A 51,143-nucleotide genomic window follows, 5' to 3' on the forward strand; every position below is an offset into this window, starting at 1 on the left:
AAACAGCCACAGCGACCACCAGCCGCGGCGGTTTTTCTTGAAGCGTTCAAAGCGCCGCCGGGCCACGGGAGAGAGCTTGAGCATCAGGCGTTCCTCGCGGCGAAGTCGATACGCGGGTCCACCAGGGTGTAGCAGAGGTCACCGATGAGTTTTATCAAAAGGCCAAACAGCGTGAAGATAAACAACGAACCGAACACCACCGGATAGTCCCGTGAAACCGCCGCTTCGTAGCTCATGCGACCGAGGCCATCGAGGGAGAAAATCACCTCGATCAGCAGCGAACCGGCAAAGAACACCGCGATAAATGCCTGGGGAATCCCCGAGATCACCAACAGCATGGCATTGCGGAACACATGCCCGTAAAGCACCCGGCGTTCACTCAAGCCTTTGGCCCGGGCGGTGACCACGTACTGGCGGGTGATTTCATTGAGGAACGAGTTTTTCGTGAGGATGGTCAAGGTGGCGAAGCCGCCGATCACCAGGGCGCTGACCGGCAGTACCAGGTGCCAGAAGTAATCGGCGATCTTGCCGACGGTGCTCAACTGGTCAAAGTTTTCCGAGACCAGCCCGCGCACCGGAAACCAGTTCAACGAAGTGCCGCCGGCGAACACCACGATCAGGAACATCGCAAACAGAAACGCCGGCATCGCATAGCCAATCACGATCGCGGTGCTGCTCCACACATCGAAACTGCTGCCATGGCGCACCGCCTTGCGAATCCCCAGCGGGATCGACACCAGGTAGGTGATCAAGGTGGCCCACAGGCCGAGGGAAATGGTCACCGGCATCTTTTCGAGGATCAGGTCGGTCACGCTTTTGCCACGGAAGAAACTGTTGCCGAAGTCCAGCTGGGCGTAGCTCTTGAGCATCAGCCACAGGCGTTCCGGCGCGGGCTTGTCGAAGCCGTATTGTTTTTCGATGTCCTTGATCAGTTTCGGGTCCAGGCCACGGCTGGCCCGGGAGCCGCTGCTGAGGCTTTCGGCAGACGAGCCGCCGACGCCACCGCCACCGATGCCTTGCAGGTGGGCGATGGCCTGTTCCACCGGCCCGCCGGGCGCGGCCTGCACGATAACGAAATTCACCAGCAGGATAATCACCAGGGTGGGAATGATCAGCAGCAAGCGCCGCACGATATAGGCAAACATCAGCGGGCTCCCGGGCGTTTGGTCAGTTCGGCTTTCATCTGTTCATTGGTCAGCGGCGTGGGGCTGATTTCCCACCAGGTTTCCAGGGCCTCATCGGTCTTGGCTTCCACGGCCGGGCGGCCGAAGCGGTTCCACCACGCGGCGGAGGTGCCCGGCGGGTAGTAGTTGGGGATCCACAGGTAATTCCATTGCAGCACGCGGTCCAGGGCGTGGGCGTAACTGAGCATCAGCGACTGGGTATCGGCCTTGACCAGGCCGTTGATCAGGCTGTCGACGGCCGGGTCTTTCAGCACCATGTAGTTGTTGGCGCCGGTATCAAACGCGGCGGCCGAACCGAAGTAGTTGTACAGCTCCATCCCCGGCGAGGTGGTAACCGGGAAGCCGGTGACGATCATGTCGTAGTCCCGGGCCATCAGGCGGTTGACGTATTGCGAGGAGTCAATGCGGCGGATGTTGAGGGTGATGCCGATCTGCGCCAGGTTGCGCTTGTACGGCAACAACAGGCGCTCAAGGCCGTTCTGGGCGTTGAGGAAGGTGAACTCCAGCGGCTCGCCCTCGGCATTCACCAGCTTGTCACCGTCGGGCTTCCAGCCGGCCTGTTCCAGCAGGGCCAGGGCTTGCAGCTGCTTGTCGCGGATCATCCCGGTACCGTCGGTGGTGGGGGCCTTGAACACCTGGGTGAAGACTTCGTCGGGAATCTGCCCGCGCAAAGGTTCCAGGATCGCCAGTTCCTGGGCGTCCGGCAGTTGGGTCGCCGCCAGCGGGCTGTTGGAGAAGAAGCTTTGCTGACGGATGTACATGTTGCGCATCATCTGCCGGTTGGCCCACTCGAAGTCCCACAGCATGGCCAGGGCCTGGCGCACGCGGCGGTCCTTGAACATCGGTTTTTGCACGTTGAATACGTAGCCCTGGGCCGGCTGCGGTGCCTCCTTGGCCAGGTGCGCGCGTTGCAGGCGGCCATCATCGAGGGCCGGGCCGTTGTAGCCGATGGAGTAGCCGGTGGCGGAGAATTCGCGGTTGAAGTCGTAGGCACCGCCCCGCAGGACCTGGCGCGCGACTTCGGTGTCGCCGAAGTATTCCAGGCTCAGGTGATCGAAGTTGTACAGGCCACGGCTGATGGGCAGGTCTTTGCCCCACCAGTTCGGGTCACGCTTGAACGTGATGGTGTTGCCGGCATCCACCTTACTGATGGTGTAGGGGCCGCTGCCGAGGGGAATCTCGTAGCCGCCGCCGTCGGCGAAGTTGCGGGTCTTCCACCAATGCTCGGGGAACACCGGTAGGGTCGCGACATCCAGGGGCAGGGTGCGGTTTTCGTTGCTGGAGAAATCGAAGCGCACCTGGCGCAGGCCTTCGACTTCGACGTGTTTGACGTCGGCGAACAGCGTGCGGTAGCGCAGGCTGCCCTGGGTCATCAGCAGGTCAAAGGAGTAACGCACGTCTTCGGCGGTGATCGGTTGGCCATCGGCGAAACGCGCCTTGGGGTTCAGGTAGAAACGCAGGGACAGACCGTCGTCTGACCGCTCCATCTTTTCCGCCACCAGGCCGTAGACCGTGTAGGGCTCGTCCAGCGAACGCAGGGCCAGGGGCGAATACAGCCAGCCGTCGACCTGGCTGACCCCGATGCCTTTGTCTCCATAAGGCAGTACATGGTCGTAGCGCCCGATTTCGATCGCCGAACGCCGCAGGCTGCCGCCCTTGGGGGCATTGGGGTTGGCGTAGTCGAAATGGGTGAAGCCGGGTTGGTATTTGGCCGGCTCGCCGTACACGGTCAATGCCGATTGCGGCGCGGCGATCACGGCGGTGCTGGCCAGCAACAGGGCCAGGGTGGAGCAAAACAGGGTAGAAAAAGCGACTCGCATTATCAGCCTTGGGCGCCGGGTGAAGAGGTAAAGGGATTTGTACGCTATGCGCGTACGCCTCGCCAGTCATCACACTGTCACAGATGCACAACGGCCCACCAAAGGGTGGGCCGTTGTTTTAAACATTAGCGCGGACTGGATCAGTCCTGACGGCTGGTTACTTCCAGCAGGTGATAACCGAACTGGGTTTTCACTGGGCCTTGCACGGTGTTGACCGGGGCGCTGAATACGACGGTGTCGAATTCCTTGACCATTTGGCCCGGGCCGAACGAACCGAGGTCGCCGCCTTGACGGCTGGACGGGCAGGACGAGTTGGCTTTGGCAACTTCGGCGAAGTCGGCGCCGCCTTCGATTTGCGCTTTCAGTTCGTTGCACTTGTCTTCGGTGGCAACGAGGATGTGACGGGCGGTGGCTTTGGCCATGAGGGGTATCTCCTTGGGTAAAAATGCTGAGCGTACCGGATTCAGGTGGTTATTTCCTGGCAAAGTTCCCCTGGGTTGCCTGGACGGTCAGGATCGGGCCATTACGCCGCTGTGGGTCAGCCAATTGATAAACAGCGCAAACAGCTCCGCCTGGGAGTTGATTTCAAGCTTGGTATACAAATGCTTGCGGTGCATGCGCACGGTTTCCGGGGAAATGCCCAGCACCTGCGCGGTGGATTTCACCGAGTGCCCGCGCAATATCAGGTGGGCGATTTCCCGTTCGCGCACGGTCAATACGCCGCTGCCAAAATGCATGAACGCCGCTTCAATCTGCTGATGCACCTGGGTCTGGGTGAAGGCCTCGTCGCTGATCACCTTGCATAGCCCGCCCGTGGTGCCGAAGCGGCGCAGCAGTTCGCGCACGATGGGTTGGGCGGTTCGTTGCAGTGCCAGTTGTTCGTCGCTGAACTGGCCGGCACTCAGCCCCTGGAACATGCACAACGAAATCTTGCTGTTGGGGCACAGGTCGACGATGTAGTAGCTCTCCTGGGCGCCGCCGCTGCGCAGGTAGTAGGTTTTGTAGTACTCGCTGTTGAAGAAATCGTCCGGGGCGATCTGCGCCAGGTGGTAGAAACCTTCGGCCAGGCCCTTGTCTACCGCGAGGCAGAACGGGTCCAGCAGGTAGCCCCGGGAGAAGTAACGGTTGATGATCTCTTCGTAGTGCGGCCGGGGGATGCCTTGCTGGTAGAGCAAGTGTGGCGCCTGGCCCTGGCGCTCCAGGCTGATCATCATCGATTCGATAGGGGTCAGCGCACTGAGGGCGCAGGCCAGGTGTTCAAGAAATGACGCTTCGTCGACGCTGGCGAAGGCGTGGGCCAACGCACCATTCCAGGCGTCAAGCACCTGGAAGGACGGGGCAGGGCAGTGATCGGCATGCTCGTTCATGCCGGCCAGTCTACCCGCCGGCCAGGGCCCCGGCAAAAGCACCGGGGCGCCCAGGCTCATCGGCCTTGATACTCGCCGCTCTGGCGCAGCTCTTCGGCGGTGTCGAGGATGCACTGGCGCAGGATTTCCACCACTTGATCCACCTGGGCATGGGTGATGATCAGCGGCGGCGACATCACATTCAGGTGGCCAATGGGCCGTACCAGCAAGCCTTTGGCCTGGGCCCGCAGGTGGATCTTCTCGCCGATGTTCACCGCGTCCGGCAGCAGCGCCTTGGTGTGTTTGTCGGCGACGAACTCAATGCAGGCCATCAGCCGCTGGCAGCGCACATCGCCCACCAGCGGCAGGCTGGCCAGGGTTTGCAGGCGCTGTTCGAGGTACACGCCGACGTCTTCGACATGGGCCAGCAGGTTCTCCCGCTCGATGATCTCGATGTTCTTCAGCGCCGCCACGCAACTCACCGGGTGGCCGCTGTAGGTGAAGCCGTGGGTAAAGCAGCGGCCCTTGCCCGGTTCGCCGATCACTTGCCAGATGCGGTCCGAGAAAATACACGCGCCCAACGGCAGGTAGCCGGACGTCAGGCCCTTGGCGGTGGTGATGATGTCCGGTTGCATGTCGAACACTTCCTGGGAGGCGAAGAATTTTCCCAGCCGGCCGAAGGACGTCACCACTTCATCCGCCACGTAGAGCAGGTCATAACGTTGGCAGACTTCCCACATGCGCCGGTGGTAACCCTTGGGCGGAATGATCACGCCGCCCGAGCCCATGATCGGTTCGGCAAAGAACGCGGCCACTTTGTCGGCGCCGATGGTCAGGATCTTGTCTTCGAACTCATCCACCAGGAAATCGAGGAACTGCGCCTCGCTCATGCCCTGCGGCGCCCGGTAGTAGTTGGGGCACGAAATGTGGTGGAACAAGTCGCTCATGAAATCGAATTCCGGCGCGCGGTCGGCGGCCTTGTTGCCGATGGACATCGTGAGGAACGTCGAGCCGTGATACGCACTGAAGCGCGAGATGATGTGTTTCTTCTCATGCTTGCCGCGACTGTTCTGATAGAACTGCACCAGACGATAGGCGGTATCGACAGCCGTGGAACCGCCGGTGGTCAGGAACACATGATCAAGATCGCCGGGAGCCAGGCTGGCAAGCTTGGCGCACAGTTCGATAGCGGTGACGTTGGCCATGTCGCAGAACGGGTTGGAGTACGCCAGCTGGCGAACCTGGTTGGCGATGGCGTCTGCCATTTCCTCGCGGCCCAGGCCGATATTCGTACACCACATGCCGCCGACCGCATCCAGGTAGCGGTTGCCGGCGGTGTCGTAGATGTAGGCGCCGTCACCCGCCGCGATATTCAGTGAGCCTTGTTCACGGTGTTCGTCGAACATATGAAAACCGTGCATGTAATGGGCCTTGTCGGCGGCGTCCAGTTGGTCGTGGTCGAACTGGGCGAAAAAGTCAGGATTTGGCAGGGTCATGGCGTTTACCTTCAATGGCTGGGTTTCACTTGCCGGTCTTCACGGCATTCCAGGTACGGGTGATCAGGCGCACGGCGGCTTGGGACTGGCTTTTCTGGGTGAACAAGCGCTGCATCGTCGCCGGGTCCGGGTAGATGGCCGGGTTGTCGCGTATATCGGCATTTACAAAGGGCTTGGAGGCCAGGTTGCTGTTGGCGTAGTGAATGGTGTTGCTGACGCCGGCGATCACTTGCGGTTGCAGGAGGAACTCGATGAACTTGTGGGCATTCGCCACATGGGGTGCGTCGGCCGGGATGTAGAAGTTATCGAACCAGATCAGCGAGCCTTCCCTGGGGATGAAGTAACCCAGGTTGACCTTGGCCCCGGCTTCCGCCGCCCGGGCCTGGGACGTGGCGTAGTCGCCGGACCAGGTGGTGGCCATGCACAGCTCGCCATTGGCCAGGCCGTTGATAAAACCGCTGGAGTCGAATTTGCGGATGTACGGGCGCACGGCCATCAGCACGTCCTGAGCGGCCTTGAGGTCTTTGGGCGCCACGCTGTTGGGGTCCAGGCCGAGGTAGGTCAGGGCCAGCGGGATCATGTCGGTAGGGGAGTCCATGAAGGTGATGCCACAGTCGGCGAAGCGCGAAACGATCTTGGGATCGAAGATCATCGCCAGTGAGCCGATGGGCGCATCTGGCATGCGTTCCTTGATCTTGTCGATGTTGTAGGTCACGCCATTGCTGCCCCAGGTGTAAGGCGCGGAATAGGTCACGCCCGGATCATGGGTTTCCAGGCTTTTCAGCACTTGCGGGTCGAGGTTGTTCCAGTCCGGCAGCAGCGCTTTGTTGAGGGGCTGGAAGGCCTTGGCCTTGATCAGCAGCGGCACCAGGGACGCGTTGAGCACCACCAGGTCATAGCCCGAACGCCCGGACAGCAGCTTGCCCTGCACGGTCTCGTAGGAATCGTAGGTGTCGTAGATCACCTTGATGCCGGTGGCTTTCTCGAAGTCGGCGAGGGTGTGTTCCCCGATGTAATCGGCCCAGTTGTAGATGCGCAAGGTGTTGCCCGGGTCGTCAGCGGCCTGGCTGACGGACGTTGATGCAAGCAAGACAGCGCTGAACAGGGCGATAACGGCTTTATGCATGGCGAACCCACCTTGATGTTGTGCTTGTTGTCAGGCCGAGGGGCTGATTGCACTTTCAGGCAGGTGGCGGGTGGGGCGCCATACCCTGTTCGGGTAGGAGGCGGTCAGGGCAGTACGATGTAGTCGTTTCGCGTGATGACCGGGCGGTGTACGCCGGGTTCCAGGTGGATGTAGCGCCCGTCTACCAGGTCGATGGGCAGGCAGTCGTCGATATCCAGTACGCCGTCGGTGTGGGATTGCGTCCAGTGCGTGAGCATCTGCTGTTTGCCTTGGGCTGCCGCCTCCCTGGCCGTGCGCGCAACCACCAGCAGGTAGTGGTGTGCCTCGCCAAAGACGTTCGATTCATACCCGCCCAGGTTGATGAAGTACAGGCGCGGCGCCCCGGCGTTCGGCGCCAGGTGGCTGAGCTGGACTTTCCAGCCGTCAACGCCATCCACCGTCATCCAGGAGTCGATATGCACACCTTTCTGGCTGCCAAACCAGCCCTCGCGCAGTTGCGGGTAGGCGGCTTCCAGGGTGTCGGCGACGGCGAACACCACATCATGCACTTCGATTTTCGCCCGGGGGTGCTTACCCCCCAACATGACCACAAACAGCATTGCATGCCCTTTCTATGGCTGGGATGGAAAGGGCCACCTTCCTTCGATTGAACCCTTTTGTCCAGTCGGTGCCACACTGTTAATTCGCAAATTCATCAGGAGGTTGTCATGCGCACCATTGATCTGGCCGGCGTACCCGTCCCTGTCATCGGCCAGGGGACCTGGCGCATGGGCGAGGATCCCGGCAAGCGCAGCGCCGAAGTGGCCGCGTTGCAACTGGGTATCGATGAGGGCATGACCCTGATCGATACCGCTGAAATGTATGGCGAAGGCGGTGCCGAAGAAGTCGTCGGCGAGGCGATTCGCGGCAAGCGCGACCAGGTGTTCCTGGTCAGCAAGGTGTACCCGCACAATGCTAGCCACAAGGGCATTCCACGTGCATGTGAGGCCAGCCTCCAGCGCCTGGGCACCGACTACATTGATCTGTATCTGTTGCATTGGCGTGGGCAATACCCCCTTGAAGAAACGGTAGAAGCCTTCGAGCGCATGCGTGAGGCAGGCAAGATCGGTCGTTGGGGTGTGTCCAACTTTGATGTAGCAGACCTGCAGGAGCTGGCTTCCCCGGCCTGTGCCACCAATCAGGTGCTCTACAACATCGAGGAGCGCGGCATCGAGTTCGACCTGCTGCCATGGTGGCAGCAACACAATTTACCCTTGATGGCCTACTGTCCCATCGCCCAGGGTGGCGAGCTGTTGGCCAGCCCGACCCTCAAGCAAATTGCCCGTCGCCACGAGGTCACACCCGCCCAGGTTTCCCTGGCCTGGGTCTTGCGCCAGGACGGGGTGATCGCGATTCCCAAGGCGGTTACGCCAGAGCATGTCCGGCTCAATGCCGCAGCGGCGAAGCTGGTGCTGGATGAGCACGACCTGGACGCGATTGACCGGGTTTTTGGGGCGCCGAAGCGCAAGCATCCGCTGGCGATGGTCTAGTGGCCGACAGAAACGGTGCCGTCCATGGCGATGCCGTTTCTGTTTCGGTGGCTGCTTAGCCGGCTACCGGGCTGCGCCAGTCATCAGAGCCAGAGGTACCGGAGACCTCATGGGTCCAGACGATTTTCCGGTAAGTGAAATACACATCCTCCAGGTGCGTGAAGTGTGCGTTGTTCGGGTCCTGGCAATTGGGCATCCGTGACTGGATGTCCACCAGGATCGCGTCTTCCAACTCGATGGTGAAGTAGTGTTCCTGGGTTCCGGCTGAAGAGGTTCGGTACCACTCAAGGCGGCACTTGACCATTTCCCCGGAGGTCAATGCGCTGAACAGCAATGGCGACGATTTATCGAATACCTTGCTGATCATCAGGGGCTTGTGCACACGCTGGCCGGTGGGCTGGCCGGATTGCGGGTCACGGGGAATGATCACCTGATGCTGGAATGCTTCCACCAGGATCTGGTCTTCATGGCCTTCCTGGTAAATGTTGCCGACCGAGTCCTGGGTGAACGTGCCTGCCGTGATCAAGCCTTGCTTGGTGCCGGTGATGGATAGATACGCGGGTGTTGGCATGACGGTTTTCCTTGCCTGATAAATGAGGTCGTCCCGGCCGACGGACTTGCCGGCCGGGTAATGCTCGATATCAAGAAGCGTGCCGGAAAGTTCGAGCGTCAATGAAAGCAGGGGGTTAAGGTTTTATCGGTTTTTATTTTGAGCGGCATTAAAGGTTTTAATTCGATTTAGTTGTATTTGTTTGCGCAGGAGTGTGCAGTTAGTTGCTCATGTTGAAGGGAGGTGTTATTCGCAGAGTTCACGTCATTCATGATGATGCCTGGCGCCTTGGCTGCGCAAATTCTTGCGCGTCGGCGATTTTTCTATTCTTGTAGGAAACTCCTTAACTGCTATTTGGTGGCTTGAACAATGCTTTTTGCATGGATAAGGTTCGTGCTCTTCTCGTAGGGAAGGCAAACTTTAATCAATGTCCTGATGTGCGCTTGAATGGCCATTAGTTCACTGGACATGTTCAGGAAAGTAAAGTGCGGCCCATAATGGTTTACTCAGACAGGCTTTCCGATTATTACCTCGAACTTGCGCAGGCACCCAACTCGAAAACGAGTTATGCGGGGGCCGATATGCGTTTTTCGACCGAGTATGAGGCGCTTGAAACTGAACTGGGCAAGGCGCACTCCATTCACGGAAACAGTCAGCCTGACTGGCAATGGGTCGTGGAAAAAAGCGAGGCGCTGTTACGCCACCAGTCCAAGGACTTGCGGGTCGCTGTCTGGTTGACCTGGGCCTTGCATCAGCGCGAGTCCTTCCCCGGGCTACTCGCAGGCCTCGGATTGCTGCGCTACCTCTGTGAGCATCATTGGGCGGTCGTTTATCCGGGCAAGCTGCGTACCCGCAGTGCCGCCTTTGGCTGGCTGGTCCCTCGCCTCGAGCAGGTGCTTGCACAACCTGTTTCGCTCAAGGATCAGCGGCCCTTGTTCCACTGCATGCTCGAACACCTGGCGCGGCTGGACGAGTTGTGGACCGAACACCTTCTCGAAGATGCGCCACTGTTACTGCCGGTTCGCAGGCAGCTGTCGGACCGATTGCAACAGTCCACCGAAAGCGAACCTCCAGCAGGCGGTAGCACAGGGGTGATCGCCCATATCAGACAGGTCGCGACTCAGTTGATGGCGCCCGAGCCCATTGTGGAAAACGAAAAGGACGCCCACAAGCTGCTGCGCACGCTGCAGGAACATGCCCGGCCCTTGTCGGCCTGGTGGCAGCGTCAGAATGCCACTGACCTGCGCGCACTGCGTCTGACCCGAACGTTGACCTGGCTGACGATCACCAGTCTTCCGGACTGTGACAGCGAACAGGTAACGCCTTTGCGCGGGCCGGCGCCCGACAAGCTCAAGCGGTACCAGGAGCGCTTTGCCCAAGGGCAGCATACCGACCTGCTGCTGGAGCTTGAGGGCAGCCTGGCCGGAGCACCTTTCTGGTTCGACGGCTTGTACCGGGTGTGGGAGTGCCTGCAGGCACTCCAGGCCGACCTGGCCATGACCGAGCTGGAAGTGCACTTCGCGCTGTTGCTCCAGCGTTTGCCGGGGCTTGCACAGCTGCGCTTCCACGACGGAACACCCTTCGCCGACGACGTCACCCGTGGCTGGATCAACACCCAGGTTGCCCGCCATTTGCAAGCCCCGGTCCCACTCAGGTCGGCACCTGATGCCCCGGCTGCGCCTTGGGACAAAGCGTTGCACGACGTCATGCCCGTGCTGCGCAAGGACGGGTTCAAGGTGGCTGTGCGGTCCCTCAAGCAGGGCATGCAAACCGCAACAGGTGATCGTGCCCGGTTTCATTGGCGGCTTGGCCTGGCCAGGTTGTGTTTGCTGGCAGGCAAGCATGACCTGGCCAAAGTCCAGCTCGATCACCTGGACCACGAGCTGCAGCACTCAGGCCTGCAGCGCTGGGAGCCCGAGTTGGCGGTTGAAGTGCTGCAGCTCTTGCATGGCTGCTGTGACGTATTGCCCCAAAGCCATTCCGTGCGTGAGCGCAAGGAAGATGTCCATCGCAGGCTGTGCCACTTCGATCTCGAAGCGGTAATTGAATAGGCTTTCGAGCCCCCCGAAAAAGGAGAAACACCATGGCGAAAGAAGGTTCGGTAGCCCCCAGGGAACGCATCAATATCACGTTCAAACCCGCCGTCGGCACTGCGCAGGAAGAGGTCGAGCTGCCGTTGAAATTGCTGGTGCTTGGTGACTTCACCCAGCGTGAAGACCTGCGCAAGCTCGAAGACCGCAAGCCCGTCGGCATCGACAAGAACAGCCTCGACGAGGTGCTGGCCAAGCAGGCCTTGGGCCTGGCCTTGAGCGTCCCCAACCGGCTGCAGGATTCAGCCGAACCTGATGAGTTGGCGATCCGGGTCAGGATCAATTCGATGAAGGACTTCAATCCTGCACAGCTGGTTGAGCAGATACCCGAGCTGAAAACGCTCATGGACCTGCGCGATGCACTTGTGGCGCTCAAGGGGCCGCTGGGCAACACGCCGAGCTTTCGAAAGGCCATTGAAAATGCCCTCGCCGATGACGATTCGCGCAAGCGGGTATTGGCTGAATTGGGGCTGGACAGCTCCGCCGTATGACTCTCTCAGTTAAAAGGACACTGACACCATGACTACCAGCCAAAGCCCGTCGCATGCGCCCGTCACGGACGAGTACAGCATTCTCGACAACATCATTGCCCAGACCCGCCTCAGCGCCGACGACGAGGCCTACAGCATTGCAAAGCGTGGAGTCTCGGCATTTATCGAGGAGCTGATCAAGCCGCAAAACAAGGGCGAGCCGGTCAAGAAGCGCCTGGTTGACCGGATGATTGCCGAGATTGACGCAAGGCTCAGCCAGCAAATGGATGAAATCCTGCACCATCCCGACTTCCAGGCACTGGAGTCTTCCTGGCGTGGCCTGCAGTTGCTGGTTGATCGCACCAATTTTCGTGAAAACATCAAGATCGAACTACTCAGCGTCTCCCGCCAGGACCTGCTGGATGACTTCGAGGACTCACCGGAGGTGACTCAGTCCGGACTCTACAAGCACATCTACAGTGCCGAATACGGTCAGTTCGGCGGCCAGCCCGTAGGGGCAATCATCGCCAATTATTTCCTTTCCCCCAGTGCTCCCGATGTCAGGCTGATGCAGTATGTTTCCAGCGTGGCCTGCATGGCCCATGCACCGTTCATTGCGGCGGCCGGCCCTGGCTTCTTCGGCCTGGAGAGCTTTACCGGCCTGCCTGACCTCAAGGACCTGAAGGACCATTTTGAAGGGCCGCAGTTTGCCAAATGGCAGAGTTTTCGCCAGAGCGAAGATGCCCGCTACATCGGCCTCACCGTACCGCGCTTTCTATTGCGTACGCCGTACGATCCCGTTGATTGTCCGGTCAAGACGTTCGCCTACCAGGAACATGTGGCCAGCAGCCACGAACACTATCTGTGGGGTAATACGGCGTATGCCTTTGCTACCCGCTTGACGGACAGTTTCGCCCGGTATCGCTGGTGCCCGAACATTATCGGCCCGCAGAGTGGTGGTGCAGTGGAGGACTTGCCGCTGCATCACTTTCACAGCATGGGCGAGATCGAAACCAAGATTCCTACCGAGGTGCTGGTATCCGACCGACGCGAATACGAGCTGGCGCAAGAGGGCTTCATTGCCCTGACCATGCGCAAGGGCAGTGACAATGCAGCGTTCTTTTCCGCCAGTTCGGTGCAAAAACCCAAGTCTTTTGGAATCAGTGCCGAAGGCAAGGCTGCCGAGCTGAATTACCGGCTCGGTACCCAATTGCCGTACATGATGATCGTCAATCGCCTGGCCCACTATCTCAAGGTCCTGCAGCGTGAACAGCTGGGGTCGTGGAAGGAGCGCACCGACCTTGAGCTGGAACTCAACAAATGGATTCGCCAATACGTAGCCGACCAGGACAACCCCAGCACCGAAGTGCGTGGACGGCGCCCGCTTCGGGCTGCGCGCATTGTTGTCAGTGATGTCGACGGGGAGCCCGGCTGGTATCGCGTCAACCTGAGCGTTCGCCCGCACTTCAAGTACATGGGGGCAGACTTCACTCTGTCGCTCGTCGGCAAGCTCGATAAAGAATGAGCCGCCGCCACGTGATTACCCAAAACTGCAGCCTTTTCGAGCGCCTGGAGTCCGGCGTGGGGCGCAGCCCGCAAGGTTGCGTCGTGGAATCCGTGGCGGGTCATCTGGCGAAAATGCTCAGCACCCGTGCGGGCAGTGTCCAGACGCTACCTGATTACGGGTTACCTGATCTGAATGACATGCGCCTCAGCCTGCATGACGCGTTGAGCCAGGCTCGGTTCCTGATCGAGCGCTTTATCCAGGCCTACGAACCCCGTCTGAAGGATGTCCGTGTCAAGGCATTGCCACAGGACCGTGACCCGATGGTGCTGGCTTTTTCCATCGAGGGGGCCATGGAAGTCAATGGCATAACGCAAGCGGTCGCCTTTTGCGCCAGCCTAGCTCACGGCGCACGGGTCGAGGTCAAACCGGATGTCGTTTAACCGCTACTACCAGGGCGAGCTGAGCGCACTGCGACAGTTGGGGCGACGGTTCTGCGAGCGCAACCCGGCACTCGCGCCGTTTCTTGGGGACGCTGGCCAGGACCCGGATGTAGAACGGTTGCTTGAGGGTTTTGCATTCCTCACCGGTCGCCTGCGGCAGAAGCTTGATGATCAATTGCCGGAGTTGAGTCACTCGTTGATGCATCTGCTGTGGCCCAACTATATGCGGCCGCTGCCGTCGTTCAGCATGCTGCAGTTTGATCCGCTCAAGCGCACAGGGCCGGCCATCAGGGTCGAGCGGGATACACCGGTGGAAAGCATTGCGATCGACGGTGAACGCTGCCGTTTTCGTACCTGTTACCCGACGCAGGTCTTGCCGCTGCAACTGGCCGCCATGGAGTACTCGGTACAGGGTGAGGGCGCTTTGCTCTGCCTGCGTCTGGAGATGACGGCCGAGGGCAACTTCAGTGAGCTGGAACTGAACTGCCTGCGTTTGCATCTCGCGGGGGAGCAGCCCGTCAGCCAGGCGCTTTACCTGGGGCTTTTGCGTCACCTGGACGGGTTCGAGTTGCAGCCTTTCGGGCGCGACGGGCTGCCGGTCATCGGTGCCGACGGCGAGCCTGTTTCATTGCGTCTGTCCAGCAACGATATCAGTCCTGTGGGCTTTTCCGAGGATGAGGCACTGATCCCTTATCCGTTGAATACCTTTCGTGGCTATCGCCATTTGCAGGAGTACTTCGCCTTTCCCGACAAATACCTGTTTGTCGATGTGAGTGGCCTTGGCGCGCTGAGCAGGTTGCCTATTGACGTACTCAAGCAGGTACATGGCGTGACGTTACGCTTCGACATGCGTGGTCGCGGTATTGAGCGAATGGCGCCTACCCTGGACAACGTGAAGCTGTACTGCACGCCCATCGTCAATCTGTTCAAGCACGACGGCGTACCGATTCGCCTGGACGGCAAGCAGGACGAATACCTGTTGTTGCCTGGCGAATACGCCAGGGGGAACTGCGGTGTATTTTCCGTCGACAAGGTCACGGGATGGCGGCCGGGAGGCCTCGGGTACCAGGAATATGTACCGTTCGAATCGTTTGAGCACGATTTTGGCAGCGCCGCGCCCAACTATGGCGTTCGCCAGCGGCCATCCCTGCAACATGCCGGCCTGGATACCTGGCTGAGTTTCGACCGGTGTCCAGTGCATGAACAGGAAACCCTGTCGATTGAACTGACCTGCACCAACCACAACCTGCCACGCCTGCTGCAGGTGGGCGATATCAATCAGGCGTGCGAACAGACGCCCGAGTTTCTCTCGTTTCGCAACATTACCGCGGCAACCCCTAGCTTTGCGCCACCCCTGGACAGCGACTTCCTGTGGCGACTGATCAGCAATATGTCGCTCAACTATCTGTCATTGACCGATATCAACGCCTTGAGGGTGATCCTCGAAACCTACGACCTGCCGCGTTATCACGACCGCCAGGTGGAAAAGGTCAGCAGGCGAAGGCTGGGCGCCCTCCGTTCGATCAGTCACCAGCCCGTAGACCGGCTGCACCGAGGCCTGCCATTTCGCGGCTTGCGGGTTGACCTCACCATCGATCCTGAAGGCTACCTGGGGGAGGGCGACGTGTTCGTCTTTGCCTCGGTGCTCAACGAGTTCTTCGCGCTTTACGCCAGCCTCAACTCGTACCACGAACTGCGAGTCATCAGCACACAAGGAGACGTGTACCTATGGCCACCCCGGATGGGCCAGCAGCCCCTGCTTTAACCGCACTGTCCCGAGTGATTCGCGAGTACTCGGTGTTTCAGGCGGTCGCGCAGATTATCGAGCGCCTGCGCGAGGCGCATCCCTCGCTGGACGAGGATGCGCTCTACGATCAATTGGAGTTCCAGGCCAACCCAGGCTTTGGCTTTCCCGGCAACGACATTGATCGTGTGGAGTTTTTTGTCGAGCACGGCCATTTGCGGGCACGGCTTCGCCTCAATGTGCTGGGCCTGTTTGGTACAGGGTCACCGCTGCCGGCGTTCTATGGCGAGCAAGCCTTTGCCGAGGTAGCGGGCGGTAATCCGACGCGGGAATTTCTTGATCTTTTTCACCATCGCCTGCACCGGCTGATAGTGCCGATCTGGCGAAAATATCGTTATCAGGCGAGTTTTCAAACGGGCGCCCGCGATCCCTTTTCCGAGCAGATGTTTGCATGGGTGGGCCTGGGTGGCAGCGCGATTCGCAGCGCGGCTCAACTGAACTGGAAACGCCTGTTGCCCTACCTGGGGCTGCTGAGCCTGCGCGTGCACTCCGCCGCGCTGATCGAGACCGTGCTGCGTTATTACTTCAAGCACAACCGGCTGGTCATCGAGCAGTGGGTCGAGCGCAGGGTAGTGATTGACCAGGAGCAGCGCAATGACCTTGGTCGCACCTATAGCTCGTTGGGTTCGGACCTGGTGCTGGGGGAGTGCCTTATCGACCGCAGTGGCATGTTCAGGGTTCATGTATTGGCACTCGACTGGCAGCGTTTTCACGAGTTTTTGCCCACCGGGGCGGGTTACGAGCCGCTGTGTGCGCTGGTGCGTTTTGCCGCCCGGGACCCCTTGGAATACGACGTGCGACTGGTGTTGGCGGCGGGCGAGGTCCGGCCGTTGCACCTTGGCGAGCACAACGTCTGCCGCCTGGGCTGGACCAGTTGGCTGGGGCATGAGCGGGCAGACGGCGTGGTCATCCTGGCCAGTAAAAATCACTAGGGATTGATGGATATGATGAATGTGGATCTGCAACAACTTATCCAGGCATTGACGGCGTCCACACGGCGCGACCTGGAACGCAGCGCCGAGCGTTGTGTCACCCGGGGCGGCGGCGAGGTCCTGGTGGAAGACTTGCTGCTGACGCTCCTGGAGCCTCCCGAGGGTGTTCTTATGCGAGCGCTGCAGGATGCGGGCGTGGATGCCGGGGAATTGCAGGCCGTGCTGCAACCTCGGGTCGACCAGAGCGCGTCCCGCAATCCGGTGTTTTCGCCCGCCCTGGTGCAATGGCTGCAGCAGGCGTTGCTGGTTGCCCATCTGGAGCTGGGCCGACGGGAAGTGGACCATGGCGCCTTGCTGCTCGCCTTGTTGCGCAACCCGATGCAGCACGCTGGCAGCCGTTACCAGGCGGTGATGAGCACGCTTGATGCACCGCGTGTGCTCGGATTTCTCTTGAGTGAAAACGCGCAGGCGGCTCCCGCTGAGGCGGGGAGTTCCTTGCTGGAGCGCTTTACCCATGACCTGACTCGCCAGGCCCGGGACGGGAAACTCGACCCCGTGCTCTGTCGCGATAACGAAGTCCGGCAAATGATCGATACGCTCGCGCGGCGGCGCAAGAACAACCCCATTCTGGTGGGCGAGGCGGGTGTCGGGAAAACCGCGATAGTCGAGGGCCTGGCCCTGCGGATCGTCAGCGCGCAAGTGCCAGAGGTGCTCAGGAAGGTGCGCCTGCTGACCCTGGACATGGGCCTGCTGCAAGCCGGTGCCAGCATCAAGGGTGAGTTCGAGCGCCGCCTCAAAGGCTTGATCGATGAGGTCAACGCCTCGCCGCAACCGGTCATCCTGTTCATCGATGAGGCTCATACCCTGGTCGGCGCAGGCGGCTCGGCCGGCAGCTCCGATGCCGCCAACCTGCTCAAGCCAGCGCTGGCACGAGGTGAGTTGCGTACCATCGCCGCGACGACCTGGTCGGAGTACAAGAAGTACTTCGAGAAAGACCCGGCGTTGGCGCGGCGTTTTCAGCCGGTGCAGGTGCACGAGCCGACGGTTGACGATGCCGTGACGATTTTGCGTGGGTTGGTCCCGGTGTATGAGGCCAGCCACGGAGTCTACGTGCGCGATGACGCCGTGGTCGCCGCCGCGCAGTTGAGTGCCCGCTACCTGGCCGGCCGCCAGTTGCCGGACAAGGCTGTGGACGTGCTGGACACCGCTTGTGCCCGGGTGCGGATCAGCCTGGTCACGGCGCCGGACGAACTGCAGCAGTTGCGCGCCGAACTGGCCGAGGGCTCGCGCCAGCAACGTGCCGTGCGCAGGGATGCCGACGCGGGGTTGGCCATCGATGAACAGGTGCTGCAGCACCTCACCCGGAGACTGGAAGAAGTAGAAGTCGCACAGTTACAGCTTGAACAACGCTGGACCCACCAGCGCGAACTGGCCGAGAAGGTACTCTCGCTGCGCCAGCAACTGGTCGACGCCGGTAACCTTGGCGAAAGCACTGAGGCTCTCGCTCCGCTCCTGGCCCAGAACCATCAGGCGTTGCAGGCCATACAGCACGAACAGCGATTGGTCAGCTTCGAAGTATGCCCACGGTTGGTGGCACAGGTTATCAGCGCCTGGACGGGTATTCCCCTGGAGCAGCTTGCCCGCGAACACAGCGCGAAGGTCCTGAACTTTGCGGATGATCTGCGTGGTCGCATCCTCGGCCAGGAAGGTGCCGTGCAGGTCCTGGACCGTTGCCTGCGGGCTGTCGCGGCCGGCGTGAACAAGCCTGATGCCCCCGTGGGGGTATTTCTGTTGGTGGGCCCCAGTGGTGTCGGCAAAACTGAAACAGCCCACGCCCTGGCCGACCTGTTGTATGGCGGCGAGCGCTTTGTCACCACGATCAACATGTCTGAATACCAGGAGAAACACTCACTGTCCCGGCTGATCGGCGCACCACCGGGTTATGTCGGTTACGGGGAGGGCGGGGTGCTGACTGAGGCGGTGCGGCAAAAGCCCTATTCAGTGGTGCTGCTCGATGAGGTGGAAAAGGCCGATCCGGATGTCCTGAACCTGTTTTACCAGGTGTTCGACAAAGGGGTAGCCAATGATGGAGAAGGACGTGAAATCGACTTTCGCAATACCCTGATCCTGATGACTTCCAACCTGGGCAGCGATCTTGTCACCGGGCTGTGCGCCGACGGTCACCGACCGGATGTCGAAGTACTGCACGCCGCGATCCGGCCGGTACTGACAGCTCATTTCAAGCCGGCGCTGCTGGCCCGTATGCGAGTCGTGCCGTATTACCCGGTGGCAGGCGCGGTGCTGCACCAACTGATTGAACACAAACTTCAGCGCCTGGGCCAGCGTCTGCTTCAGCGCAAGCTCGCATTCAGTCACGCAGGGGATCTTGTCGCACACATGGCCGAGCACTGTAGCCACAGTGGGAGTGGCGCGCGGTTTGTCGACCAATGGATCGAGGAAAACCTGTTGCCGCAGGTGGTGGATCGCCTGCTGGATGCGATGGCCGTTGGCAAGTCCCTGCAGTTCGTCCATGCCAGGCTGGATGCCAACGGCACCGTAATCTGTGAGTTCAGCTGATGGCGGACAATCCGTTTACCCAGTTGCCAAGCCCGCTGGACTACGCCGCTGCCTTGTTGGGATGGTTTACCCGGTTGGGCATCAATAGTGACGAATCGACATTGGCCGATGACTTTGCGGCAGGCGCCGCGCAATTGAGCGGCTGCGAGCTTGGCCAGTTGTACTTGCTCGACCAGGCCACCGGCCGCCTCGAACTGGCTGCCCAGTATTTGCCGGGCCTGTCGCCGCCAGGGGCGGTTGTGAGCTCGGGCGCGGATTTGCGGAACGAGCAACTGTTGCAGTACGTGCTGCAACAGAACCGGGTGTTTAACCTCACCGAGGCAGGCAGCAGTGTGTATGACACGGGGTTTCTGCCAGCGGGCGCGGCGTCCTGGCAATCACTCCTGTGCGTGCCGTTACCGGGGCCGAGCAAGCAGGTATCCGGGATGGTGTTGTGTGCCAGCCTGCGAGCGACGGAGCTGGCTGGCTATGGTGCGTCCCTGGGCCAATTGGGCAGTTTTGTCTTGAGCCAGTTGGCCCTGTTGCGGCGAATGCGCCGGGCTCCCGGTGCGTTGAAGGTGGTTCGCAGCACCCGCAGCACCAGCGCCTACGGCTTGATCGGAAACAGCACGGCCATGGACGAGACGTGCCGCCTGATCGGCAAGGTGGTGCATAGCCCCTACACCGTGCTGCTCCGGGGCGAGACCGGCACCGGTAAGGAGGTGGTCGCCCGGGCCATTCATGCTGCCGGCCCGCGCAGCAGCAAGGCATTTGTGGTGCAAAACTGCGCAGCGTTTCCCGAAGGCTTGCTCGAAAGTGAGTTGTTCGGTTACCGCAAAGGCGCGTTCACCGGGGCCGAAAGAGACCACGCCGGCCTGTTTGACACCGCCCACGGCGGCACGCTGCTGCTCGACGAAATCGGTGATATGCCGCTGTCACTGCAGGCCAAGTTGTTGCGGGTCCTGCAGGAGGGCGAGATTCGGCCGTTGGGTGCCAACACGTCCCACAAGGTCGACGTGCGAATCGTCGCGGCGACCCACCGGGACCTCACCAGCATGGTGGCTGAAGGAAGCTTTCGCGAGGACCTTTATTACCGGCTGGCGCAGTTTCCTATCGAGTTGCCGGCGCTGCGCCAGCGGGACGGGGACGTGCTGCAACTGGCCCGGCATTTCGCCGACAAGGCCTGTGCACTGTTGGGGCGAGCCACGGTGGGCTGGTCGAGTGCGGCCCTGGATCAACTGTCCAGCCACCACTTTCCCGGCAACGTTCGTGAGCTCAAATGCATGGTGGAGCGGGCGGTGCTGCTGTGCGACGACGAGGTGATCCTGCCTGCGCATTTATCGCTGCCATCAACCCTGTCCGCGCCCGCTGTCGACGCAACGCTGCGCCAGCGCATGGAGCGAGTCGAGCGGGTAGTGCTGATCGACTGCCTGCGCAAGAACCGTGGCAATCGAACCCGCACCGCCCGTGAACTGGGCCTCGCCCGGCGCACGTTGTTGTACCGCCTTGCACGCCTGGACATTCCGTTTGGCGAAGTCCAGGGAGAGTGCTGAATGGCACACCCTTTCAATTCCGGGAGATACCTGATGCCTGTTAGTCAGTGGCAAGCCCTGGTGCTTGTGTTGTTTTTGCTGAGTGGCTGTAACACCAATCATGTCTTTGACGACGATGACTACCGTCCGCTGGGTGATCCGCGGTCCACCGGTCGTGGCCTGTGAGCGCGGAGGAGTCCTGCCATGCAGCTAGTGTTTGAGGTGTGCCCTGCGGGGCCAGCAGAGTCCGCGCCGGCGCTGCGCAAAGTCTTTGACGGAGTGGGGGGCGTCATCGGTCGGGGGGCCGGTTGCGACTGGACCCTGCCTGACACCAGTCGCCAGGTTTCCGGTCGTCACGCGGTGATCAGTTATCGTGACGGCCGGTATTTCCTGACGGATATCAGCAGCAATGGAACCCGCCTGGCAGGCCGCAGTGAGCGTCTGCATGAGGGGCAGCAGCAACCGATAGATGACGGCGCGGTATTTCAGCTGGGGCCGCTGAGTATTCGCGCACGACTGGTCAGCCCACCGCTGGGACAGGGCCAGGACGGATTACACAGGCTGATTCCCGATGATGCATTCCTTGAGCTGGACCCACTGCGGGCACTGGCCAGCGAACTGCAGCGCGAGGACGGGTCGCAAGAGCTGGCGGCCCTGAACATGACCACCTACGAGACATTGCGCTGGACGGACCACGCGGCGGCGGACCGGGATCACCTGACGGTTCCCGAACTTGTGAAGCCTGCGCGCCAGGTTGCCCCAAGTCCGCAATCGCCCGTTCCAGGTCACGGCTCAGGGCCATTCTGGTTGGGGTTTGCGCAGGCACTCGGTATTGATCTGGGCGACCTCGATGAGTCGGCAAGAGAAGTCCTGGCGATCAAGGCCGCGAGCTTGCTCCGGCAAATGACTGAAGGGTTGCAACAGAGCCTGGGCACCCGTAACGAGCTCAGGCAAGAGCTGAAACTGGCACTCACCCAGACACCGCTCCAAAGCCCCAACCCACTTAGAGACAGCGCAGACGCCAGTGCGGCCTTGGGGTCGCTGCTGGGTGTCGGGCAGCTGGGGCAGGTTTCCGCCGAGATGCTTGTCATGCGGGCGTACCGCGACATGCAGGCTCACGAGGTGGCCTTGCTGGCGGCCTGCCGCGCGGCAGTACGCGGCGCTCTGGCAGCCTTTGCGCCCGGCCATTTGCTGCTGTGCTTCGAACGCCAGGCAAGGCCGCCGCTGATCCCCCGGTGTGGCGCCCGCTGGCGCGCGTATCAGCGCCATTACCAGACACTGATCGAGGACGAGCACTTGAGCGAGCGCCTGCTGGGCAGCGACTTCGCCAAGGCGTACGAGGAACAGATTCGTCTGATCTCAACCCTTCACCGTTATCCAGGATGATCTTCATGTCCCGAGTCACCGTTGCATTGTTGTGCGCTGTAATGGGTTTGCTGGGTGGTTGCTCCCTGTCGCCCTTTTCGAAGTTGACCAAGCTGGACCTGACACTGACCGCCAGCGAACGGGTCAACCCTGATCTCCATGGTCGCCCGTCGCCGATCGTGGTGCACCTGATGGAGCTTCGACACCCCGTGGCTTTTGAAAATGCGGACTTTTTCAGCCTTTATGCTCATGCCGAGCACACGTTGCCCAAGGACCTGGTGAACCTCGAAGAGCTGGAGTTGCGCCCCGGCGATCACTCCGCGCTCAAACTCAGTCTCGAGCCAGGCAGTCGTTATGTCGGCGTGCTGGCGGCGTACCGTGATTTGCCTCACTCGCAATGGCGCTATGTGTTGCCGGTGACCGCGCAGCGATTGACCGGCGCTGAACTGATCCTTGATCAGGCCGGCATTCGGTTGGTCAACCCGCAACCCGCGAAGGTGGGCGACTGACATGTACAGCCAAAAAGTCATCTGGCAGGAAGGCATGTTGTTGCGCCCTCAGCATTTCCAGCAAAACGATCGGTACCACGATCAGCAACTCACGCGCCGCACCCAGCTGTTGTGCCGTCACGCCTGGGGCTTCCTGGCCCTGGAAATCGATGTGCAATACCTCAATATGGGCAAGGTCGTTATCAGCCAGGCCAGCGGCATATTGCCGGATGGCAGTCTGTTCGAACTGGGTGGCGCGATGGAGTCGCTGGTGCTGGAGGTTCCGGTAAATACCGGGAAGCAGTCGATCTACCTGGCCTTGCCGCTGGCCACAGGTAACTGTGTTGAAGCCCGTCGACCCGAGCAGATTGATGTGTTGGCGCGCTACAAGACTCTTGCGGTAGACGTCAGCGACTCCAACGCCGGGGAAGAAGCTCGTCGTCAGGTCAATTGCGGGCAGCTGGATTTTCGCCTGTTGCTGGGGGAGCAACACAGCGACCCGCATTACGTGAAGCTCAAGGTTGCCCAGGTGCTCAGTTGCACTGAGGAGGGCGTCAGCCTGGACCCCGATTTTATCCCGAGCTTCATTCACCTGCATGGCTCCGGCTACCTGCTGTCTTGCCTCAAGGAAGTGATCAGCCTGCTCGCTTACCGGGGGGATGCCATCGCCGAGCGGATTCGCGCCAACGGTACCGCCGCCGGCGCGGAGGTTGGCGACTTCCTGATGTTGCAATTGATCAATCGCACCGAACTGGTCTTGCGTCACTACCTGGGCCTGAGCCAGGTCAGCCCTGAAACGCTGTATCGAACATTGCTGTCGATCCTGGGTGAACTCGCGACGTTTGCCAGCGACAGCAAGCGTGCGCACTTCGAGGGGCATTACCGGCATAGCGACCAGGGCGCCAGCTTTCGTGGATTGATGGAGCCGATTCGCAGCCTGCTGTCGATGGTGCTTGAGCAGCATGCCATTGAGCTGGCGCTGCAGCCTCGCCAGTACGGGGTGCTGGTGTGCCCGGTGAGCGATCTCAACCTGCTGGGTTCGGCGACCTTCATTCTGGCCGCCAGCGCCCATTGTGACGCCGAGGAGCTTCGTCACCGGCTGCCGGCGCACCTCAAGGTCGGCCCCGTGGAGCGGATTCGCGAGTTGGTCAACCTGCAGTTGGCGGGCATCAAGGTCAAGCCGCTGCCGGTGGCTCCCCGGCAGATACCGTTTCATGCCGCCAACACCTATTTCATGCTTGAACTCGGTGCCCGGGACATTGAGCAGTTGAAGCAGTCGGGAGGATTTGCCTTCCACGTCAGCGGTGAATTTGCCGAACTGGAACTGAAATTCTGGGCCATCAGGAACTGAGACCATGGACAGGGAATACCCGCAGGACGAGAAAACCGTCCTGCTTGATCGACAGGGACGCGGACCGGCGCAGGGACCGATGACCGACTTCGCATCGCCGCCGCGTTTCGAACAACTGGAAGACCGGATGATCTACGCGGCCCGCTTGCAGGGCGCGGAGCATTTCGACATTGGCCTGAACAGTTTGGTGGCGCCTGCCTGGGAGCTGTTGTCCGAGGTGGTCCGCCTCAAGCGCAGTTCCGCCGAGGAAAGCCTGCGCGCCCTGAATGAACGACTCTCGGCTGCAGTCACGCTGTTCGAGACGCGGGCCCGGCATGACGGGGCCCAGGCCAGCGAGGTCATGGCGGCGCGGTATGTGCTGTGCAGCGTGATCGACGAGGCAGTGGTCACCACCTCATGGGGCAGCCAGAGCGATTGGTCGAAGATGAGCCTGCTGAGCAGTTTTCACAACGAAACCTTCGGCGGCGAGAAGTTTTTCCAGTTGCTTGAGCGCATGTCGAGGGACCCCTTCAAGCACCTGGCGATGCTGGAGTTGATGTACCTGTGCCTGTCCCTCGGGTTTGAGGGCAAGTACCGGGTCATGGAGCGTGGGTTGTTGCAGCTTGAACAGGTTCGGGACGCGCTGTATCGGCAGATCCGGCATGTGCGGGGTGATACGCCTGCGGCGTGCGCGCCGTCGCACAGGCCGGAACAGCCGCGCCGGAAACGGCTGAGGGTCGTGTCGCTCACCTGGATTGCAGTGTTTGTCGCCGCCAGCCTGTTGAGCCTGTATGCAGGATTTGCGTGGGTGCTGGGCCAGCAGCGTGAAGCGATGTTGCAACCGTATCAACTCGTGGCGCCGGATATGTTCCGGGCGCCGCTCTAACGCAGGGAGCAACGCATGAACGCATTCTTCAGGAGCGCGGGCGCCGTGCTGGGCAGGGTTTGGGTCTGGAGCCTGCTGCTGGTGCTCGCGGTCGCAATGACCGTGTGGTTCTTCGGGCCACTGCTGGCTGTCGACGACTATCGATTCTGGCAAGCGGCGGCATCGCGCTTGCTGACAATCAGCGGGCTGTTTTTGTTGTGGGGCCTGGCGATGGTGTATGCCAATTGGCGCAGTATGGCTCGGCAATCAACCGTCGGTGACGGCGAACCACGCCCGCGCAAAGGCCAGGTTGAAAACGAGCAGCGGCACCTGCGCGGTCGCTTCAAGGACGCTTTGTACACCCTGAAACACTCCCGGATTTATGGTGAACGCAGCCCGCGTTGGCTTAATGCATTGCCCTGGTATTTGCTGATCGGCAAGGAAGGCAGTGGCAAGTCCCGGATGTTGGCCGCCAGTGGCTTGCAGTTGCTCCAGGATCAGGGCGCGTCGGTAGCGACGCAGGGCGGTGCCACGCGGGACTGTGACTGGCATTTCGCCGAGGACGGCGTGTTGCTCGACGTCGCCGGCCGCTACCTTACCCAGCCTGACAGCCAGGTCGATGGCGCGGGTTGGTCGACGCTGCTGGAGCTGCTCAAGGTGCGGCGCCGGACACGCCCGCTCAACGGTGTGGTGGTGGCGCTGTCAACGGACACATTGCTCCATGGCAGCGAGCGTGAGCTGGAGAATGAGGCGCGGGCAGTCCAGAGTCGGTTGCTGGAGATCCGCCGGACGTTGCATGTGGAGGTGCCGGTCTACCTGGTGGTGACCCAGGCCGACCGCCTGCCGGGGTTTGCGGAGTTCTTCGAGCGGCCGTTGGGCGAAGGCAGTGATGCGGTGTTGGGCGAATCTATCGTCCCAGGCAAAGCGGGTATTGGCATTGCCCAGGTACGACAGGCGTTTGAAGCACTGCTGCAGCGCTTGAGCGGTGAGCTTGTGCAGCGCCTGCACCAGGAACGCAACAGTGATCTGCGCGGACGGATGCTCGACTTTCCCCATCAGGCGGCCCGGATTGGCGAGCGCCTGAGCCTCTATATCGACGTTGCTTTTTGCGGCCCGCGTTATCAGCACACCAACGGCTTTCGTGGTTTCTACTTGACCAGCGCCGACGGTGGCCCACAGGCACTTGAACCACGTTCGCACTTTATCCAGGGCTTGTTCAGCCGGGTGATTCTGGCGCAAGCCGACCTGGCGGACCTCGATAGCCAGGAGCGCCGTCGAATCCGCCGGCACCAGGGGGGGCTGGCCCTGGGCGCACTAGTGGTCGTCGTGGCGGCGGGCTTGCTGTGGACCCACAGTTACTCCTCCAATCATCAACGTCTGCAGCAACTGCAGGCGCTGGCACGACAGCCCGCACCCGTGCAGCCTGGGTCAGACGCTACCCAGGCACTCCTGCCGCTGCTGGACAGCCGCCTGGCGGCCACGCGGATTTTCCCCTTGCCGGGCGAAGCCAGGCTGGTTGAGCGGATGGGGTTGTATCAGGGCAGTATCAGCCGTCCGGTGCTGGAGCAGGCCTACGAGCGTGCCTTGGGCCGGCTGTTGCTGTCCCACGTCAGCGAGATGCTGCAGGAACAGGTTCGCGGCAGCCTGGAAGATCGTGAGCGGCTGCTGGATAACCTCCGGGCATACCTGATGCTCAACCTGCGGGAGCGGCGGGATGTCGGCTGGCTGCGTGAGCGGGTGGCGGGGCATTGGTCTGTACGGTTTGCCGGTGAGCCCTCTGTGCAAAACCGGTTGAATGAACATTTCGCGCGCTTGCTTGAGCAACCGTTCGTGCAGCCGCTCGATGACGAGCTGGTGGCCCGCGCGCGCCACGTGTTGCGCGGCGAATCGCTGGTTGACGTGGTGTACCGGGTGCTGCGCGAACAAGCTCGCGGCCTTGAACCGTTGCGCCTTGCACACGGGCGGGTGTTTGAGGGGGGCGAGCGTTCCATTCCGGGGTTTTATACCCGCACGTACCAGCGGCATTTTGAAGCGCAGGGCGCGCGGCTGGTGAATACCATCGTCCAGGACAACTGGGTGCTGGGAGAGGGCGCCGACCTGAGCGCCATGGATTTGCAACGGTTGATGGTGGAGCTTGAACAACGCTACTTCAGCGAGTATGCCGATGCCTGGAGCGAGGCGCTTGGGCAGGTTGGCCTGCGTGAAACTGAAAACTCCAGGCAAGGCGCCGAGCAGCTCGCCAGCTTGACGTCGGCCCAGTCGCCGTTGTTGCAGTTGTTGCAGCAGGTTCGTGACCACACGCGCCTGCCGTCGGCCAGTGAGCGCCTCGACGAGCTGGCTGCCAAGCTGCCTGGGCCAGCGGCAGAGCGGTTGCCGACCGCCGCCGGGCTGGTCAATGCCTTGCCCGACAGCGCACGGCGAGCCATGCAGCGCCGCTTCGAGCCCTTGCACCAGTTGCTGGACAGCCAGGAGAACCCGGGGGCCGAGTTGACCGGCGTGTTACAGGCGCTCAACGACTTGCACCTGCAGTTGGCGAGCTTGAATCGCGAAGGCGCGCCGGAGCCGGTCGCGTTCGAGATGGTCAAGCGGCGGATCCAGGGGCAACAGGATGCGCTGAGTAACCTGCGCAACGTGGCCGCGCGTTTGCCGCTGCCGCTGGCGGGCTGGTTCGAAAGCCTGGCCGACGAGCATTGGCGCCGCCTGCTCGACCAGGCTTATCGGCATGTGAACCAGCGTTATCAGAGCGAGGTATATGGTTTCTACAGCAGGGCGATCAAGCTGCGTTTCCCGTTCAATGCCCACGCCAGCAGCGACGTTTCCCTCAACGACTTCCAGGAGTTTTTCAAGCCTGAGGGGATCATGGCGCGATTCTTTGACAGCTATCTGAAGCCTTTCGTCAGCGGTGATTCCGGGCGCTACAGGCTGCGTAGCCTGGATGGGCGCAGCTTGCCGATGTCTCGGGCGTTGCTCGACCAGCAGGCGAAGGTGCAGGTGATCAGGCGCGGTTTTTTTGCGGATGAGCCGGGGGACTTGCAGGTTCGTTTCACGCTCGCACCCTATAGCCTGGACCCGTCGGTGAGTCGCGCGGTCTTGCGTTTGGGTGGCCAGCAGATGGAGTACCGGCACGGGCCGATTGTCCCCATGGCGATGCAATGGCCAGCCGAGGCTGAGAATGGTCGCAGCAGCCTGGTACTGGAGCGTGGCAGCGAGCGGGCGCTGGGGCTCGAAAAAAATACCGGGGCCTGGTCCCTGTTTCGCTTGTTCGACTTGATGCAGAACGAACCCTCCAGCGGGCAGGATGAGCTGATCCTCAAGGCTGACCTGGCAGGCTTGCGCGCCAACTACCTGCTGACCAGCCGACGCACCCCCAATCCATTCCAGATGGCGCAGTGGCGAACCTTTCGCCTGCCGGAGCAGTTGTGAGCCAACCTCGCGACCGCTGGCACAGCGCCGGTCGCACAGACCGTGGAAAGGTCCGTTTACGCAACGAGGATGCCTTTCTCGATTGCCCCGGGACGGGCTGCTGGGCCGTCGCGGACGGGATGGGTGGGCATCAGGCGGGGGATATCGCCAGCCAGCTGGTGGTCGATGGCCTGGCGTCATTGCCCGGCCAGGGCAGCCTGGATGAACGCGTCGAGGCGACCCGTCGTTGCCTGCAATGGCTCAACCGGCGGCTGGGCGATGAATTGACGCTGGCCTCCCATGGCGCCGAGGCCATCATGGGAAGCACGGTCGTGGCGTTGTTGCTTCAGGGCGATCGCGCTGCGTGTGTCTGGGCCGGTGACAGTCGTTGCTATCTGTGGCGCGGGCAGACGCTGTACCAGCTGTCGCGAGACCATTCGCTGTGTGAGCAATTGATTGACCAGCAGGTGAGCCCGGAACAGGCCAGGGCCCATCCAGACGCACGGGCCTTGACCCGGGCCATCGGCTCGCGGGCACCACTGAGCCCGCAGGTCCTGGAACTCGGTACCTTGGCAGGGGATGTGTTTCTGTTGTGCAGCGACGGCCTGTACCAGGCGCTTAGCCACTCTGAGTTGGGCCAGGCCTTGAGCCAGGGAAATCCGCAACGTGTCCTGGACCAGCTGTTTGCAGGTGTCTTGCGCGGCACGGCCGGCGACAACCTGACCGCTGTGGTGGTGCAGTCATGCGCGACCTGACCCACTTTGCCTTTGCCAAGGCCCCGGTAAACCCACCGCGCGACGGAGCCCCCGAGTTGCTGGCCGGGCGATACCTGATCGAGCGCGTGTTGGGCGCAGGCGGCATGGGCGTGGTCTATCGTGCGCGGGACCTGCTGCACGAACAGTTTGGCGAACCCTGTTCCAGTGTCGCGATCAAGGTGTTGGGCGAAGCCATTCGCGAATCTGCGGATGCCCACGTGTTGCTGTACAACGAGTTTGCCCTGACCCGCAGCCTGCGGCATGAGCAGGTGGTGCGTGTGTATTCATTTGAAGTGGATGCTCCCGGCCAGATCGCATTCTTCACCATGGAGCTGCTCCAGGGCATGACCCTGGACCGGTTGCTGCTGGAGTGCCCCGGCGGTTTACCCTGGCAAACGCTGCAAGGCATCGCCGTGCAATTGCTCGACGCGTTGCGCCATAGCCATCAGCAGGGTGTGCTGCACGGGGATGTGAAACCCGCCAATGTCATGGTGGGAGACGGCGGGTTGCGCTTGTTCGATTTCGGTCTGGGCGAGGCTTGTGGACAGGCCCCGGCGGGTTCTCCAGGCTTGAGTCGCAGCCGCTTCAATGCCTGGACGCCCGCGTACGCCGCGCCGGAGTTGCTGGCTGGCGGAGCACTGTCGGCCAGCGCCGACCTGTATGCAGTGGCCTGTGTGTTGTACGAATTGGCACAAGGCCGGCGCCACGCCAGTGACAGGCCGGCCCGGCCCCGGCAACTGCCTCGCCATTGCTGGCCTGTATTGCGTATGGCGTTGACGGCTGACCCTGAACGCAGGGCCGTTACCCTTGATGAATTGCGCGCGGTGCTCGCTGATCGCAGGAAGGGCCTGGGCCGCTGGTTCTAGACGGGCAAGTCGTGCAGCTGGCAATACTCCGACCAACTCAGGCCTGCCATTTGCGCCACCTCCTTGTGCACCTCAAGGCGTTGCGCCTCGAACTCCGCCGGGGAATGCGCCGTCAATTTCAGCGTCAGTTCCCAGGCGAACAAGCCCTGTTGCTCGGCTTCTGCCTCGAAGGCTTCATGCAGGCGCTCGGCGCGGTACTGCTCCATGGTTTCCCCTTTGGCCTGGGCCGCCAGGGGGTTCAATGTATTCAGTTCCGCGGCCAGGGCCGGGTGTTCACTCAAGAATCGGTCCAGGGCTAGCTGGTGGTTTTCGCCGGGTTGGGACAAAGGTTTACTCCACGGTAAGAGAGACGGTCAGTGTGGCTTGGACATTAAAAAAGCCGCCATGGCTGCATAGGCGGGCAAGGTCACCCCATCATTGGCGGCGTTGCCGGCCACCGGGTGGGAGGCATAGCGAACAATCACCATTTCAGCCTTGGGGTCGATGTAGATGCTCTGGCCATGCACCCCACGCGCCATGAACGCCCCGTCGGGATTGTGGGTTACCCACCACATGTTGCGATAGCTCCAGCCTTTCAATTGAGCGTAGCCGGCCTGGGCGAACGCCTGCTTGTCGCCGCCCTGGCGAATATCCGTCACCACGCTTTCGGGCACGATCTGCTGGCCATTGAAGCGCCCGCCGTTGCGCAGCATCTCGGCAAACCGGGCCAGGTCCCGCAGCCCGGTGTTCAGGCCGCCACCGGCGAAGGGTGTGCCGATGGAGTCGACGGTGAAGTAGGCGTCCTGTTCGGCGCCAAGCCGACTCCAGATGCGTTCGCTGAGCAGTTGCGCGACATTGCGTCCGGTCGCGCGGGCAATCACCCAGCCGAGTACGTCGGTATTGACGGTCTTGTAGCCGAAGGCACGCCCGTGTTCGCCACGCTGCTTAACCGTTTGCAGGAACTCGTAGTAGCTGCGCGGCCCGGTGTAGTCCTTGGGTTTGGGCAGCGGGTTGCCGGCCTGGGCGTGGGCCCAGACTTCGGCGTTGGGGTCGGCATAGTCTTCGCTGTAGTCCAGGGCGGTGGTCATGTCCAGCACCTGGCGCAAGGTGGCGCTGCCAAAGGCCGAGCGGCCGAGTTCGGGCACATAGTCGACGATCTTTTTCTGTGGGTCCAGGGTGCCATCGGCCACCAGCATCGCGCCCAGGGTACCGATCACCGATTTGGTGACCGACATGGCCGCGTGTTGCCCATCCTCCTTGAGCACCCCGAAATAACGCTCATAAACCACCGTGCCGCGATGCATCACCACGATGCCATCGGTGTAGGTGGCGTCCAGGGCCTGGCGCCAGGTCAGCGGCTGGGCTGCACCCACTGGCTGCACGGGGATTGCATCGAGTGCCGGGTCGAGTACGCGTGGCAATGCCAGCGGTGCGCCGAGCCTGCGGGAGACGTTCACCGTGGGCATCAATTGGCGAAAGTTGGCGACACTCCAGCGCATCGCCGGGAAGCGGAAATAGCTGCCGTCTTCAAAGCGTACGGTGCGGTCGGCCGGCGGCGGTGCGCCGACCATCCATTGCAGCCTGGCCGGGTCGCTGGCCTGGGCATCGGCGAAGGTCGGGGTGGCGGCGCCGGCCAACGGGCTGGTCAGCCCAAGCAGCGCACAGGCCATGAGGGGAGTGAATCGCAGCATCAGTCGAGTCCGTTCGAGGGGTGCGTCGTTTTTTACGACAACCAGTGCGCCAAAGGATGGGCCAACCCGAGCCAATCGACAAGCAGCAAGCCCCTGCGGTGATTCTGAATAAATGCGCCAGGGGCGGCAAAAGCCTTTCGCTTGCGGTGTCAGGGCGTGTAGCGTTACCCCGTGATAAGGCGACAGCCAGGTGTTATTTTGCGACCCTGGCATCAGGGACCGAGGGACAGGTGATGGCGCAAACGCTGTTCAAGCTTTTCTTCACCCAGCGGCTGGCGGCCCTCGCCAGTACCGAGTCGTTGCGGGCCATACGCGAGGGGCTGTTGTGGATCCTGCCGTGCCTGCTGGTATCGGCCGGTTTCCTGATCCTGTCCGAATGCGCCCGAGTGCTGGGTTTCGACCCTCAGGTGGTGGCCTTCCTGGCGGGGTTGCACAACCAGATCAGCTCGGTGATCCCGCTGCTGGTGGCAGCCTCCATCGGTTACATGCTCGCGATCCAGCACCGCCTGCCGCAACTTCCGGTAGCGTTCCTGTGCCTGGCCCATGTAGTGATCGCCACGTTTGTGCTGCGGGATTTTCCCCGAGCCTCGGCGACCTTCGTGTTGTTCATCGCCATCGCCTCACCGCTGATCAATGTGCCCGCCATCGCCTGGCTGCATCGGCGTCGCTGGACGCGGTTGATCAACGAAGACCTGGTGGGGCACAACCTCAAGGGCACCCTCAATATGGTGGTGCCGGGGGCAATCACGGCGCTCGGGCTGGTGCTCGTGCTGTCGTTGCTGTTGCAGATTCCGCAGGTGGCACAGCTTCAGGGGCCGCAGGTACTCGATGCATTGGAGACGCCCTATGGCAGCGGCCTGTTTGTGACCCTGATGAATTCGCTGCTGTGGTTTTTCGGGATCCATGGGGTCTACGCCATGCAGCCGTTTTTTGATGTGCTGGACCAGGCGGTCGGGCTCAATAATGCGGCGGTGGCCGCGGGCGAGCCGGTCAAATATCTACTGAATGGCGGCTTGCTGGGCAGTTTCGCGTTTATCGGCGGTTCGGGTGGTGCCCTGTGCCTGCTGCTGGCGATCCTGCTGTTTTCCAAAAGCCGGTCCATGCGACTGGTGGCGATGGCGAGCCTGCCGTTGTCGTTGTTCAATGTCAGTGAAGTGCTGTTGTTTGGCTTGCCGATCATTCTTAACCCGCGGCTGTTCATTCCCTTTCTGGTGGTGCCGGCGTTCAACGTGATACTGGCGTTGATGGTGGTGCAGATTGGCTGGGTGTCGCCTGCGGTGGTGAGCGTGCCATTTACCGCGCCGGTGTTGCTCAACGCCTACCTGAGCACCCACGGCGATCTCGCGGCAGTGTTGCTGCAGGTGGTGTTGCTGGGGGTTGGCATGCTGATCTATGCGCCCTATGTGCGTGCGATCAACCGCCAGGCCACGGAGGGCGGCACGGTGTATTTGAAGTCGCTGGACATGACCTTTCGCGGCCTGGAAGAAAAAGGCCGCTTGCTGGAGCTGGACCCGGTGATGGCGTCCCACAAGGCCCAGGCGCGCCAGGTCAGCGAGTTGAGTCATATCCAGCAGATCAGCGACTACGAGTTCTACCTCGAATTCCAGCCGCAGATTTCCACCCGGACCGGGCTATGCACCGGTTGCGAAGCGTTGATGCGGGCCCGGGACGCCGAAGGTACGGTGCATTCACCCTGGGAGTTCCTGCAATGGCTGGCCCATGCCAGGTTGATGCCCGACGTGGATGTGTGGGTGGCATCCCAGGCTGTGCGCCAGTACCAGAAGTGGCAGAAGGTCGGGTTTACGTTGCCGATGACGATCAATATCTCCAGCGCCACGCTGACTACCCCGGCGTATGGTGATCGGCTGGTGGAGATACTGGCCCAGGCCCACGGGCAGGTTTCGGTGGAGATCACCGAGGATGCGCTGGTGGGCGATATCCAGGGCACGCGGCAGATGATCGAGAAGCTCCAGGCGATTGGTGCCAAGGTGTATATCGACGACTTCGGCACCGGATTTTCAGCGCTGAGTTACCTGCACCAGTTCCCCGTGGATTTCATCAAGATCGATCGCAGTTTCGTGGTCGCCCAGCATGATCCAAAGGGCGCCCAGGTGTTGACCGGGATGCTGCGGTTCTGTGAGGCGCTGAACCTCGGGGTAGTGGTGGAAGGCGTGGAAACCGCCGAGCAACTGGCGTTTTTGCAGTCGGGCTCGGAGCTGATCATCCAGGGCTGGTATTTCAGCAAGGCGCTGCCGGGCGATGAACTGGAGCGGTTCGTGCGCGGGCGGTATACCCAGATGCAATCTAACGCTCCAGAACCCCTCTGAAGGTTGCGCTCAACGCCCGCAATGTCTCGCGGGAGCGGCCGTCGCTGATGCGGCTGTGCAGCACGATTTCACTGACGGGCAACGCCGGTAATCCGTACTGTTCGCTGACGTCCACGGCGCCCGCCGGCGCCACTCGCCGGGCCAGCGCCGCCACACCCAGGCCGGCGCTGACTGCCGCACCCACCGCCATTACGCCGCCGCCGACAAACACTTCGGTCCAGTCAATCCGCGCCTCATCCAGCGCGCGCACCGCCAGGTGTCGCACGCCGCAGGGCGAGGCCATGGTTGCCATGCGCAGGGGCGTGCCGGGCGTGTGCTGCCAGGTAGGCGCGGCGAACCAGCCAAAGCGCTCCACCACCAATACCTCACCGTCCTGGCGATCGCCTTCGTTGCGCACGATCACCGCGTCCAATTCGTTGCGGTCGAACGCCGCCACCAGGTCGCGGGACGAAGCAATCCGCACCTCCAGGATCACCAGCGGGTCATAGGCGGCCAGGCGGCTGAGCCACAGTGGCAGGTCCGGCCCGGCCACGTGGTCGCTGATGCCGATCACCAACCGTCGCGGGGCGCCATTGCCCATGTCACCCAACGCCCGTTCGTGGGCATTGAGCAATGCGCGGGCGGCGACGATGAACTGCTCGCCCTGGGGCGACAGCCGCACATGCCGCGGTGTACGAACCAGCAGGCGATAACCGAGGCGTTCTTCCAGGCGCTTGAGCTTGAGGCTGATGGCTGCCTGCGAGGTGTCCAGTGCCTGGGCCGCGCGGGTGAAGCTGGCGAAATCGGCGACCAGGACAAAGGCGTGCACGGTGTCGATATCCAGCGGCTTGAGTGCGTCGGTCATTTCAGTTCCTTATCACACCTATATCCGGTGATATCTTGCTGAAATCATGGGCGCTGCGCAAGCTGGGCACTCATCTGAACAGGAGCGCCATGATGTTTGCCAAACAGTATTCACACCGCTTGCCAGCCGATTACGACATGGGTGTCATCCGTGAGCGGGCCGCTCGCCTGGGGCCGTTGTGGGATCATGCCGAGGGTTTGCTGTTCAAGGCGTTTATCGCCCAGGAGCGAGGGCAGGGGCCGGGGGTGGGTAACCTGTATTCGTCGGTTTATCTGTGGTCGGATCCTTTGCAGGCTGCGGATTTCTTGCTCGGCGAGCGCTTCCAGAAGGTCCTCGACAGTTTTGGCCAGCCGCACATTGAGTCCTGGTTACCGCTGGACGTGCAGCGAGGTCCGGCGCAAGACGCCTTGAGCCTGTATCGGGAGGAGTGGGCGCTGGCGCCGGGGGCGGACCGCGGGCAAATCCTCGCCGCAGAAAAGGCCCGCAACCAGCAGCTCGCGGACAGCAGCGATAACTTCGCGGTGTTTCTGGCGCTGGATGTGCAGGCGTGGAAGCTGGTGCGAATTACCTTGTCGGCCAAGGCGCTGGATGTGAACCATCCGGGCAATGGCTACGAGGTGTTCTACCTGGCGCGGCCCGGGGTGTGAATGCCGGTAGCCGCCGATTCGTCGGCGGCTACCTGTACCGTCAGGAGTTGAGACGCGCCTGAGGCTGGCTCAGCTTGCGCTCGGCCACGGCGCCGAACACCAGGCCCAGGGTGGTCCACAGCACCAGTTGAATCCCCAGGGAAGCCACGCGGAATTTCCACAGCAACACTGCCGAGAACTGTTCCGGCACTTCGTTGATGGTCGGGAACAAGCTGCCGGCCACCGACACGATCACGATGTACAGCGCCACACCGAGAATCGCGCCTGCCCATAGGCCACGGCTGGCAATCAGCTTGCGCGCCGCGTTGATCGCAATCACCGCAGCCGCCACCGACACCAGCAGCATCAGGAAGAACAGCTTGGTGCGTTGCGCGATGGTGGCCGGGTCGCCCACCGATGGCGGGTTGGCCGGATACTTCAGCCCCGGCACCACGATGATCGTCACAAACGCCGCCAATGCCAGCAGCGCTGCCAAGCCACGGGGGCCGACCTTGCCGATGCGGCCCAGGGAGTAGGCGAACACCAAGGCGAAAATGCCACCCAGGGAGACGCTGTACACCACCACGCCGGTGAACAGGCCGAAGGTACTTTGTACTTCGCGGCTCACCAGTTCTTCTTCCGGCGCGTCGCCGTGCATCTGTGCCATCTGATCTTCGAAGGCGATGGCCTTGTCGATCTGCGGCTCACCAAAGGTCTTGGCGAAGCCGAAGGCCAAGATGCCGGCGAGCAGGCCCACCAGCATCCCGCGAACGAGTAAATGCCCTGTCATGTCGTCACGCTCCATCAATGGCAGGGGAAACCCAGCAGGTGGCGACCGTCATGCACAAACTCATGCACGTACATGCCTTTGAACACGGCCGTCGCGCCTTGCTCGGCGCCGACGAAGTAAATCGCGAGCAATAGCAGCAGGCCGCCGAAGATCGCCCAGGGCAGGATTTCGCCCAGGGGAATGGACGGTATTGAAACGTCGGAGCCAGTTGCAGCGGTATAAGCCATGAGAACCTCCAGGGATGACGCGTCCCGAAATGGATAGCGAGTTGGCTGAAACAGGGTCTGGCTTACGGCTAAAAGGCCGAATACAGTGGCGCGACCGCGCCGGCATTGAACCGGCTTCCTGTTGCAGAATAGTTGAAACATGTTGAAACAACTTCGCAAGTCTACGCTGACTGCACCTTAAAACCAGAGCGATTTGTCATGCAGGCCACCCGTTTGACCCTTGTTGCCCACGCCAGCACCCGTGCCCAGAAACAGGCACGCTTTGCGCTGGATGAGTCGGTGGAGATGGACTGGCAGCAGGCGGCGCTTTCCCAGGGGCAACGCTTCAAGCGTGCACCCCGGGTGCTGTGCGGCCCGGAGGCGCGGACCCGGCAGACGGCGGCGCTGTTTGCCGACGATGCTTTGGTTGAAACAGCCCTGCGCGATTGTGATTTTGGCCGCTGGCAAGGGTTGGCGATCGAGGAGGTTCAGCAGGCCGAACCCGAAGCGCTTCAGGCCTGGTTGACCGACAGCACCTCGGCGCCCCACGGCGGCGAGTCGGTAGTGCAACTGTGTGAGCGGATAGGGCAGTGGTTGCAGTCCCTCGAGCAATCCCCGGGGCATGTCGTGGCGGTGACGCATCCATTTGTGATCCGCGCAGCGCTGCTGCATGTCATGCAATGCCCACCCGCCATGTTCAACCTGATCGACGTGGAACCGCTGTCATCCACCGAGTTGCGCTTCAATGGCCGTTGGCGCCTGCGCCTGGAAACTCACGCCTGACGTCCCGAACATGGCAAAATCCGTTCCCCGCACCGAGACCACCCATGAAGACTTTCCCATGAAACGCATCCTGATCATCGGCATTGGCGCCGGCAACCCTGACTACATCACGATGCAGGCGGTCAAGGCGCTCAACCGCACCGACGTGTTTTTCCTGATGGACAAGGGCCAGAGCAAGGACAAGCTGATCGACCTGCGCCGGGAAATCTGCGAGACCTACATCACCGATCACGCCTACCGCTTTGTCGAGGCCGATTGCCCCGAGCGGGTGCGCGGTGATATCGACTACGCCACCGCCGTGAAGGACCTGAACCGCGACAAGCAGCAGACCTTCGAACGGATGATCAATGAAGAAATGGCCGACGGCGAAGTGGGCGCATTCCTGGCCTGGGGCGACCCCGCACTGTACGACAGCACCATTCGTATCCTGCAGGCGATCCTCGCCAGCGGCAGCTGCGAATTCGAATTTGAAGTGATCCCCGGGATCACCAGCGTCCAGGCGTTGGCGGCGCAGCACAAAGTGCCGCTGAACCGCATCGGTCGCTCCATCGAAATCACCACCGGGCGCCGGTTGGCGGCGGGGCAGGCGAGTGATGCCGACACCCTGGTTGTCATGCTCGATGCCGAAGATTCCTACCGCACCGTGGCCGATCAGGACCTGGATATCTACTGGGGCGCCTACCTGGGCACACCGGATGAAATCCTGATCAGCGGCAAAGTGGCCGAGGTTGCCGAAGAGATTGAACGTGTGCGCAAGGCGGCGCGCCAGGCCAATGGCTGGATCATGGATACCTATTTGTTGCGCAAACCCTAGAGGTTGATGCTCATGCTCAAACTGATTGCCCTGACGGTAGCGCTGTTTACCGGCGCCGCACAGGCCGAAGACGTATTGCACACCGACCTGCCGCTGCCTTACCTGGAACAGACTCAAAGTGATGCCCGCAACGAGCCGCTGGTGATCTTCCTGCACGGTTATGGCAGTGACGAGGCCGACCTGTTCGGGCTCAAGGACCGCTTGCCGTCGACCTGGACCTACCTGTCTGCACGGGCACCGATGCCGGTGGAGGGCGGTGGTTATCGCTGGTTTCGCAAGAAGCCGGGCGATGGCGATTTTGATGGCGAGACCGCCGACCTGCAGAGCAGCGCCAAGCTGATCGAAGCCTTCGTCGCCCAGGCCACCACCAAGTACCACACCCAACCTGAGCGGGTGTTTCTGGTGGGTTTCAGCCAGGGTGCGATCATGTCGTATGAAGTCGGGTTAAGACATCCCGAAACCCTGCGCGGGATTGCGGCGTTGAGCGGCAGCCTGCTGCCGGTACTCAAGGCCGAACTCAAGCCGGATGCGCGACTGGGCAAGCTGGCGATTTTCATCGGTCACGGGACGCTGGACCAGGCGCTGCCGTACTACTCGGCAACGCGGGCCAACGAGGTATTGCAGGGGATTGGCCTCACGCCGGAATTCCACGGCTACCCGGGGATGATTCATACCGTCGGTGAGGCGGAGTTGCTGGACTTGAAGCAGTGGCTGGAAAAGAGCCTGCGTTGAATCCTGCGATGTGAACGCGATCAAAAATGTGGGAGCGGGCTTGCTCGCGAAGACGGTGTTGCAGTCAGCACATGTATTAACTGACCCACCGCATTCGCGAGCAAGCCCGCTCCCACATTGGATTTTCACTGCCAGATAAAACCGGTTATTTACCGCCGATAATCTGCTTCACCAACAGTGCATGACCGGCTTCATCATCCGCCCGGGAAATGGCCTGCACCACCAATTGGTGGCTGCCGGAGCCCGTCAGGAAGGTGGAACTCAGTGTCTTGCCACCGCCCATGGTCGCGGTGCTGTCGACCTGGCGCAGGGCCAGGCCTTTCACGGTGAGTTTCTTCTCGGCACCTTTCTTGAAGTCCGGCAGGGCGGCGCTTTGTTCCTTGACGAAATCCGCCACGGCACCGTCGAGGAACTGCGGGTCGTTGTCCTTGATCAGGCCGGCGACACTCGGTTTTTCGACGACGAAGATCACGCTTTTGGTGGCCTGGTCACTGTACATCGTGCCGCTGGCGCCTGCGGTGCCGTGCTCGGCATCACCGGCCGGCAGTGGGTCGGCCAGGTAGGACTTGGGCAGGTTGAAGCTGAACTTGCCATCCAGGGTGGAGATGGTCTGGGTGGCGGTCTTCTGCGCCGCTGGCTTGCTGGCGGCGAGGACTTGGCTGGCGCCGAAGCCGGCGGCCAGCGCGAGGGCCAAGAGGGCTGCGGTCTTGCTGAGGGTGGCCATGAAGCTCTCCAGGGATGAACGAAATTGCGCCGTATTCTGTCAGAAAACTCGCAAGATCGTTCATCTCCATCCCTACACCTTGTCGGACTCTTCCTCGATCTGGTCCATCTCAAACAGCCGTGCCAGTTCCGTCCGGGCTTCCTGGGCAGACTGCATCACCTTGGCCGCGTCGTCATACACGGCGTGTTGGGCCGCCAGCAATTGCAGGTCATGGTTTTTGAAGCGGCTGATGCGCGCGTCGGCCTGGGCTTGGGTCAAGCCAAGGCCCACCAGGGTGCGGCGGCTCATTTCCAGGCTGGAGTAAAACGTCTCGCGCACCGGTGACGCGTCGAGGTCCACCAGGCGGTGCACATGCTGGCGGTTACGGGCGCGGGCGATGATCTTCATGTGCGGGTAGAGGCTGCGCACCAGCGCGGCGGTCTTGATGTTGATCTCGGGGTCGTCCATGGCGATCACGAAAAACTCGGCCTGGTCGACTTTCGCTGCGTGAAGGATTTCCGGGCGCTGCGGGTCGCCGTAGAACACCGGCATGCCGCCGAAACTGCGGGTCAGTTCGATGGTTTCCACCGAGGTGTCGAGGGCAATGAACGAGATGTTCTGTGCCCGCAGGATCCGCGCCACGATCTGCCCCATGCGGCCCATCCCGGCGATCACCACCCGTGGCGCATCGCTTTCGATGGCACGGTATTCCTCGGGCACTTCCACCGGCTTGGCCTTGGGCTTGAACAGCTTCGGGCAGAGCAACAGCAGCAATGGCGTCACGGCCATGGACAGGGTGATGGTCAGCACCAGGATGTCGTAGAGGTGCGGCTCGAACAGGCCCTGGTCGCGGCCGATCTTGAACACCACGAATGCGAACTCACCACCGGCTGCCAGCACCACGCCCAGGCGCAGCGCGCTTTCAGGGTTCAGGCCGCCTGCCAGGCGACCCACGCAAAACAGCAGCGGCAACTTGATGGCGATCAGCAGCAGGGTCAGCCCCAGCACGATCACCGGCGCGCTGAACAGCAGGCTGATATTGGCGCCCATGCCCACGCTGATAAAAAACAGACCCAGCAGCAGGCCCTTGAACGGTTCGATCTGCGATTCCAGCTCATGCCGGTATTCGGAGTCTGCCAGCAGCAACCCGGCGAGGAAGGCGCCGAGGGCCATGGACACGCCCACCAATTCCATCAGCCATGCGGTACCGATCACCACCAGCAACGCGGTGGCGGTGGAGACCTCCCGCAGGCCGGTCTTGGCGACGATGCGAAACACCGGCCGCAACAGATAGCGCCCGCCGATGATCACCACGGCGATGCTGCCCAGTACTTCCAGGCCGTGCCGCAGGCCCTGGGAGGTGGTGGCGGGATGATCGCTGCCCGCGAGCAGCGGCACCATGGCGATCAACGGGATGGCGGCGATGTCCTGGAACAACAGAATCGCAAAGGCCAGTCGCCCGTGGGGCTGGTTGAGTTCCTTGCGCTCGGCGAGGCTTTGCAGGCCAAACGCGGTGGAGGAGAGCGCCAGGCCAAGGCCCAGCACAATCGCGCTGTTCCATGATTGGCCAAACACGTACAGCGCGACCACGCCGATCACGGTGCCCGTCAGCAACACCTGCGCCAGGCCTACACCGAACACTGCCTTGCGCATCACCCACAGACGCTTCGGTGACAACTCCAGGCCAATGATAAACAGCAGCAATACCACCCCAAGTTCGGAAAACTGGCTGACGCTTTGCGGGTTGCCCACCAGGCCCAGCACCGATGGGCCGATGATCACTCCGGCCAGCAAGTAACCCAGCACGGCACCCAGTTGCAGGCGCTTGGCCAGGGGCACGGTCAGGACGGCAGCGAGCAGGAATACAACGGCCGCTTGTAACAGGTTGCCTTCATGGGGCATTGGGGACTCCGGGATCGTTTTGCTGAATCAACAGGTTTTACTGTAGGAGCGAGCTTGCTTTGCAGGTCCCAAGGCCTTCGCCTCCGGGTTCATTGGATGTCGTCCGGTTCTTTCGCGGCACTCTCCAAACTATTAATACCATTTATTTCAATGAGTTTTATGCACGTGGCGGTCGGGATCATCCGTGGTGCCGGCGCTATGGTCGTGTCTTCAGCCGCGCGAAAGGGTGGTTTTTTATGGGCTGAGCATTGTGCGGGAATAATCTACAAACACTTTTCCGGGACAGACGGAAGCCTGTACACGCCAGGAACTCCTACAGTTATGCTCTTGAGTTTATATTCCATGGATGGCATATTTGCATGAGTTGGGACGTTGAATACACGGACGAGTTTGGAATCTGGTGGGGCGGTCTGGATGCAAAGGAGCAATCCTCAGTATCGGCCAGTGTGGATTTACTGGGCCTTCTGGGGCCAGGCCTTGGCTTCCCCCACAGCAGTGACATCAAGGGCTCCAGGCATGGCTGCCTGCGAGAGTTGCGGGTGCAACATGCCGGGCGGCCTTACCGCGTCCTGTATGCATTTGATCCGCGCCGGTGTGCCTTGTTGCTGATTGGCGGGGATAAAACCGGTCGAGGCCGGTGGTATGACGAATACGTCCCGCTGGCTGAGAAGTTGTATGACGAACATTTGGAAACACTGCTTAAAGAGGGCCGTCACCATGGCTAAAAAATTCAGTGAGCTGCAGGCTCGCATGACACCGCAAGCCCGGGCCGATGCAGAGCGCATCTTCCAGCAACACCTGAAAGAAATGCCCCTGCATGAACTGCGCAAGGCGCAACAGATGAGCCAGGATACGCTGGCCAAGGCGCTGAATATCAATCAGGCGGCAGTGTCCAAAATGGAGCGGCGTACCGACATGTATATCAGCACGCTGCGTAACTATATCCGCGCCATGGGAGGAGAACTGGAGATTGTCGCTACGTTTCCTGATGGCCAGGTAAAGATCGAGAACTTTGCCCACTGAGTCATCCGCTCCGTCAAAGCCCGGCCATGCGCCGGGTTTTCTGTTCGCTGAATGCCTGTCGTCATTGTGCAGCTTAATGGACAATACTCGCCATTCTCGCCCCATCGGACATCAACGTGAACCAACTTCTCGCCATGCGTGCCTTCGTCCGTGTCGTCGAAACCGGCTCCTTCAGCCGCGCGTCCGACCAGTTGGCACTGCCGCGTTCCACCGTCAGTAAACTCATCACGGACCTGGAGAAGCACCTTGGCGTCAAGTTGATGCATCGCACCACCCGTGCGCTGGCGGCGACGCCGGAGGGGTTGGAGTACTACAGCCACGCGCTGTGCCTGGTGGCGGAACTCGATGAACTGGACAATGCCCTGCGCGGGCAGAAGCTCAAGCCCGGCGGCCACCTGAAAGTGGATGCGCCGGCGTCCTTTGCCAATTGCCTGCTGATCCCGGCGCTGGTGGATTTTCATCGTGAGTACCCTGAGATCACCATCGCCCTGGGCATCAGCGACCGCGCCGTGAATATCGTGGGGGAGGGTGTGGATTGCGTACTGCGCGCTGGCAAGCTCGATGACATGGCAATGATCGCCCGCAAGGTTGTCGACCTCGAGTACGTCACTTGTGCGGCCCCCGGCTACCTGGAGCGCATGGGTACGCCCGTGTCTCCCGAGGACCTCGAGAAGAACCACCTCAAGGCGGGGTATTTCTTTGCCGGGTCGGGTAAGCCGGAGCCGTTGATTTTCGAGAAGGGCGCGACTCGGTATGAGGTAGGCAACTGCGCGTTTTCCACCAACGAAGGCAACGGCCTCAAGGAAATGCTGCTCGCCGGCCTGGGCGTCGGGCAGCATTTCAAGACCATCGTTGACTACTACGTAGAGGCAGGCCAATTAGTCCCGGTACTCGAAGACTGGACCCGGCCCGCCACGCCCTTGCACATCATTTATCCACCCAATCGCCATCAGAACGCCCGGCTGAAGGTATTTATCGACTGGGTGATCGAGCGGTTCGGCGTCAGGCAATAATCGCTGTCACGCGGATTTCAATGCGCATTGCCGGCAGCCCCAGGGCTTCTACTCCCAGCTCAGTCCAGATGGGGGCGTGATTGGGCATGTAATGGCGGTACCACTTGACCATCTGCTCGTTCACCTCCGGCGGGAAACCTCCCACGTGGTAGGAATTGACGTGTACCACATGCTCCCAGCCGGCGCCGGCTGCCGCCAGGGTGCGTTCGAGGTTTTGAAAGGCCAGGGCGATCTCGTCGGTGAGGGATTCGGGAATCTGGAACTCGTCATCCCAGCCGCCCTGGCCCGAGGTTTCGACGCGGTTGCCGATTTTGACCGCCTGGGTGTAATGCAGGGTCTCGCGTGCAATGTCGCCGTAACCGGGTGTGATGAAAAACTCGGGCTTGCTCATGGTGTTCCTCGGTTTCAGTGGTTGACCCGACAAAGGTTAATGGACTGAATCTGCGAACAAAATCCGCGTTTCTTGTCATCACTGTGCAGGGATGTGGATAGTCCGAGTATCAGTTTTTCACATTCCCGTAGCCCGCCCTTTGTTACTATCGCCCTCCGTCGTCGCCAGGAGTCACCGTCACATGCAACACCAGTGGGATGAAATGCACCGCACCCGCAAGCCCACGTTTGTGTTGTGTGGCGAGCCCCAGGGGGATGTGCTCAATCTCTACGTGCATGGTTATTCGGCGTTCTTCAACCAGCAACAACTGGGTAGTTTCTCCCGGCAACTGGCAACCATCGAAGGCTCCACCAACCTGATGCTGTTCTGGCCGGCAGGGCATTTCCTGGAAAACCTGTTTGCGCCGTTCAAGGATGTGATTACCTCGATGTTGAGTGGCGGCAGCCTGGGTGCCGCAACCATCGGGGTGGGCAAGGCGATTGCCTATTTCCTCGACCACTACAAAAGCGTCGAGGCGCGGGTGGATGAGGTCGCCAAAAGCCTGCTGCCCGAATTGGCCAACTACCTCCATGGCGAGTCGATCAAGGTGCGGCAGATCAACCTGATCGGCCACTCCCTGGGCGCGCGGATCCTGGTCAAGAGCCTGCTGGCCAGCCCTGAGGTGGCCCGTGAGTTGCCGCTGAACAACCTGCTGCTGATGGGCGGTGCGATTTGTACCTCCAGCCCCTGGGACCTGGTCTCGGCGCCGCTCAGCGGTCGGGTGATCAACTGCCACTCGAGCAAGGATTGGGCGCTGGCGCTCAAGCCGGACACCGAGCGCTGCATCGGTCGTTATGCGATCCCGCTGACACCGGCGCTCAAGGCCAAGGTCGCCAACGTGCACCTGGCCACGTTCGACCACGCCGCGTATTGGCCGCAACTGAAGACGGTGGTGCAGTACACCGACCTGCTGCAGGAACGCCGGGGCATGATCCGCGCCGATCAACGCAGCAGCGAAGTGCGCTTTGCCGAAGAGGATGTCGAGCTGTTCCCGCTGCTGGTGCAGGCGCGGCCGGAGGAGTTGCAGTTTTTCGCCGAGCTGATGGCGCAAAAGCGCAGTGCCTCTATCGACGCCACCGTGCGCGAGCCCTTGAAGCTGGCCATCGAGTTGCAGCGCATGGGCGGCGACACCTTTATGAACCTGGCCCGTGGTCATGGCGTGAGCTATCGCGAAATCGCCCAGGACGTGGCGCAGCGGGTGGGTATCAAGTTTGATCAACCGATCGAGAAAGTGGCCCTTGCTGATCTGGAACTGCAGGTTGCCGAACGGCTGATCGAGCAATACAAGGACAAGCTCAGCCAGGCTGATCGCCAAGTGTTCGAGGCAGAGTTGAAGGCTGCGGCACAAAAGGAACAGGGTTTTTTCAATCGTTTCGATGTCGGGCGCTCAGCCACCACTGCCCTCAGCGGGACCGCGCTGGCCGGGTTGACCGGGTTTATCCTGCGCCGGGGCGCGGCCACGGCCATTCCGGTGGTGGGGCAGGCGCTCGCGGCGGCGATGCTGCTGGTGACCGGCGTGCGGGCGTTTTCCGGCCCCGCGTATTCCATCACCACCCTGGCGGTGCTGGTGATCGGGGTGATTCGCGAGCGCCTGGAGCGTGAAGCACTGAACCAGGAGATGGATCTGGTGGTCCAGGTGGTAGAGGCATTTGATCTGCCCCGGGAGACGGTGGTGCGTACCGTTGCGTCTGACTGATAAGCTGCGTTCACGTCTTGTGTGAAAGCTTGGTACCCCGCGTGAAATTCAGCCTGCCCAAAATCGCTACCGCCCCGTTCTGCCCGCCGGAAGTCGCCGGCTCCATCGTCGTTGATCCCCGTGCCTCGTTTTTCAAACGTGCGCTGATGTTTGCCGGCCCTGGCTTGCTGATCTCCATCGGCTACATGGACCCGGGCAACTGGGCCACCGCCATCGAGGCCGGTTCGCGCTACGGCTACAACCTGTTGTTCGTGGTGCTGCTGGCGAGCCTGGCGGGGATGGCGGTGCAGTGCCTGTGCTCACGGCTGGGCATCGCCACCGGCAAGGACCTGGCGCAACTGAGCCGCGAGCGCTACAGCCGGCGCTCGTCGTTCGTGCAGTGGATCCTTGCGGAAATCTCGATCATCGCCACCGACCTCGCCGAAGTCCTCGGCTGCGCCCTGGCGTTTCACCTGTTGCTGGGCGTGTCACTGACCACCGGGATTGTCATCACTGCCTTCGATACCTTGCTGATCCTGGCCCTGCAAAATCGAGGCTTCCGCCGGCTGGAAGCGATCATGCTGGCACTGGTGGCGACTATCGGCGTGTGTTTCTTCATCGAGCTGGTGCTGATCAAGCCTTACTGGCCCGACGTGTTTCGTGGTTTCACCCCGTCGTTGTCCGCCATCAGTGATGCCGCACCGTTGTACCTGGCCATTGGCATACTGGGGGCCACGGTGATGCCCCATAACCTCTACCTGCACAGCTCCATCGTGCAAACCCGGCTGGTCGGCAAGGACCTGGCCAGCCGCCAGGACGCGGTGAAATTGGCGCGTATCGATACCATCGGTTCCCTGTCCCTGGCACTGCTGGTCAACGCGGCAATCCTGATACTGGCCGCCGCTGCGTTCCACCAGACCGGCCACACTGATGTGGTGGAAATCCAGGACGCCTATCACTTGCTCGACCCGCTGGTGGGTGGCGCGTTCGCCAGCGTGCTGTTCGGTGTTGCGCTGTTGGCTTCGGGCCAGAGCTCCACGTTCACCGGCACCATTGCCGGGCAAGTGATCATGGAAGGCTACCTCAACCTGCGCATTCCCTGCTGGCAGCGACGCCTGATCACCCGTGGCCTGGCGCTGATCCCGGCGTTCCTCGGGGTGTGGCTGATGGGGGATGATGCCATCGGCAAGCTGCTGATCCTCAGCCAGGTGGTGTTGAGCCTGCAGTTGCCGTTTGCGTTGTTTCCGCTGATCCGCATGACGGGTGACAAGCGCCTGATGGGGCCGTTCGTCAACAGCTTGCCTACGCGGCTGCTGGCCTGGAGCTTGTTTGTGGTGATCAGCGGGGCGAATGCCTGGCTGATCGGGCAGTGGTTGTTTTGAGCGAAGTGAATTAAGTCAAAACGGCCAATGATGTGTATTTCGCCACCATCGGGTCGGCTGTCACTAATTTCATCGGCTCAATGATAGCCGTTGCAATGATGAGCCGATCAAACGGGTCCCTGTGATGGTGTTCAAGGTCCTTGACCGCGATGGCGTGCTCCGAGGTGATGGGCAGTTCCACGTAGCCGCTTTCCAGGCAGTATTCGCGAATTTCGTCCAGGTTTACGTTGAGCTTCCCGAGCCCGACCTTTATCGCCAGCTCCCAGAATGTGGCGGCACTGACGTAAATTTCAGCCGCGTTCTCGATCAGCTTTCTGGCCTTCGCTGGCAGTTTTGGATCATCGCTCAGGGCCCAAAGCAGGATGTGGGTATCCAGCAGTATTCTCATGGGTGGTTTCCCTCAAACGCATCCAGCATGTCGTCTGGCAACGGCGCATCGAAGTCATCCGGCACCACCAGTTTGCCCTTCATCGCGCCGATTCGCCGGCCTGTCGGTTTCCCGACAGGAACAAGGCGAGCCATCGCGCGCCCATGCTTGGCTATGATGATGATTTGGCCGGCGGCGGCATCATCGACCAGTTTTGATAAATTATTTTTTGCTTCACCCAACGGTACGGTAATCATTTGGTCTTCTCGAGGTTTTGGCCAAATATAGCCAAAATTTCGTAAGCAGGCAAAGATCAACCGACTGCTGGCGGAGGGTGATTTTTGCGGGGACGATTGCAGGTTTCCGAACGGGTAATGACTGGCATCCATGACGTCTCTCCTGAAGGAATTCCTCGAAGTCTGCCCGAGTGCAAGCGGTTTTTGACCCGTGTTGTGGAAAATCAGATCGGACTTACTTGAAGGGGGATTTTTCCCGACAGTGCGGGCCGAATAGTTTCCCACAGTTGCTCAACGGTCCCAGTAAGGCACTGCCCCAAAACACTCGACGAAGTAATCAATCACGGTCCGCACCTTCAACGACAGCCGCCGGCTACCCGGCCACAGCGCAGCAATCTGTTGCGGCTCCAGGGTCGTCGCCACTTCATAGTCGCTGAGCACCGCCTGCAGCGTGCCGGCGCGCAGGCCTTCACCGATCAACCATGACGGGAACACCACCAGCCCCAGGCCTTGTTCGGCAGCGTGGGTCAGGGTGTCGGCGTGGTTGCCGGTGATCGGGCCCTTGACGCTGTAGGACGTCCAGTCGCCCTGCTCGCGGCGGAAGAACCAGCGCTGCTGGCCGGTGACGCCCTTGTAGGCCAGGCACTGGTGGTTCACCAGTTCGTCCGGATGCCGGGGCGTACCGAAACGCTCCAGATAGCCGGGGCTGGCAGCGAGACGAAAGCGCTGGGGGGCGAAGATTCGCGCCTGCATGCCGGAATCGTTCAGCACGCCGATGCGAAACAGCAGGTCTGTGCCGTCTTGCAACGGGTCGACGTAGGTGTCGGTTTGCTGGATATCCAGTTGCAGCTTCGGGTAACGCCGACACAGCTCCCCAAGCCACGGCGAGAGGTGGCGTTGGCCAAACACCATCGGCGCATTGATGCGCACCAGGCCGCTGGGTTCGCTTTCCTGCTCCTGCAACGCCTGGCCGGCGGCTTCCAGTTGCTCCAGCATCAATCGCGCATGCCGGCCCAGCAGGCGACCGGCTTCGGTAGGGCTGACCGCACGGGTATGGCGGTACAGCAACTGTTGGCCCAGGGCCTGCTCCATCAACTGGACCTGCCGGGAAATGGAGGAGGGCGCCAGGCCTTCGCGGCGTGCGACTTCGGAAAAGCTGCCGTAGTCCAGTACCGCGACAAACAGGCGAAGCGCCTTGAAGCTCAGTTCGTTCAAACCCTGCATCATCACTCCATGCTGTGCGTATTGCGCAAAGGTGTTATCGGCATGCTCCCATTTATCGCACAGCAGTGCCACCGGATAATACGCGCCATTGTTCCTCTCTCTAACGCGCAGGTGATGTATGCAGGCTTCTTCAGTGGCGGGTGTGGCTCAGGCCAAGCCCAAGACGTTTCTTCGGTTGTTGCTATTGCCGCTGGTGATCTTCGCCGGCATGGGCTTGTCGGTGGAGGCCGGCTTGCTGGGCCCGCTGGGTGTGCAGGTCGGGCATCTGTGGGCGACCTTGAGCATCTTCGGCGTCGGCTCGGCGATCCTGTTCCTGCTGTTGCTGTTCAGCGGCCCGCAAAAGGGCCCGGCGTTGACCGACCTGCCGCGCTGGCAATTGATCGGTGGCTTCCTGGGGCCGATGTACGTGGTGGTGTTAACCCTGGCTACGCCACATATCGGCATCGCGATGACCATGATTGCGATCTTGTCGGGCCAGGTAGGCAAGAGCGTGCTGATCGACCACTTCGGCTGGTTTGGCACTGCCCGCAAGCGGGTCAACGTGGAGCGCTGGATTGCATTGGCGTTGATCGTGGTAGCACTTGTTCTGATTGCGCGAGGTTAAGGTGATGAACCTGATTCTGTTGTTGGTATTGGTAGTGGCCGCCGGTGCGGTATTGAGTGTGCAGGCCGCCATCAATGGCCGCCTCGGGCAGGCGGTGGGCGTATTGCGCAGCAGCCTGCTGACCTTTGTCGTGGGCGCGATCAGTACCGGGTTGCTGATTCTGTTCTTTGAGCCCGCCCACGCGGTCAGCCTGCTGGACGTGCCGAAGTGGCAACTGACCGGGGCGTTGTTCGGGGTGGTGTACATGATGGTGATGGTCGGCGCGGTCCCGATTGTCGGCACGGCAGTGGCGACGGTGGCGGTGATTGTCGGGCAGCTGGGCATGGGCATGCTGATCGATAACTTCGGCTGGCTCGGCAACCCGGCGATCGAACTGTCCGGCAGCCGCATCGTGGCGATGCTGTGCCTTGCGCTGGCCCTGGTGTTCATGTACCGCAGCAACGCTCGTCGGGCTGACTGACGGGCCTTTGAACCTTGAATCGTTGCCTATAGTCATTGCTTGAGGTGTCGGCGTTCGCCGCACCTGGACGACCACGAAAAAGGAGTCTGACCATGCAAGAGAAAACATGTGCCTGCCCCCACTGCAACTGCCAGTTGGGGAAAAACGCGGTGATGAAGGATGGCAAGGGCTATTGCTGCCAAGGCTGCGCCGAGCATCATGCCCATGGCGAGCCTTGTGCTTCGGCGACCGGGTGCGAGTGTGCCAAGTCGGCGCACGGCTAACGCAGGCTGCCTTCTGTAGGAGCGAGCTTGCTCGCGAAACACCCGAGAGCGACGCGGGGCACCAGGTGCCCCGCGTCATCGTTAACGACCTTCGCGAGCAAGCTCGCTCCTACAGTTTCACGCGCTGGGGCGCGCATCCGAGCGGCGCCATTGCACGTTTTCGATGCCGAATTTCTCGGCCTGGGGCTGGCTCGTCTTCTTCACCTGCTCACGGGCAAAGCGCCCGATGCGGCCTACGCCGGCGTCGCAGCTCGCCCAATGCCAGGCTTCGGCGTTGTCGAGTTTTTCCAGGCGGATGATGAATGACTTGGGCTGGCCATGCAGCGTGTAGTCGATCACGAAAAGTTTTGCGTTAGTCATGGATCCGTAAACCCTCCTTGTGTCTTTAAGTGACCCTGCGCAGGTGGTAAAAATTCACTCGGATCATCCGGTTCACGTCTTATCATGGCGCTCCATACTTGAACGATGTGTCTTCCATGGCCCTTGCCGCGCCTCCCGACCTCAGTGATCACGCCGTCCCCGTGCAACCCTTGGCGCGCACCTACCCGCGTGGGTTGTATGTCGAGCCCCATCAACACGATTGGGGCCAGTTGCTGTATGCCATGAGCGGCGTGATGTGGGTCGAGACACCCCAGGAAGCGCTGGTGGTGCCGCCCCAGCGCGCGGTGTGGCTGCCGCCGGGTGTCGAGCATGGGATTCGCGTGGTGTCGGACTTGCAGATGCGCAACATTTACCTGCGCCCGGCGCTGGCAGCGACCCTGGACAGCCAGGTGCAAGTGATCGAGGTCGGCGGGCTGCTGCGCGAACTGATCGTGGCGCTGGTGGAGCAGGGCGACAAGGGGGACCAGGCCTATTACGAAGCCGTGGTCGGCCTGGCCCTGCTGGAACTGCAACGGGCCCGGCGCTCGCCGATCCGTATCGCCTTGCCCGTGGGCGCCGACCGACGCCTGACCAGCGCCTGCCAGGCGGTGATGGCGTCACCGTCCCTGGACATTCCCTTTGAGCAGCACGCCGAAGCCGCCGGCGCCAGCGTACGCACCCTGGCCCGGCTGTTCCAGAACAGCCTGGGCATGGGCTTTGCCGAGTGGCGCCGCCAGGTGCAGTTGGCCACCGCCGTGGCCGAGTTGATCCAGGGCCAGTCGGTCAGCGCGATCGCCCGTTCCCTGGGTTATTCGCCGAGCAGTTTCAGCGACATGTTTCGTCGTGAACTGGGGATGGCGCCGTCGCAGTATCCCGTCTGAGGCTTGGCCGAAATCCTGAAGCACTTGGCCGATGCTTCGGTTTCAGCCCCCCTACACTGACCGCATCAACCCTTGCTGCGGAGTGTTCCATGAATTACCTGATTTCCTTGGCCATCGGCCTGTTGGTCGGCGTGATTTACGGTGCCCTGGACTTTCGCTCGCCTGCGCCTCCCGCCATTGCCCTGGTGGGGCTGATGGGCATGTTGATGGGCGAGAAACTCTGGCCCATGGGCCGGCAGTTGGTCAGCACCTGGTTGTCCTGAACCCTTTGAACTTCGATGGATATTGGCCATGAAAGCACTGCAATTTTCCGCCACCGGCGATCTCGCCGCCCTTGCTTACGTTGATGTCGCCACGCCGGCGCCGGCGGCCGGT

Annotated in this window: 52 protein-coding genes and 1 riboswitch; of the genes, 32 read left to right on the forward strand and 20 right to left on the reverse strand. The window is 61.4% G+C overall.

Annotated features, from left to right (window positions below):
• Positions 1–83: 83 nt before the first annotated feature.
• The 7 genes from HX873_RS19560 to HX873_RS19590 all read right to left on the reverse strand — a co-directional run bounded on the left by HX873_RS19560 (position 84) and on the right by HX873_RS19590 (position 7,571).
• Positions 84–1,145: a microcin C ABC transporter permease YejB gene (locus tag HX873_RS19560; protein WP_003208021.1), complete on the reverse strand. Its 1,062-nt coding sequence runs from the start codon at positions 1,143–1,145 to the stop codon at positions 84–86.
• A complete protein-coding gene (locus HX873_RS19565) occupies positions 1,145–3,004 on the reverse strand; it encodes an extracellular solute-binding protein (RefSeq protein WP_177117180.1) in 1,860 nt (619 codons plus the stop codon). Before HX873_RS19565 ends, HX873_RS19560 begins: the two co-directional genes overlap by 1 nt.
• A 140-nt stretch (positions 3,005–3,144) precedes the next feature.
• Positions 3,145–3,426: a peptidylprolyl isomerase gene (locus HX873_RS19570; protein ID WP_003208024.1), complete on the reverse strand. Its 282-nt coding sequence runs from the start codon at positions 3,424–3,426 to the stop codon at positions 3,145–3,147.
• 87 nt (positions 3,427–3,513) lie between these two features.
• Positions 3,514–4,371 (reverse strand): response regulator transcription factor, encoded by an 858-nt coding sequence (locus HX873_RS19575; protein WP_177123061.1) that lies wholly within the window; start codon positions 4,369–4,371, stop codon positions 3,514–3,516.
• 56 nt (positions 4,372–4,427) lie between these two features.
• The gene (locus HX873_RS19580; protein WP_177123062.1) at positions 4,428–5,846 is read right to left on the reverse strand and encodes an aminotransferase; all 1,419 of its coding nucleotides are present in this window, start codon (positions 5,844–5,846) and stop codon (positions 4,428–4,430) included.
• Between the two features lie 25 nt (positions 5,847–5,871).
• Positions 5,872–6,972: a polyamine ABC transporter substrate-binding protein gene (locus HX873_RS19585; RefSeq protein WP_177008257.1), complete on the reverse strand. Its 1,101-nt coding sequence runs from the start codon at positions 6,970–6,972 to the stop codon at positions 5,872–5,874.
• A gap of 104 nt (positions 6,973–7,076) precedes the next feature.
• On the reverse strand, positions 7,077–7,571 hold the full coding sequence (locus HX873_RS19590) for a DUF1543 domain-containing protein (RefSeq protein WP_003208031.1): 495 nt from the start codon (positions 7,569–7,571) through the stop codon (positions 7,077–7,079).
• 108 nt (positions 7,572–7,679) lie between these two features.
• Between HX873_RS19590 and HX873_RS19595 the strand changes: the two genes are divergently transcribed.
• Positions 7,680–8,501 carry an aldo/keto reductase gene (locus HX873_RS19595; protein WP_177050094.1) on the forward strand — a complete coding sequence of 274 codons (822 nt, stop codon included), beginning with the start codon at positions 7,680–7,682 and terminating at the stop codon, positions 8,499–8,501.
• A 55-nt stretch (positions 8,502–8,556) separates the two neighbouring features.
• Here HX873_RS19595 and HX873_RS19600 read toward each other — a convergent pair whose 3' ends face one another.
• Positions 8,557–9,072 (reverse strand): Hcp family type VI secretion system effector, encoded by a 516-nt coding sequence (locus HX873_RS19600; protein WP_003208034.1) that lies wholly within the window; start codon positions 9,070–9,072, stop codon positions 8,557–8,559.
• A 476-nt stretch (positions 9,073–9,548) separates the two neighbouring features.
• On the opposite strand from HX873_RS19600, the gene tssA reads away from it, so the two are divergent.
• Genes tssA through HX873_RS19680 form a run of 16 tightly spaced genes read left to right on the forward strand, consistent with a single transcriptional unit; the run spans position 9,549 to position 29,453 of the window.
• Positions 9,549–11,102, forward strand: a complete 1,554-nt coding sequence (gene tssA / locus HX873_RS19605) for a type VI secretion system protein TssA (RefSeq protein WP_177123063.1) — start codon at positions 9,549–9,551, stop codon at positions 11,100–11,102.
• Positions 11,103–11,134: 32 nt separating this feature from the next.
• A complete protein-coding gene (gene tssB, locus HX873_RS19610) occupies positions 11,135–11,632 on the forward strand; it encodes a type VI secretion system contractile sheath small subunit (RefSeq protein ID WP_177008256.1) in 498 nt (165 codons plus the stop codon).
• 28 nt (positions 11,633–11,660) lie between these two features.
• Positions 11,661–13,136 carry a type VI secretion system contractile sheath large subunit gene (gene tssC / locus HX873_RS19615; protein ID WP_177123064.1) on the forward strand — a complete coding sequence of 492 codons (1,476 nt, stop codon included), beginning with the start codon at positions 11,661–11,663 and terminating at the stop codon, positions 13,134–13,136.
• Positions 13,133–13,558 carry a type VI secretion system baseplate subunit TssE gene (gene tssE / locus HX873_RS19620; protein WP_177123065.1) on the forward strand — a complete coding sequence of 142 codons (426 nt, stop codon included), beginning with the start codon at positions 13,133–13,135 and terminating at the stop codon, positions 13,556–13,558. The genes tssC and tssE overlap by 4 nt, the downstream gene beginning before the upstream one ends.
• Positions 13,548–15,323, forward strand: coding sequence for a type VI secretion system baseplate subunit TssF (gene tssF / locus HX873_RS19625; protein WP_177123066.1), 1,776 nt, complete (start codon positions 13,548–13,550; stop codon positions 15,321–15,323). Before tssE ends, tssF begins: the two co-directional genes overlap by 11 nt.
• Positions 15,287–16,294, forward strand: coding sequence for a type VI secretion system baseplate subunit TssG (gene tssG / locus HX873_RS19630; protein WP_177123067.1), 1,008 nt, complete (start codon positions 15,287–15,289; stop codon positions 16,292–16,294). Before tssF ends, tssG begins: the two co-directional genes overlap by 37 nt.
• A gap of 12 nt (positions 16,295–16,306) precedes the next feature.
• Entirely contained in the window at positions 16,307–18,871 is a 2,565-nt protein-coding gene (gene tssH, locus HX873_RS19635; protein ID WP_177123068.1) for a type VI secretion system ATPase TssH, read from the forward strand.
• Positions 18,871–20,403 (forward strand): sigma-54-dependent Fis family transcriptional regulator, encoded by a 1,533-nt coding sequence (locus HX873_RS19640; RefSeq protein WP_102369326.1) that lies wholly within the window; start codon positions 18,871–18,873, stop codon positions 20,401–20,403. The genes tssH and HX873_RS19640 overlap by 1 nt, the downstream gene beginning before the upstream one ends.
• A gap of 33 nt (positions 20,404–20,436) precedes the next feature.
• Entirely contained in the window at positions 20,437–20,568 is a 132-nt protein-coding gene (locus HX873_RS19645; RefSeq protein ID WP_003208049.1) for a hypothetical protein, read from the forward strand.
• A gap of 18 nt (positions 20,569–20,586) precedes the next feature.
• Positions 20,587–21,768 carry a type VI secretion system-associated FHA domain protein TagH gene (gene tagH, locus HX873_RS19650; RefSeq protein ID WP_177123069.1) on the forward strand — a complete coding sequence of 394 codons (1,182 nt, stop codon included), beginning with the start codon at positions 20,587–20,589 and terminating at the stop codon, positions 21,766–21,768.
• A gap of 5 nt (positions 21,769–21,773) precedes the next feature.
• A complete protein-coding gene (tssJ, locus tag HX873_RS19655; RefSeq protein WP_177123070.1) occupies positions 21,774–22,256 on the forward strand; it encodes a type VI secretion system lipoprotein TssJ in 483 nt (160 codons plus the stop codon).
• Between the two features lies 1 nt (position 22,257).
• On the forward strand, positions 22,258–23,586 hold the full coding sequence (tssK, locus tag HX873_RS19660) for a type VI secretion system baseplate subunit TssK (RefSeq protein WP_134326852.1): 1,329 nt from the start codon (positions 22,258–22,260) through the stop codon (positions 23,584–23,586).
• 4 nt (positions 23,587–23,590) lie between these two features.
• Entirely contained in the window at positions 23,591–24,451 is an 861-nt protein-coding gene (icmH, locus tag HX873_RS19665) for a type IVB secretion system protein IcmH/DotU (RefSeq protein ID WP_177123071.1), read from the forward strand.
• A 15-nt stretch (positions 24,452–24,466) separates the two neighbouring features.
• Positions 24,467–27,853 (forward strand): type VI secretion system membrane subunit TssM, encoded by a 3,387-nt coding sequence (gene tssM, locus HX873_RS19670; RefSeq protein ID WP_177123072.1) that lies wholly within the window; start codon positions 24,467–24,469, stop codon positions 27,851–27,853.
• Positions 27,850–28,587, forward strand: coding sequence for a PP2C family serine/threonine-protein phosphatase (locus HX873_RS19675; protein WP_087694172.1), 738 nt, complete (start codon positions 27,850–27,852; stop codon positions 28,585–28,587). The genes tssM and HX873_RS19675 overlap by 4 nt, the downstream gene beginning before the upstream one ends.
• Positions 28,575–29,453, forward strand: a complete 879-nt coding sequence (locus HX873_RS19680) for a serine/threonine-protein kinase (protein WP_177123073.1) — start codon at positions 28,575–28,577, stop codon at positions 29,451–29,453. Before HX873_RS19675 ends, HX873_RS19680 begins: the two co-directional genes overlap by 13 nt.
• Here HX873_RS19680 and HX873_RS19685 read toward each other — a convergent pair.
• Positions 29,450–29,779, reverse strand: a complete 330-nt coding sequence (locus HX873_RS19685) for a DUF6388 family protein (protein ID WP_008437039.1) — start codon at positions 29,777–29,779, stop codon at positions 29,450–29,452. The genes HX873_RS19680 and HX873_RS19685 overlap by 4 nt on opposite strands.
• Before the next feature lie 27 nt (positions 29,780–29,806).
• Complete coding sequence (locus HX873_RS19690) at positions 29,807–31,102, reverse strand: serine hydrolase domain-containing protein (RefSeq protein WP_371318400.1); 1,296 nt, start codon at positions 31,100–31,102, stop codon at positions 29,807–29,809.
• Between the two features lie 254 nt (positions 31,103–31,356).
• On the opposite strand from HX873_RS19690, the gene HX873_RS19695 reads away from it, so the two are divergent.
• Complete coding sequence (locus HX873_RS19695) at positions 31,357–33,450, forward strand: EAL domain-containing protein (protein WP_102604784.1); 2,094 nt, start codon at positions 31,357–31,359, stop codon at positions 33,448–33,450.
• Here the strand turns inward: HX873_RS19695 and HX873_RS19700 are convergent.
• A complete protein-coding gene (locus HX873_RS19700; RefSeq protein WP_087694167.1) occupies positions 33,428–34,294 on the reverse strand; it encodes a LysR family transcriptional regulator in 867 nt (288 codons plus the stop codon). The two genes, HX873_RS19695 and HX873_RS19700, sit on opposite strands and share 23 nt — an antisense overlap.
• A gap of 92 nt (positions 34,295–34,386) precedes the next feature.
• Between HX873_RS19700 and HX873_RS19705 the strand changes: the two genes are divergently transcribed.
• Entirely contained in the window at positions 34,387–34,941 is a 555-nt protein-coding gene (locus HX873_RS19705; protein ID WP_087694166.1) for a DUF4865 family protein, read from the forward strand.
• Positions 34,942–34,981: 40 nt separating this feature from the next.
• Here HX873_RS19705 and HX873_RS19710 read toward each other — a convergent pair whose 3' ends face one another.
• Together HX873_RS19710 and HX873_RS19715 are read right to left on the reverse strand one after the other, a co-directional pair.
• Entirely contained in the window at positions 34,982–35,710 is a 729-nt protein-coding gene (locus HX873_RS19710; RefSeq protein WP_032899583.1) for a CbtA family protein, read from the reverse strand.
• Between the two features lie 14 nt (positions 35,711–35,724).
• A complete protein-coding gene (locus HX873_RS19715) occupies positions 35,725–35,937 on the reverse strand; it encodes a CbtB domain-containing protein (protein ID WP_003208073.1) in 213 nt (70 codons plus the stop codon).
• Between the two features lie 31 nt (positions 35,938–35,968).
• Positions 35,969–36,108: riboswitch (cobalamin riboswitch) on the reverse strand.
• Positions 36,109–36,135: 27 nt separating this feature from the next.
• Between HX873_RS19715 and HX873_RS19720 the strand changes: the two genes are divergently transcribed.
• Genes HX873_RS19720 through HX873_RS19730 form a run of 3 tightly spaced genes read left to right on the forward strand, consistent with a single transcriptional unit; the run spans position 36,136 to position 38,245 of the window.
• Entirely contained in the window at positions 36,136–36,699 is a 564-nt protein-coding gene (locus HX873_RS19720) for a histidine phosphatase family protein (protein ID WP_003208075.1), read from the forward strand.
• 58 nt (positions 36,700–36,757) lie between these two features.
• A complete protein-coding gene (cobF, locus tag HX873_RS19725; protein ID WP_177123078.1) occupies positions 36,758–37,513 on the forward strand; it encodes a precorrin-6A synthase (deacetylating) in 756 nt (251 codons plus the stop codon).
• Positions 37,514–37,525: 12 nt separating this feature from the next.
• The gene (locus tag HX873_RS19730; protein WP_087694209.1) at positions 37,526–38,245 is read left to right on the forward strand and encodes an alpha/beta hydrolase; all 720 of its coding nucleotides are present in this window, start codon (positions 37,526–37,528) and stop codon (positions 38,243–38,245) included.
• A 145-nt stretch (positions 38,246–38,390) separates the two neighbouring features.
• Here HX873_RS19730 and HX873_RS19735 read toward each other — a convergent pair whose 3' ends face one another.
• Entirely contained in the window at positions 38,391–38,969 is a 579-nt protein-coding gene (locus HX873_RS19735; protein ID WP_003208079.1) for a hypothetical protein, read from the reverse strand.
• 72 nt (positions 38,970–39,041) lie between these two features.
• Positions 39,042–40,850 carry a monovalent cation:proton antiporter-2 (CPA2) family protein gene (locus HX873_RS19740; RefSeq protein WP_177123075.1) on the reverse strand — a complete coding sequence of 603 codons (1,809 nt, stop codon included), beginning with the start codon at positions 40,848–40,850 and terminating at the stop codon, positions 39,042–39,044.
• 359 nt (positions 40,851–41,209) lie between these two features.
• Here HX873_RS19740 and HX873_RS19745 point away from each other — a divergent pair, with 359 nt between their 5' ends.
• The 3 genes from HX873_RS19745 to HX873_RS19755 all read left to right on the forward strand — a co-directional run bounded on the left by HX873_RS19745 (position 41,210) and on the right by HX873_RS19755 (position 42,886).
• Positions 41,210–41,575 (forward strand): type II toxin-antitoxin system RelE/ParE family toxin, encoded by a 366-nt coding sequence (locus tag HX873_RS19745; RefSeq protein WP_003208083.1) that lies wholly within the window; start codon positions 41,210–41,212, stop codon positions 41,573–41,575.
• Complete coding sequence (locus HX873_RS19750; protein WP_003208085.1) at positions 41,568–41,873, forward strand: XRE family transcriptional regulator; 306 nt, start codon at positions 41,568–41,570, stop codon at positions 41,871–41,873. Before HX873_RS19745 ends, HX873_RS19750 begins: the two co-directional genes overlap by 8 nt.
• A 116-nt stretch (positions 41,874–41,989) precedes the next feature.
• Entirely contained in the window at positions 41,990–42,886 is an 897-nt protein-coding gene (locus HX873_RS19755) for a LysR family transcriptional regulator (RefSeq protein ID WP_256579771.1), read from the forward strand.
• On the opposite strand, the gene HX873_RS19760 is transcribed toward HX873_RS19755, so the two are convergent.
• Complete coding sequence (locus HX873_RS19760; RefSeq protein ID WP_003208087.1) at positions 42,876–43,277, reverse strand: RidA family protein; 402 nt, start codon at positions 43,275–43,277, stop codon at positions 42,876–42,878. The genes HX873_RS19755 and HX873_RS19760 overlap by 11 nt on opposite strands.
• 181 nt (positions 43,278–43,458) lie before the next feature.
• Between HX873_RS19760 and HX873_RS19765 the strand changes: the two genes are divergently transcribed.
• The gene (locus tag HX873_RS19765) at positions 43,459–45,012 is read left to right on the forward strand and encodes a DUF726 domain-containing protein (RefSeq protein ID WP_177123076.1); all 1,554 of its coding nucleotides are present in this window, start codon (positions 43,459–43,461) and stop codon (positions 45,010–45,012) included.
• 41 nt (positions 45,013–45,053) lie between these two features.
• Complete coding sequence (locus tag HX873_RS19770; protein WP_087694160.1) at positions 45,054–46,373, forward strand: Nramp family divalent metal transporter; 1,320 nt, start codon at positions 45,054–45,056, stop codon at positions 46,371–46,373.
• Between the two features lie 10 nt (positions 46,374–46,383).
• On the opposite strand, the gene HX873_RS19775 is transcribed toward HX873_RS19770, so the two are convergent.
• The 3 genes from HX873_RS19775 to HX873_RS19785 all read right to left on the reverse strand — a co-directional run bounded on the left by HX873_RS19775 (position 46,384) and on the right by HX873_RS19785 (position 48,200).
• Positions 46,384–46,761: a type II toxin-antitoxin system VapC family toxin gene (locus tag HX873_RS19775; protein WP_003208092.1), complete on the reverse strand. Its 378-nt coding sequence runs from the start codon at positions 46,759–46,761 to the stop codon at positions 46,384–46,386.
• On the reverse strand, positions 46,758–47,129 hold the full coding sequence (locus HX873_RS31825) for a type II toxin-antitoxin system Phd/YefM family antitoxin (RefSeq protein ID WP_256349644.1): 372 nt from the start codon (positions 47,127–47,129) through the stop codon (positions 46,758–46,760). Before HX873_RS31825 ends, HX873_RS19775 begins: the two co-directional genes overlap by 4 nt.
• A 138-nt stretch (positions 47,130–47,267) precedes the next feature.
• A complete protein-coding gene (locus HX873_RS19785; protein ID WP_177123077.1) occupies positions 47,268–48,200 on the reverse strand; it encodes a LysR family transcriptional regulator in 933 nt (310 codons plus the stop codon).
• A gap of 118 nt (positions 48,201–48,318) precedes the next feature.
• Here HX873_RS19785 and HX873_RS19790 point away from each other — a divergent pair, with 118 nt between their 5' ends.
• The 3 genes from HX873_RS19790 to HX873_RS19800 all read left to right on the forward strand — a co-directional run bounded on the left by HX873_RS19790 (position 48,319) and on the right by HX873_RS19800 (position 49,527).
• Positions 48,319–48,804: a DMT family transporter gene (locus tag HX873_RS19790; protein WP_008437061.1), complete on the forward strand. Its 486-nt coding sequence runs from the start codon at positions 48,319–48,321 to the stop codon at positions 48,802–48,804.
• A 4-nt stretch (positions 48,805–48,808) separates the two neighbouring features.
• Positions 48,809–49,264, forward strand: coding sequence for a DMT family transporter (locus HX873_RS19795; protein WP_003208100.1), 456 nt, complete (start codon positions 48,809–48,811; stop codon positions 49,262–49,264).
• A gap of 92 nt (positions 49,265–49,356) precedes the next feature.
• Complete coding sequence (locus tag HX873_RS19800) at positions 49,357–49,527, forward strand: metallothionein (RefSeq protein ID WP_008437063.1); 171 nt, start codon at positions 49,357–49,359, stop codon at positions 49,525–49,527.
• Between the two features lie 117 nt (positions 49,528–49,644).
• Here HX873_RS19800 and HX873_RS19805 read toward each other — a convergent pair whose 3' ends face one another.
• Positions 49,645–49,887 (reverse strand): DUF6555 family protein, encoded by a 243-nt coding sequence (locus HX873_RS19805; protein WP_003208104.1) that lies wholly within the window; start codon positions 49,885–49,887, stop codon positions 49,645–49,647.
• A 116-nt stretch (positions 49,888–50,003) separates the two neighbouring features.
• Here HX873_RS19805 and HX873_RS19810 point away from each other — a divergent pair, with 116 nt between their 5' ends.
• Together HX873_RS19810 and HX873_RS19815 are read left to right on the forward strand one after the other, a co-directional pair.
• Entirely contained in the window at positions 50,004–50,768 is a 765-nt protein-coding gene (locus HX873_RS19810; protein WP_008437064.1) for a helix-turn-helix domain-containing protein, read from the forward strand.
• A gap of 89 nt (positions 50,769–50,857) precedes the next feature.
• A complete protein-coding gene (locus HX873_RS19815; RefSeq protein ID WP_177008241.1) occupies positions 50,858–51,031 on the forward strand; it encodes a DUF1427 family protein in 174 nt (57 codons plus the stop codon).
• The last annotated feature ends 112 nt before the right edge of the window (positions 51,032–51,143 follow it).

It is taken from the genome of Pseudomonas sp. P7758, from assembly GCF_013386485.1.
Taxonomy (GTDB): domain Bacteria; phylum Pseudomonadota; class Gammaproteobacteria; order Pseudomonadales; family Pseudomonadaceae; genus Aquipseudomonas.

Bases quoted from the DNA above. Each gene is read 5' to 3' on its own strand.
- HX873_RS19565 (WP_177117180.1), bottom strand. From the start codon at position 3,004: ATGCGAGTCGCTTTTTCTACCCTGTTTTGCTCCACCCTGGCCCTGTTG.
- HX873_RS19695 (WP_102604784.1), top strand. From the start codon at position 31,357: ATGGCGCAAACGCTGTTCAAGCTTTTCTTCACCCAGCGGCTGGCGGCC.
- tssE (WP_177123065.1), top strand. From the start codon at position 13,133: ATGAGCCGCCGCCACGTGATTACCCAAAACTGCAGCCTTTTCGAGCGC.
- HX873_RS19690 (WP_371318400.1), bottom strand. From the start codon at position 31,102: ATGGCCTGTGCGCTGCTTGGGCTGACCAGCCCGTTGGCCGGCGCCGCC.
- HX873_RS19560 (WP_003208021.1), bottom strand. From the start codon at position 1,145: ATGTTTGCCTATATCGTGCGGCGCTTGCTGCTGATCATTCCCACCCTG.
- HX873_RS19705 (WP_087694166.1), top strand. From the start codon at position 34,387: ATGTTTGCCAAACAGTATTCACACCGCTTGCCAGCCGATTACGACATG.
- icmH (WP_177123071.1), top strand. From the start codon at position 23,591: ATGGACAGGGAATACCCGCAGGACGAGAAAACCGTCCTGCTTGATCGA.
- tssC (WP_177123064.1), top strand. From the start codon at position 11,661: ATGACTACCAGCCAAAGCCCGTCGCATGCGCCCGTCACGGACGAGTAC.
- HX873_RS19800 (WP_008437063.1), top strand. From the start codon at position 49,357: ATGCAAGAGAAAACATGTGCCTGCCCCCACTGCAACTGCCAGTTGGGG.
- tssG (WP_177123067.1), top strand. From the start codon at position 15,287: ATGGCCACCCCGGATGGGCCAGCAGCCCCTGCTTTAACCGCACTGTCC.
- HX873_RS19595 (WP_177050094.1), top strand. From the start codon at position 7,680: ATGCGCACCATTGATCTGGCCGGCGTACCCGTCCCTGTCATCGGCCAG.
- HX873_RS19815 (WP_177008241.1), top strand. From the start codon at position 50,858: ATGAATTACCTGATTTCCTTGGCCATCGGCCTGTTGGTCGGCGTGATT.
- HX873_RS19775 (WP_003208092.1), bottom strand. From the start codon at position 46,761: ATGAGAATACTGCTGGATACCCACATCCTGCTTTGGGCCCTGAGCGAT.
- HX873_RS19765 (WP_177123076.1), top strand. From the start codon at position 43,459: ATGCAACACCAGTGGGATGAAATGCACCGCACCCGCAAGCCCACGTTT.
- HX873_RS19760 (WP_003208087.1), bottom strand. From the start codon at position 43,277: ATGAGCAAGCCCGAGTTTTTCATCACACCCGGTTACGGCGACATTGCA.
- HX873_RS19735 (WP_003208079.1), bottom strand. From the start codon at position 38,969: ATGGCCACCCTCAGCAAGACCGCAGCCCTCTTGGCCCTCGCGCTGGCC.
- tssF (WP_177123066.1), top strand. From the start codon at position 13,548: ATGTCGTTTAACCGCTACTACCAGGGCGAGCTGAGCGCACTGCGACAG.
- HX873_RS19590 (WP_003208031.1), bottom strand. From the start codon at position 7,571: ATGCTGTTTGTGGTCATGTTGGGGGGTAAGCACCCCCGGGCGAAAATC.
- HX873_RS19580 (WP_177123062.1), bottom strand. From the start codon at position 5,846: ATGACCCTGCCAAATCCTGACTTTTTCGCCCAGTTCGACCACGACCAA.
- HX873_RS19600 (WP_003208034.1), bottom strand. From the start codon at position 9,072: ATGCCAACACCCGCGTATCTATCCATCACCGGCACCAAGCAAGGCTTG.
- HX873_RS19570 (WP_003208024.1), bottom strand. From the start codon at position 3,426: ATGGCCAAAGCCACCGCCCGTCACATCCTCGTTGCCACCGAAGACAAG.
- HX873_RS19745 (WP_003208083.1), top strand. From the start codon at position 41,210: ATGAGTTGGGACGTTGAATACACGGACGAGTTTGGAATCTGGTGGGGC.
- HX873_RS19710 (WP_032899583.1), bottom strand. From the start codon at position 35,710: ATGACAGGGCATTTACTCGTTCGCGGGATGCTGGTGGGCCTGCTCGCC.
- tssK (WP_134326852.1), top strand. From the start codon at position 22,258: ATGTACAGCCAAAAAGTCATCTGGCAGGAAGGCATGTTGTTGCGCCCT.
- cobF (WP_177123078.1), top strand. From the start codon at position 36,758: ATGAAACGCATCCTGATCATCGGCATTGGCGCCGGCAACCCTGACTAC.
- HX873_RS19680 (WP_177123073.1), top strand. From the start codon at position 28,575: ATGCGCGACCTGACCCACTTTGCCTTTGCCAAGGCCCCGGTAAACCCA.
- HX873_RS19730 (WP_087694209.1), top strand. From the start codon at position 37,526: ATGCTCAAACTGATTGCCCTGACGGTAGCGCTGTTTACCGGCGCCGCA.
- HX873_RS19750 (WP_003208085.1), top strand. From the start codon at position 41,568: ATGGCTAAAAAATTCAGTGAGCTGCAGGCTCGCATGACACCGCAAGCC.
- HX873_RS19805 (WP_003208104.1), bottom strand. From the start codon at position 49,887: ATGACTAACGCAAAACTTTTCGTGATCGACTACACGCTGCATGGCCAG.
- HX873_RS19810 (WP_008437064.1), top strand. From the start codon at position 50,004: ATGGCCCTTGCCGCGCCTCCCGACCTCAGTGATCACGCCGTCCCCGTG.
- tagH (WP_177123069.1), top strand. From the start codon at position 20,587: ATGCAGCTAGTGTTTGAGGTGTGCCCTGCGGGGCCAGCAGAGTCCGCG.
- HX873_RS19575 (WP_177123061.1), bottom strand. From the start codon at position 4,371: ATGAACGAGCATGCCGATCACTGCCCTGCCCCGTCCTTCCAGGTGCTT.
- HX873_RS19720 (WP_003208075.1), top strand. From the start codon at position 36,136: ATGCAGGCCACCCGTTTGACCCTTGTTGCCCACGCCAGCACCCGTGCC.
- HX873_RS19640 (WP_102369326.1), top strand. From the start codon at position 18,871: ATGGCGGACAATCCGTTTACCCAGTTGCCAAGCCCGCTGGACTACGCC.
- HX873_RS19645 (WP_003208049.1), top strand. From the start codon at position 20,437: ATGCCTGTTAGTCAGTGGCAAGCCCTGGTGCTTGTGTTGTTTTTGCTG.
- tssH (WP_177123068.1), top strand. From the start codon at position 16,307: ATGATGAATGTGGATCTGCAACAACTTATCCAGGCATTGACGGCGTCC.
- HX873_RS19715 (WP_003208073.1), bottom strand. From the start codon at position 35,937: ATGGCTTATACCGCTGCAACTGGCTCCGACGTTTCAATACCGTCCATT.
- HX873_RS19585 (WP_177008257.1), bottom strand. From the start codon at position 6,972: ATGCATAAAGCCGTTATCGCCCTGTTCAGCGCTGTCTTGCTTGCATCA.
- HX873_RS19790 (WP_008437061.1), top strand. From the start codon at position 48,319: ATGCAGGCTTCTTCAGTGGCGGGTGTGGCTCAGGCCAAGCCCAAGACG.
- tssM (WP_177123072.1), top strand. From the start codon at position 24,467: ATGAACGCATTCTTCAGGAGCGCGGGCGCCGTGCTGGGCAGGGTTTGG.
- HX873_RS19795 (WP_003208100.1), top strand. From the start codon at position 48,809: ATGAACCTGATTCTGTTGTTGGTATTGGTAGTGGCCGCCGGTGCGGTA.
- tssB (WP_177008256.1), top strand. From the start codon at position 11,135: ATGGCGAAAGAAGGTTCGGTAGCCCCCAGGGAACGCATCAATATCACG.
- HX873_RS19740 (WP_177123075.1), bottom strand. From the start codon at position 40,850: ATGCCCCATGAAGGCAACCTGTTACAAGCGGCCGTTGTATTCCTGCTC.
- HX873_RS19700 (WP_087694167.1), bottom strand. From the start codon at position 34,294: ATGACCGACGCACTCAAGCCGCTGGATATCGACACCGTGCACGCCTTT.
- tssJ (WP_177123070.1), top strand. From the start codon at position 21,774: ATGTCCCGAGTCACCGTTGCATTGTTGTGCGCTGTAATGGGTTTGCTG.
- tssA (WP_177123063.1), top strand. From the start codon at position 9,549: ATGGTTTACTCAGACAGGCTTTCCGATTATTACCTCGAACTTGCGCAG.
- HX873_RS31825 (WP_256349644.1), bottom strand. From the start codon at position 47,129: ATGGATGCCAGTCATTACCCGTTCGGAAACCTGCAATCGTCCCCGCAA.
- HX873_RS19785 (WP_177123077.1), bottom strand. From the start codon at position 48,200: ATGCAGGGTTTGAACGAACTGAGCTTCAAGGCGCTTCGCCTGTTTGTC.